This window comes from Candidatus Poribacteria bacterium, assembly GCA_026702755.1.
Lineage (GTDB): Bacteria > Poribacteria > WGA-4E > WGA-4E > WGA-3G > WGA-3G.
The window spans coordinates 1-57,671 of the sequence record JAPPBX010000017.1 but is presented as its reverse complement, the minus strand read 5'-3'; the positions used below and the strand labels follow the sequence as shown (position 1 = coordinate 57,671).

Annotated in this window: 43 protein-coding genes (1 of these 43 running past the window's edge); 15 read left to right on the top strand and 28 right to left on the bottom strand. The window is 47.7% G+C overall.

The window, feature by feature from the left end:
• From OXH39_03095 to OXH39_03060, 8 genes are all read right to left on the bottom strand, one after another.
• Positions 1-1,428, bottom strand: the 5' portion of a protein-coding gene (locus OXH39_03095) for a PHP domain-containing protein (protein MCY3549421.1). It extends 471 nt beyond the left edge of the window; only the first 1,428 of its 1,899 coding nucleotides appear in the window; the start codon lies at positions 1,426-1,428; its stop codon lies beyond the left edge, outside the window.
• A gap of 131 nt (positions 1,429-1,559) precedes the next feature.
• Entirely contained in the window at positions 1,560-2,417 is an 858-nt protein-coding gene (locus OXH39_03090) for a permease-like cell division protein FtsX (protein ID MCY3549420.1), read from the bottom strand.
• 214 nt (positions 2,418-2,631) lie between these two features.
• The gene (locus tag OXH39_03085; GenBank protein MCY3549419.1) at positions 2,632-3,279 is read right to left on the bottom strand and encodes an ATP-binding cassette domain-containing protein; all 648 of its coding nucleotides are present in this window, start codon (positions 3,277-3,279) and stop codon (positions 2,632-2,634) included.
• A gap of 167 nt (positions 3,280-3,446) precedes the next feature.
• On the bottom strand, positions 3,447-5,729 hold the full coding sequence (topA, locus tag OXH39_03080; GenBank protein MCY3549418.1) for a type I DNA topoisomerase: 2,283 nt from the start codon (positions 5,727-5,729) through the stop codon (positions 3,447-3,449).
• A gap of 417 nt (positions 5,730-6,146) precedes the next feature.
• Entirely contained in the window at positions 6,147-6,920 is a 774-nt protein-coding gene (locus OXH39_03075; GenBank protein MCY3549417.1) for an acetyl-CoA carboxylase carboxyltransferase subunit beta, read from the bottom strand.
• A gap of 113 nt (positions 6,921-7,033) precedes the next feature.
• On the bottom strand, positions 7,034-7,810 hold the full coding sequence (locus OXH39_03070) for a LamG domain-containing protein (GenBank protein ID MCY3549416.1): 777 nt from the start codon (positions 7,808-7,810) through the stop codon (positions 7,034-7,036).
• A gap of 146 nt (positions 7,811-7,956) precedes the next feature.
• Entirely contained in the window at positions 7,957-9,867 is a 1,911-nt protein-coding gene (locus OXH39_03065) for an ATP-binding protein (protein MCY3549415.1), read from the bottom strand.
• A gap of 109 nt (positions 9,868-9,976) precedes the next feature.
• Entirely contained in the window at positions 9,977-10,765 is a 789-nt protein-coding gene (locus OXH39_03060) for a LamG domain-containing protein (GenBank protein ID MCY3549414.1), read from the bottom strand.
• A gap of 220 nt (positions 10,766-10,985) precedes the next feature.
• On the opposite strand from OXH39_03060, the gene OXH39_03055 reads away from it, so the two are divergent.
• A complete protein-coding gene (locus OXH39_03055) occupies positions 10,986-12,362 on the top strand; it encodes an MATE family efflux transporter (protein ID MCY3549413.1) in 1,377 nt (458 codons plus the stop codon).
• 151 nt (positions 12,363-12,513) lie between these two features.
• Positions 12,514-13,215 carry a rhodanese-like domain-containing protein gene (locus OXH39_03050; protein MCY3549412.1) on the top strand — a complete coding sequence of 234 codons (702 nt, stop codon included), beginning with the start codon at positions 12,514-12,516 and terminating at the stop codon, positions 13,213-13,215.
• 196 nt (positions 13,216-13,411) lie between these two features.
• Here OXH39_03050 and OXH39_03045 read toward each other — a convergent pair whose 3' ends face one another.
• From OXH39_03045 to OXH39_03035, 3 genes are all read right to left on the bottom strand, one after another.
• Complete coding sequence (locus OXH39_03045) at positions 13,412-14,134, bottom strand: alpha/beta hydrolase (protein ID MCY3549411.1); 723 nt, start codon at positions 14,132-14,134, stop codon at positions 13,412-13,414.
• A gap of 99 nt (positions 14,135-14,233) precedes the next feature.
• On the bottom strand, positions 14,234-15,178 hold the full coding sequence (locus tag OXH39_03040) for an amidohydrolase family protein (protein ID MCY3549410.1): 945 nt from the start codon (positions 15,176-15,178) through the stop codon (positions 14,234-14,236).
• Between the two features lie 89 nt (positions 15,179-15,267).
• The gene (locus tag OXH39_03035; GenBank protein ID MCY3549409.1) at positions 15,268-16,470 is read right to left on the bottom strand and encodes a molybdopterin molybdotransferase MoeA; all 1,203 of its coding nucleotides are present in this window, start codon (positions 16,468-16,470) and stop codon (positions 15,268-15,270) included.
• A 239-nt stretch (positions 16,471-16,709) separates the two neighbouring features.
• Here OXH39_03035 and OXH39_03030 point away from each other — a divergent pair, with 239 nt between their 5' ends.
• From OXH39_03030 to OXH39_03010, 5 genes are all read left to right on the top strand, one after another.
• The gene (locus OXH39_03030) at positions 16,710-17,057 is read left to right on the top strand and encodes a hypothetical protein (protein ID MCY3549408.1); all 348 of its coding nucleotides are present in this window, start codon (positions 16,710-16,712) and stop codon (positions 17,055-17,057) included.
• Between the two features lie 568 nt (positions 17,058-17,625).
• Complete coding sequence (locus tag OXH39_03025; GenBank protein MCY3549407.1) at positions 17,626-18,216, top strand: hypothetical protein; 591 nt, start codon at positions 17,626-17,628, stop codon at positions 18,214-18,216.
• Positions 18,217-18,379: 163 nt separating this feature from the next.
• Positions 18,380-20,506 (top strand): TonB-dependent receptor, encoded by a 2,127-nt coding sequence (locus tag OXH39_03020; GenBank protein ID MCY3549406.1) that lies wholly within the window; start codon positions 18,380-18,382, stop codon positions 20,504-20,506.
• 66 nt (positions 20,507-20,572) lie between these two features.
• Positions 20,573-20,995 carry a MerC domain-containing protein gene (locus tag OXH39_03015; GenBank protein MCY3549405.1) on the top strand — a complete coding sequence of 141 codons (423 nt, stop codon included), beginning with the start codon at positions 20,573-20,575 and terminating at the stop codon, positions 20,993-20,995.
• Between the two features lie 4 nt (positions 20,996-20,999).
• Positions 21,000-21,941: a zinc ABC transporter substrate-binding protein gene (locus OXH39_03010; protein MCY3549404.1), complete on the top strand. Its 942-nt coding sequence runs from the start codon at positions 21,000-21,002 to the stop codon at positions 21,939-21,941.
• Positions 21,942-22,294: 353 nt separating this feature from the next.
• On the opposite strand, the gene OXH39_03005 is transcribed toward OXH39_03010, so the two are convergent.
• Positions 22,295-22,483, bottom strand: coding sequence for a hypothetical protein (locus OXH39_03005; GenBank protein ID MCY3549403.1), 189 nt, complete (start codon positions 22,481-22,483; stop codon positions 22,295-22,297).
• A gap of 468 nt (positions 22,484-22,951) precedes the next feature.
• On the opposite strand from OXH39_03005, the gene OXH39_03000 reads away from it, so the two are divergent.
• The 6 genes from OXH39_03000 (at position 22,952) to OXH39_02975 (ending at position 30,242) form a co-directional block, all read left to right on the top strand.
• Positions 22,952-26,176: a T9SS type A sorting domain-containing protein gene (locus OXH39_03000; GenBank protein ID MCY3549402.1), complete on the top strand. Its 3,225-nt coding sequence runs from the start codon at positions 22,952-22,954 to the stop codon at positions 26,174-26,176.
• Positions 26,177-26,360: 184 nt separating this feature from the next.
• On the top strand, positions 26,361-26,954 hold the full coding sequence (locus tag OXH39_02995; protein ID MCY3549401.1) for a hypothetical protein: 594 nt from the start codon (positions 26,361-26,363) through the stop codon (positions 26,952-26,954).
• A gap of 78 nt (positions 26,955-27,032) precedes the next feature.
• The gene (locus tag OXH39_02990; GenBank protein MCY3549400.1) at positions 27,033-27,446 is read left to right on the top strand and encodes a (2Fe-2S) ferredoxin domain-containing protein; all 414 of its coding nucleotides are present in this window, start codon (positions 27,033-27,035) and stop codon (positions 27,444-27,446) included.
• A gap of 123 nt (positions 27,447-27,569) precedes the next feature.
• Positions 27,570-27,827 (top strand): hypothetical protein, encoded by a 258-nt coding sequence (locus OXH39_02985; GenBank protein MCY3549399.1) that lies wholly within the window; start codon positions 27,570-27,572, stop codon positions 27,825-27,827.
• 31 nt (positions 27,828-27,858) lie between these two features.
• Positions 27,859-29,199: a GTP-binding protein gene (locus tag OXH39_02980; GenBank protein ID MCY3549398.1), complete on the top strand. Its 1,341-nt coding sequence runs from the start codon at positions 27,859-27,861 to the stop codon at positions 29,197-29,199.
• Positions 29,187-30,242 carry a WD40 repeat domain-containing protein gene (locus OXH39_02975; GenBank protein MCY3549397.1) on the top strand — a complete coding sequence of 352 codons (1,056 nt, stop codon included), beginning with the start codon at positions 29,187-29,189 and terminating at the stop codon, positions 30,240-30,242. Before OXH39_02980 ends, OXH39_02975 begins: the two co-directional genes overlap by 13 nt.
• A gap of 161 nt (positions 30,243-30,403) precedes the next feature.
• On the opposite strand, the gene OXH39_02970 is transcribed toward OXH39_02975, so the two are convergent.
• From OXH39_02970 to OXH39_02915, 12 genes are all read right to left on the bottom strand, one after another.
• Positions 30,404-31,198 carry a LamG domain-containing protein gene (locus OXH39_02970; protein MCY3549396.1) on the bottom strand — a complete coding sequence of 265 codons (795 nt, stop codon included), beginning with the start codon at positions 31,196-31,198 and terminating at the stop codon, positions 30,404-30,406.
• A gap of 128 nt (positions 31,199-31,326) precedes the next feature.
• A complete protein-coding gene (locus OXH39_02965) occupies positions 31,327-32,781 on the bottom strand; it encodes an ABC transporter permease subunit (protein MCY3549395.1) in 1,455 nt (484 codons plus the stop codon).
• A 161-nt stretch (positions 32,782-32,942) separates the two neighbouring features.
• Complete coding sequence (locus tag OXH39_02960) at positions 32,943-34,445, bottom strand: ABC transporter permease (GenBank protein ID MCY3549394.1); 1,503 nt, start codon at positions 34,443-34,445, stop codon at positions 32,943-32,945.
• A gap of 33 nt (positions 34,446-34,478) precedes the next feature.
• Positions 34,479-35,300, bottom strand: a complete 822-nt coding sequence (locus tag OXH39_02955) for a LamG domain-containing protein (protein ID MCY3549393.1) — start codon at positions 35,298-35,300, stop codon at positions 34,479-34,481.
• A 182-nt stretch (positions 35,301-35,482) separates the two neighbouring features.
• Positions 35,483-38,578 (bottom strand): sigma-70 family RNA polymerase sigma factor, encoded by a 3,096-nt coding sequence (locus OXH39_02950; protein ID MCY3549392.1) that lies wholly within the window; start codon positions 38,576-38,578, stop codon positions 35,483-35,485.
• Positions 38,579-38,951: 373 nt separating this feature from the next.
• The gene (locus OXH39_02945; GenBank protein ID MCY3549391.1) at positions 38,952-40,403 is read right to left on the bottom strand and encodes an ABC transporter permease subunit; all 1,452 of its coding nucleotides are present in this window, start codon (positions 40,401-40,403) and stop codon (positions 38,952-38,954) included.
• 145 nt (positions 40,404-40,548) lie between these two features.
• Positions 40,549-42,060, bottom strand: a complete 1,512-nt coding sequence (locus OXH39_02940; GenBank protein MCY3549390.1) for an ABC transporter permease subunit — start codon at positions 42,058-42,060, stop codon at positions 40,549-40,551.
• A 67-nt stretch (positions 42,061-42,127) separates the two neighbouring features.
• Positions 42,128-44,935, bottom strand: coding sequence for a sigma-70 family RNA polymerase sigma factor (locus OXH39_02935; protein ID MCY3549389.1), 2,808 nt, complete (start codon positions 44,933-44,935; stop codon positions 42,128-42,130).
• A 112-nt stretch (positions 44,936-45,047) separates the two neighbouring features.
• The gene (locus OXH39_02930) at positions 45,048-47,789 is read right to left on the bottom strand and encodes a sigma-70 family RNA polymerase sigma factor (protein ID MCY3549388.1); all 2,742 of its coding nucleotides are present in this window, start codon (positions 47,787-47,789) and stop codon (positions 45,048-45,050) included.
• Positions 47,790-48,249: 460 nt separating this feature from the next.
• Positions 48,250-48,948 carry a molybdenum cofactor guanylyltransferase gene (locus tag OXH39_02925; protein ID MCY3549387.1) on the bottom strand — a complete coding sequence of 233 codons (699 nt, stop codon included), beginning with the start codon at positions 48,946-48,948 and terminating at the stop codon, positions 48,250-48,252.
• Complete coding sequence (locus tag OXH39_02920) at positions 48,929-50,092, bottom strand: M20/M25/M40 family metallo-hydrolase (GenBank protein MCY3549386.1); 1,164 nt, start codon at positions 50,090-50,092, stop codon at positions 48,929-48,931. Before OXH39_02920 ends, OXH39_02925 begins: the two co-directional genes overlap by 20 nt.
• A gap of 9 nt (positions 50,093-50,101) precedes the next feature.
• Positions 50,102-51,481, bottom strand: a complete 1,380-nt coding sequence (locus OXH39_02915; protein ID MCY3549385.1) for a sulfatase-like hydrolase/transferase — start codon at positions 51,479-51,481, stop codon at positions 50,102-50,104.
• 383 nt (positions 51,482-51,864) lie between these two features.
• On the opposite strand from OXH39_02915, the gene OXH39_02910 reads away from it, so the two are divergent.
• Positions 51,865-52,266: a hypothetical protein gene (locus tag OXH39_02910; GenBank protein MCY3549384.1), complete on the top strand. Its 402-nt coding sequence runs from the start codon at positions 51,865-51,867 to the stop codon at positions 52,264-52,266.
• Positions 52,267-52,288: 22 nt separating this feature from the next.
• Positions 52,289-52,711, top strand: coding sequence for a VOC family protein (locus OXH39_02905; GenBank protein MCY3549383.1), 423 nt, complete (start codon positions 52,289-52,291; stop codon positions 52,709-52,711).
• On the opposite strand, the gene OXH39_02900 is transcribed toward OXH39_02905, so the two are convergent.
• The 4 genes from OXH39_02900 to OXH39_02885 form a co-directional block, all read right to left on the bottom strand.
• Positions 52,708-53,523: a M55 family metallopeptidase gene (locus tag OXH39_02900; GenBank protein ID MCY3549382.1), complete on the bottom strand. Its 816-nt coding sequence runs from the start codon at positions 53,521-53,523 to the stop codon at positions 52,708-52,710. The two genes, OXH39_02905 and OXH39_02900, sit on opposite strands and share 4 nt — an antisense overlap.
• A 78-nt stretch (positions 53,524-53,601) precedes the next feature.
• Positions 53,602-56,343, bottom strand: coding sequence for a leucine-rich repeat domain-containing protein (locus OXH39_02895; GenBank protein ID MCY3549381.1), 2,742 nt, complete (start codon positions 56,341-56,343; stop codon positions 53,602-53,604).
• 452 nt (positions 56,344-56,795) lie between these two features.
• The gene (locus OXH39_02890; GenBank protein ID MCY3549380.1) at positions 56,796-57,080 is read right to left on the bottom strand and encodes a hypothetical protein; all 285 of its coding nucleotides are present in this window, start codon (positions 57,078-57,080) and stop codon (positions 56,796-56,798) included.
• A gap of 354 nt (positions 57,081-57,434) precedes the next feature.
• On the bottom strand, positions 57,435-57,671 hold a 237-nt coding region (locus OXH39_02885), incomplete at its 5' end, for a hypothetical protein (GenBank protein MCY3549379.1).

The window sequence follows — 57,671 nt, the reverse complement described above, 5'->3', positions numbered from 1 at the left end:
AATATCCACCTCAGAACCCGCAAGCACTGTGATACCCTCGACCTCCGCATCGAATTCGCGAACTCGCTCTACTTGTTCAAGGAGTCGTTTCTGATCCAAACCGTTTGCAACAATAGAAGAGACAGAGTGATCCGTAATAGCGAAGTATTCGAGACCTTCTGCTTTTGCTGCCGCCACCATCTCTTGAAGCGTATTTCGTCCATCACTCCAGTCAGTATGTGCGTGCAAGTCGCCTCGCAAATCCGTGAATTCAATGAGAGTTGGTAAAGTGCCTTCCGCAGCGGCTGTGACTGAAGCACCGTCCTGTCGAAGTTCCGGCAAAATATAGGAGATTCCGAACTTCTCATAAATCCCCGCTTCTGTTATATCACGTGTTACATGCCAAAAGTCAGGCGACTCCAGGGAAACCGCGTCAAGAAGTGCTTTGAAGTGGGCATCAGTCGCTGTTGTTAAGAAGAGCGTGGCGTCGTAGGTGGCAGCAGTGCATAAATAGAGAGATACAGGAAAATTTTTATCAATATAGAATTGAATTACAGGAAGCGTGTGGCGTACATCATCTGTTGACTCATCTTGTTCTTTTTTAACGAGAGCCTCGCGTTCGCTGTCATACACGTACTGAATCCTATTTTTCGTTCTGAAAAGTATCAGCGAACCAAGATTGTCCGATGTTTGTTGCAGAACCGTTAGACTAAATCGGGCTTGTGAAAGGCGCGCGAGGATTGACTGTAGCACAGGTGGCAGAGCATTATGCTCAAATTGAAAGGCTGTTTCGTCCTGACATTCAACAATCAATTCGATACTTTGACAGACCTCCTCACGCCGCCGTAAATCTCCTGTGAATTGGCAGCGTTTTATCCATCCGTCATCTACTAACGCTGTGAGGTGATCCAAGATGTCTTGGGCGGTGGGCGAAATACTCCAGAACGGACGCATCTTTCTCTGTTCCGTGTGGAATGCCAAACTCTCAGTTATCATCTGAAGGGTTTTCCGTCCGATACCCTTTATGTTTCTAATCCGTCCACTCTCAATCAATTCACGGAGGTCTTCAAGGTTTCTGACATCGAATTCTTGATAGAATCTCTCTACGGTTTTTACACCAACGCCCCGGAGGGCAAGCAATTCGAGTATTTCCGTCCCCATCTCTGCTGTGAGTTCGTCGTAGAATTTGCAGCGTCCAGTTTCCAACATCTCAACGGTTTTGTCCTCAATCGCCTTCCCAATGCCGGGTGTCGCTCGAAGTTTTTCTACCGCTTCCTTATTGTAATGCAGTGTGCTCGCTTCGGAATCTTCAGAAGCCAGTTCATCGGGGAATTCCTCAATTATATCGGCTGCCCGTTCATAAATTCGCGAGCGAAATGCGTTTTCACCTCGGATCTGTAAGAGGGATCCGATGGCTCGAAACACAACACTGATGTCTCGGTTTGTCATATTTTTATTTTTCCTTGTGGTTTAGTTAGGTAGGTTGTGTCAAGAACGATCCGTTCCGTTTATCCAGCGCGCCCGTCCATTTCCATTAACGGGTGGGGTCGCTTGCGCTTGCATGTGCATAGGTATGACTGCTACACAAATTTCCGGTGTGCGGTAAGCCCCACGAGAAATCCAATTACCATTCCAGCTACAACGATCAAGATAGACTGATAAATGCTTAGGAAACTGACCGCCCCTAATTGAGGTTTGAATACATAAAACATCCCATAGAAGCAGCCGAGTCCACACAGCGCGCCAAGCCCGCCGAGGAAAAGTCCATGGACCATAAAAGGAACGAGGAGATAACGGCCGACCATACCGAGGAGTTTCATGAGGGCTATCTCCTCAGCGCGAGCAATCGTTGTTTTTTTAATAACAGAACCGATAATAAACCAGATCGCAATGACCGCCGCTCCAATAGCGATGAAAGTTGTGCGTTCTGAATCGCGTATGCGGTCCTTCAGTTGTCCCTGTCCAGTCAATAACACGTCCTCGATTTCGTCGTGTGCTTTAATATTCAAAGAAATCTGTTCTAACGCTTTACGTGTTATCAATTCTTCATCTACATAGATTTTGAGGGATGCCGGAAACGGGTTTACACCCCTTGTCCCCGCAAACGCCTCCTTAATGAGGATGCCTAAATCCTGAAACTGGGTTTCACCACGAGCGAGACTCTCTGCCTTTGAAGCATAATTGACAGCAAGCACCTGCCCGCTTTTCTCGATCTGGCTGACTAAGGCGCGACCTTTTGACTCATTGACAGTATCTTTTAGAAACGCAACAAGGGTAGGCGCGTGGCTTTTAAACTCAGATTGTTGTAATATAAACGAGTGGTTTAATAGTAAGGTGGCAAGTAAGACAGTAACGAAACCGATTCCAATGAAACTCATCATACTCGTACTGCCAGCATAGGCTATATGGGATATGGCATTCTTGAAGTAGTAACGCATTTTTTATAGTTGTCGGTTTTGACTAAGAACTTGCATCTTAGCAAAAGTATCTGTAGACGAGTTCTTGGTCAAAGTTGCCGGTTTGAGAGGCTCTGGTTTAATGCGAACTCGCGCCTTAGCAAAAGTATCTGTAGGCGAGTTCTTGGTCAAAGTTGCCGGTTAAAAGAGGTTTTTGGTTAAACAGGGCACCCCTTAACTGATAACCGATGACGATTCAATGGATACCACCATCCCGTAGCTCAATAATCCGCTTATTACATTTCTCAGCGAGTTGTCGATCACTCGTCGCCACAAAGATAGTCATACCTTGAAAATTAAGTGCATCAAGAAGTGCCATTACCTCAAGCGAAAGGCGCAAATCTAAGCCCTCTGTGGGTGCATCCGCAAGTAATAACAGAGGATTGTTGATAACGGCTCTTGCTATAGCAAGCCGTCGCCTCTCGTTGCCAGATATTTCTGCTGGAAGTGCATTTTGATGGTGAAGCAATCCCATCTGATTCAGGAGCTTGTGTACGTTTTCTTTGATTGTCTGCGGTGGTGTTCCTACCAATCGCTGCGGCAGTGCCAGATTATCCTGGACCGTTTTATCTGCCAAGAACTTAAGATCTTGAAAAACAATCCCTATCTTCTGTCGAAAGTAGGGTAGACTGACTTTGTCCAACCGTGCAAGGGGTTGCCCAACGACACTCAAATCACCACCAATCGGCTCTAAATCAGCATATAACAATCGCAACAGTGTTGTCTTCCCTGAGCCACTTGGACCGAGGAGAAACACAAATTCGCCGCGTTCCACGCGAAAGCTCACCTTCTCGAGCACACTAAGATCGCCATAACTGAAACTAACCTGGTGCAACTGTATCATTTTTAGGGTTGTCGGTTATCAGTCTTCAGTTTTAACCATCAACTTGCGCCTTAGCAAAAGTATCTGTAGACGAGTTGATGGTTAAAGTTAATGTGCTATGGTGTTCAGATATGCTGTAATGTCCACAAAACTTTTGGTGCCACAACAAGGTAACTGATAACCGATAACTATTCCTTTGTATAGTCACAATCCGGTGATTGACAACTCAGTGACACGGTTACAGTCTCACTGCCTTTCGGTTTTCTGGTTTTTTCAACAAGAAAGGGTGCGTTACATTTTGGGCAAGGTTCCGGTATAGGTTTATCCCATGTAGAGAATTCACACTTGGGATAGTTGCTACAACCGTAAAAAATTTTTCCACGGCGACTGCGACGTTCACCGAGGTAACCGTCGCAACCAGCCTCTGGACAGTCGATGCCCATTGGGACCGGCTTGGCGTTTTTGCATTTTGGGTATCCACTACACGACAAAAATTTCGCGCCGGCGCGGCTCACCCTAATAACCATCGGTTCACCACACTTATCACACACTGTATCGGTCAGTTCGGGTTCCGCGGTGGGGGTATCGTCGGCGGTTAAACGCTTGATATTCTGACACTCTGGATAATTAGCACAACCCAGGAACCGCCCATATCTGCCCCACTTCACGATCATATTGCCTCCACATTTTTCACACGTTTCGTCCGACTGCTCTTCCATCGCTTTTCGGGCTTCATACATCTTATCAGGGGCTTCACTGAGTGCGGTTTGGAAGTCAGGATAAAATTCCGCTAACGTCTGTACCCACGCAACTTTTCCATCAGCAATAGTATCAAGTTGATCTTCCATTTTCGCTGTGAATTCAACGTCGAGGATCGCGGGAAATCCGTGTATCAGGAGTTCATTAACGAGTCTACCAACATCTGTAGGCAAGAGTCTACCACGCTCCTTGGTGACATACTCTTTCTGAATCGTTGACAGGATAGAAGCATAGGTACTTGGTCGTCCGATCTCTTTTGCTTCCAGCATCTTGACGAGTGTTGCTTCGTTGTAGCGCGGTGGCGGTTGCGTAAAATGCTGTTTCGGCTCTAACTTGCGCAGATCCAGCGGATCACCCTCTTTGACAACAGGTAAGTTGAGATTCTCTTCTTCCGATTCAGGCGCATTAGCAACCGGGTCATCTTTACCCTCCATGTAGATACGCCTGAACCCATCAAACTTGACAATTGAACCGGTGGCTCGGAAGAGATAGGTCCCTGCTTTGATGTCAATTGTTGTCGCATCAAGAACAGTAGGCTTCATCTGACTTGCTATGAACCGCATCCAGATCAGTTCATAGAGCCGGTACTGGTCATCATTCAGATGGGGTTTCAATTCTGTAGGTGTTCGCAACGGCAATGTAGGGCGGATCGCCTCGTGTGCATCTTGTGCCCCTCTTTTGCTTCGATAGTTAACAGCACGGTTCGGCAAATATTCTCCGCCATACGTCGTTTCGATATATGATCGTGCCGCTTGAAGTGCCTCTTGGGCAACACGCGTTGAGTCGGTCCGCATGTAGGTGATCAACCCGATTGAACCTTCGCCGTGAATCTCCAGGCCTTCATAGAGTTGTTGGGCGATAAGCATCGTTTTTTTAGCAACAAAACGGAGTTTCCGAGACGCTTCCTGTTGTAGAGTACTCGTGATAAAGGGTGGGACTGGATTCTGTTTCCGCTCGCGTTTTTGGACTTTTTCAACGAGATATGTCTGTGTCTTTGCGTCCGCGGCGAGTTCCTTGGCGCGCGCTTCATCTATGCGAAACCCGTAGTTATTGATTTCGCCCTTCTTTGTCCCGATTTTATGTAACTTTGCTGGGAAGGGATGCTCAACCTCAGTTGGGGTCAATGTCGCTGTGAGTGTCCAGTATTCTTCGGGTTTAAACGCCTCAATTTCAGCCTCACGCTCACAGATAAGACGCACTGCGACGGATTGGACTCTGCCTGCACTTAATCCCGGTTTAACGCTCCGCCACAAAAGAGGGCAGATCAGGTATCCGACGAGCCTGTCCAGTACACGACGCGCCTGTTGCGCATCAACGAGCGCCATATCAATATCACCCGGATCTTCGATTGCTTCTAAAATTGCGTTTTTGGTGACTTCGTTGTAGGTTATCCGATAGATCGGTTTCTTTGCCTTCTTGAGTTCTTCAGCAAGATGCCAACAAATAGCTTCCCCTTCGCGATCGGGATCCGCAGCAAGATAGATATTATCAACCTTACGTGCCTCGCTCTGGAGGGACTTCACGACCTTCCCTTTCCCTCGAATTAAGACATACTTCGGTGCAAAGGCATTCTCAATGTCAACTCCAAGGTCCTTCTTTGGGAGATCCCGGATATGTCCAACGGAGGATTCAACGATGTAATCCTTACCTAAAATCTTTTTGATAGTTTTCGCTTTCGCCGGCGATTCAACAACGACGAGTGACTTTGGCATGTTTTATCCTTATTTTTCTGTATTTGCATTGCGAGGCGCACCCGTTTCGTGCACTTCGGTGTCCGATTTGATAGTAGCAGTTCGCGTCCAAAAGCGAAGTGTGTAGCGTGTAATGCCAGAGGCACTCAGTATTTAAGCACGCAATATTGCCTAACTACACACCTCTAATAACGTTTCATGTTGATAATGGTTTCACTGGCAGGGTTTCTAACCGCGGCGGCACCCCACCTATATAGCAGCTTTAAGCAGCTTTAACAGACTCGTAGAAGCGATAGGTATATAGTATAGTAACTGAAATTCGTGTGGGTTTTCAAGCAGAAATGATGTATACAACGCTTTACGTGGCAACTTAGGTTATATGATACAAAACACATTCTATTTTCAGACGGGGACGAAAAAGAAAAGATGGTTCCATTATTAGGAAGCGAAGGCAATCAGATCTGTAAGCATTTGCCGCATCTCTGAGCGGTGGACAACAGCATCAACAAACCCATGTTCCAGTAACGACTCCGCTTTCTGAAAGTTTTCGGGCAATTCTTCACGAAGGCTGGCAATGGCTAACGGACCTGCGAAGCCGATTCGCGCACCCGCTTCAGCGACAATCACATCACCGAGTGAAGTATAACTGGCAGTCGCCCCCCCAAACGTCGGATCGGTGACAACGGAGATATAAAAAAGCCCCGATTTCGCATACGCAGCACAAGCGGCAGCGGTTTTCGCCATCTGCATCAAGGCGAGCGTCCCCTCCTGCATCCGCATTCCACCACTTACAGAGACGATCACCAACGGTAATTGATTCTCAAGGGCGCGCTCAATACATCGGGTAACCTTTTCACCGATGACAGAACCGCACGTGCCGCCTATAAATCCAACATCGCCAATCGCAATAGCAGTTGAATAACCACCAATATTGGCTATGCCGGAAAGCATCTCGGATCTGAGCCCTGTTCTGGCGACATCTCTCTCCAATTTCTCCGGATATTCTGGGAACTCCAGCGAATCAACCGAGTAAAGGTCCGCATCGTATTCCTCAAAACTGTCCGCATCTACAATGAGATCAAGCCGCTCATAAGCACTCATATAGTGATGGTGGTCGCAGTGCGGACAAACTTTAAGATTTTTAGCGAATACTTTTTCCGTAATCTGTGCATCGCAATTTCTACATGACACTTTTTTTGAAGTTTGGGACATTTTTTCTCTAATTGGTAGGGCGCGCTAAGAAAGCGCGCCGCTTGAAAAGAGGCGAGGTTATAAACCTCGCCAGCAAAACAAATTATCTTACGAATTCCGACTTTAAGCCTACCTTAAAGTCCTGCTTTAAGACGGCTCCAGGTTGTGGAGAGTTTCCCAGTTGCTTCAACCGCGAGTGCCTCTACGCCCTGATCCATAAACGTATTGATTTCCTCCTCGCTCAATGCGCGATTCCAGAGACGAACTTCGTCAATAATCCCTGCAAAAACATACTGGAGACGGTCGCAATCCTGTCCAACCCGCCAGGGATCATCGTTGGCTTTGAGTTTCCCGGGCGTATCTCCCTCCTGTACCTCTTTGCCATCATAGTAGATTTTGGTTTTCTTGGTATCGTTGGTGAAAGCGATATGCACAAATTCCCCAGTCTCAGGTAGATCGGTTGCAATATCGGCGCGCCCCGATTCGGTTTCGAGACGGATTTTGAAGACCCCTCCTTCACTGAACACGCCGTATTGGACCCTACCGCCGCATCCACCATGAACGGATTTGCCGACGATTTGACGGACACCATTCCATTCCTCGGAGTTGATCCACGCCATAAACGAGAATTCATCCACGTTCAGTTTTGGAGTGCTCTCAACTGTGACAAAAACGTCGCTGCCTGGACCACCAAATTCCAATGCCTTTCCGAATTTTCCGTTAACCCACTTCGGGTTGTCAATTACACCCTCGTGTTCATTTTCGCTAAAATCTTCGGCTTTGGCCCCTTTCCCTTCATCATAGGGATGGTATAGCACTAAACCGTCCAGAAATTCTCCTGGACCAATAGACATAGCGAAGGGTGTCACCATCAAAAGCAAGGCGATAGATAAACAAATAGCCAATTTCATCGTTAGAATTCCCTCCTTATAGGTAAAGATAAGGCATTATAGCAAACAAAAAAATACCTGTCAAGAAAAAATAGAAGAATAGTTGTCAGCCATCAGCGGTCAGTTTTAGAAGGCTTACGGAAGGAGAATAAGAGGATTGTTGGGTATCAAGTATTCAAGCCAAGTTGGCTGCTCAGTTCCATCAAACGCCTATTAATCCCTGTTTTATCAATCCGATTGTCATCGACAAATTCTTGGTACTCTGGTAACAAGCCGTCTGGAACCATGATACGTGAATTCGCTTCTCGCAATGCTAATAACCCCATGAAGATTTGCATCTCCCGTGAATAGTCAGGGATGAAGTCGTTGAGTGTTTGACGGAGTTCGGCTTCAGTGAAGGTATCGCGTCTGTCGCGTTTTGCGAGGTTACTTGCACGTTGGACAATTAAGAACAGGTCCCGCCAAGTCAACCCATCTGTTTCTGAGCCACCGACGAGTGCCTGAAAATTGATGTTGCCTGATGTTTGTCCTTGGCAGAATATTCGTAGAATTTCCGCTCTGCCTGCACCGATAGGAGGTAGCATGATTAATTTGGTGTCAAAAACGCCATACCGTCGAAAGATTGGCGGTATTAAGTCTGGGCGTTGCGATGCCCCGACCCATATCACTCTGCCGTGTAAGGACGCATCATTCATAGCATTCATGAGGGCTTGAGGAAACGCTTGTTCATAGTCGTCGGGATTCATTGTCGTACGTGGCGATACCTGCTCAATCCCATCCATAAAGACAACCGTCGGTGAAATACCTCGGATAAAATTAATGGCGGCATTAAGATTCCGATCGTAAGTGTTCCCATTTTCGTTGATGTTTATCGTCACCTCACCCACCTGACTCGCGTAGCGGAGTTGGACGAGCGTCATGTTTGCCTCACCAGCGAGCACCCTTGCGGCGTAATCCTTACTGGTCCCAGGGGGTCCAAGAAGAAGCATACCTCGTGGCACACGCCGCAGATCTCGGTGTCTCATACCGTCCGCTATATCCCGAATTATCCGCGTTACATACCAACCATCACCAGAGGGGTTTGTATGGGTTTCGCCGAGTTCAAGGACCCCATGGCTGAAAGCCTTGAGACTCTCACGACGGTAATGCACAATCGGTTCACCACCTGCTTTCTGCTCTGTAGATTCCGCCTGTTGAACAACATCGTGGATACCGAAGAGGTTCAATCCTATTGTCTCACGTGCCAAAGTTTCCCTGTCCCGTGCATCTCCGAGACTCCTCCGCATTTGTGACGAAACATCCGAAATGGTGTGGAGGTACTGAATAAAATGGTGGCGCTGGTCATAGTCGGGGAACGGAATTTCTATGAGAGGAATTTCAGGATTCGTGGTAAGATTTGAATGTATGTCAAACGTATTATGGGTCAGGAGCAAGATGATGTGTTTCCGTTTTCGTACCTCCAGGTCGGATGCCCAATTCTGCATCTGATTGAAAAAGCGTTGCAGGTCATCGTTAGAGGCACTGCTCAAGGAAGGATCGTTCGGCGCGAGCTGCTCCAGAAAGTTGATAATTAATCCAACCCTCGCTCTGTCTTGATGCAATAGATGATTAAGTTTCTCTTGCAACTCATCCGAAGGCGCAGGATCAAGACTGACGAATGGGTCTTCATGGGGTTTGTCAAATGCTAAAGTGGCATTGATTCTTCGGCGTGCCACTTGTGGATCTACTTCCTGATCAGCAAGATGTGGGTCTTCCACTTCCCGTAAACGCCGAAATGTCTCAATCCATGTCGCTATACTCTGGAAATGGAAAGTGCCGGTTTTTTCATACTTTGGAATTACATCTAACATTCTTTGGGTGGCACGCCATCGCCCAATATTGGGGAAATGAATACCTTCCGACGTATTATAGCCGAGGACAAGGTCGCACCCCAACACATTGAGTTGCTCCGAGAGATATTCAGAGGTAGGCAAGTATCCGTAGACATCGTCGTGTAACAAGTCTTGCACATTAAAATGGAGTAGAAATTGATGTGCAGACCCGGCTTGATAGTGTTTTTTTACTTCTTCCCAAAACATTTTTTTCTCCGCTGTCCAGTGTATTTTTTCTCAGCAGATGTGATCCTAAGTGATGGCAGAGAAAGAGGCGGGCGCGCCTGAAAGCGCGCCTGAAAGCACCTACAATGTTTTAATGAGCAGTTTTGATACTGCCCCAAGTGGTCGCCAATTTTCCGCGAGCGTCAACAGCAACGGCTGAAGGCATTAACTCACCAATATCAGCAGTCGTCAACGCACGGTTCCAGAGACGAACTTCGTCTATAGCACCTGCGAAGACGTAGTTGAGACGTTCACAGTCCTGTCCGATCCGCCAGGGATCGTCGTTCGCTCTCAGTGGACCCGGGACCGCGCCTTCAACAACTGAGCTGCCATTAATATAGATTTTCGCCATTGCACCATCGTTGGTAAAAGCGACGTGAACCCATTCACCGGTTGGTGGAAGATCCGTTGAAATGTCGGCTCTGCCGTTTTCAGTTTCAAAGCGGACTTTGAAAACACCACCTTCACTAAACAGGCCGTATTGCGTTCTACCGGCGCAACCACCGTGGACGGATTTGCCAACAATTTGGCGTACCCCATTCCAATGATCGGCGTTAATCCACGCCATAAACGTACACTCGTTTACATTCAAGGCAGCCGTACTCTCAACGGTAACGAAAACGTCGCTGCCTTCACCACCAAATCTGAGTGCCTTCCCGAATTTACCATCGACCCACTCTGGATTGGAAATTTCGCCATCGTGCCCATGTCCGCTGGCATCTGCAGCAAGTGTGCCTTGCCCCTCATCGTAATGGTGATTCAGGACAAGTCCCTCTTCAAAGTTAGCCGAAACAAACGGCGCGAGGATCATAGACAACGCTACCAAGAAACACACGACCCCGTAAGGGGAGAACTTGTAAGTCAATACTGCATTCTTCATATTCTGCCTCCTAAAAAATATAGAACATTATAACAGGTTTCTAAAGATTCTGTCAAAGAAAAATACTTTTAAGCCCTATTTTTCTCTTGACATCCAAACAAAATTCTGCTATAGTGAAGCCCAGAAACACCGTATCCGAAAGTCGTAGTTATCAGATTTCTATTCGGTAAGGGGATCAAAACTCAGAGAGAACAAGCAGGACTCACGAAAAGCCGAAAATATGAAAAAAACACGGGGCGATTTAACCCGAGGGAGCCTTCTGAGACACCTTCTGCAGCTTGCGGGTCCCATAACACTCAGCTACATTCTCCAAGAAGCATTCAATATCGTTGATATGATTTTCGTTGGCAGATTGGGGGCTGGCGCGATAGCAGCTGTTGGTGTGAGCGGAAATCTAATTCGGTTAATCGGGGTTTTCTCGCTCGGTGTCTCAACGGGTGCTGGGATTATGGTGGCACAGAACCTCGGAGCGAGGAACCTCGCGCAAGCCGAACACATCGCCATGCAGTCAATCCTGTTAGCCGTTTTTTTTTCAATCGGTGTCACGCTCGTTGGTTATCCCTTGGCGGAACAGGGCTTGCTCGCTGTCCGAATGGTGGACCCAGAGGTGCTAAGGCTCGGCACCACTTACATGCACATCATTCTCGCTGGTATTAGCACAATGTTCGTGTCGATGACACTCGGCTCTATCTTCCGTGCAGGTGGCGACACGGTTACACCAATGATGGTCCTGATCTTCTCAACGTTGATTAACATCGGACTTGATCCGTTGCTGATTTTTGGGTTGTGGGGGTTTCCGAAACTTGGGGTAGCAGGTTCAGCGTATGCGACGCTTATCGGGCGTGGCGCGGGTGTGATTATCCTACTTTATCTCTGTTGGAGTGGACGTGCACCTGTTTCATTACGGCGCGTTCGGTATCAGGTGGACCCGGTGGAAATGCTTGATATTTTAAGGCTCGGTGTTTATAGTTCGATGCAAGGGTTTTGGCGGCATATTTCGAGACTCGGTTTTTTATGGGTTATCGGACCCTACGGTAAGACGGTCGTCGCAGCATATACAATCTGTATGCGACTCAGGATTCTGGTAATGAATCCCGGCTTCGGGATCGCAAACGCCGTCGTGCCATTGGTCGGACAGAATTTGGGAGCGAATCAGATAGAACGCGCCGAAGAATCGACACGAGTGGCAAACCTTGTAGGTGCCGCAATTATGGCAGGTATCGGCGCAGTCTTTTTCGTCTTTCCACAAATCTTCATTCGGATCTTTACTACGGAGACGGATGTTACCGAAATCGGCATCGTTTATCTACAATTTCTCGCACCAACGTTTGGATTCATTGCTTTTTCGCTCATCTTAGGAAGAGCACTCAACGGTGCTGGAGACACCTTCTCTCCGATGGTGATTACGCTCGCAGCACAGGTAGGCGTTGGTTTGGGACTCGTGATCCTACTTTCACACTTCATCGGGCTTAACGGCGTTTGGTTGGGCATCGCCCTTTCTAATGTCGTCCAGGGGATCGCCATGTGGTTCTGGTATCGTACTGGAAAATGGAAAGCAATAAAACTTGTTAACAAAAAGAAGCCGAAAACGGCGTAGGACGCAGACAGGACGACGCGTCTTATAAAAAATTAGAAGGACAGGACTTGCGCAGCTTCATCGCTGGCGAGGTTTAAAACCTCGCCAGCGGCGTGTGGTAGCCGTTGTTCGTAAGAAAATTGCGTAAGTCCTAAAGGAGTTATAACTAAAGATGGAAACCTATAAAGGTTATGAAAATCCACAACTGGTTATCTCTGCTGAGGAATTGAAAGGCACACTTGACGATCAGACGTACTGCCTTGTCGATACCCGACCAACCTATGAATATATCCAAGGACACATCCCTGGTGCACTTCATTTAGATTTGTTTGGGTTGAGTCTTATTGATACTCGAAAAGAGACTTTCGATACCTTTATGTGGATGATAGCATACCTATTTCAGCAACGCGGACTCGATCCGAGCAAGCCGATTGTATGGTATGAAGACATCTCAGGAACGCGCGCCTCGCGAGGGTTTTGGTTCTGCGAGTACTTAGGACACCCTGAAACCCGTCTATTGGATGGCGGCTTCAAGGCGTGGTTAGCAGCAGATGGACCTGTGAGTACGGTCGGTGTTGAGCCACCAGAGGTGCCACCCTTCCCAATAAATCCAAAACACGATATACACATGGATGCTGATGTGATCCGCGTCCTCTTAAACCGAACTGATTTTGTTCCTCTCGATACGCGCACAGATGATGAACACTACGGCAGGGTCGCTCGCGCCGAACGCCCAGGTGCGATTCCGGGTTCGATCCATATTGAGTGGCTCAATAATCTCGATGAAGCAGGGGCTTTTAAACCGGCTGACGAACTCCGGCAGATGTACGAAAATGTCGGTATCACACCGGAAAAACAGGTCATGTGCTACTGACAGGGTGGTTACCGCTCTTCACAAGCCTATTTGGCGTTGCGACTCTTGGGCTATCCAAAAGTAAGCAACTACATAGGTTCGTGGAAAGAGTGGGGTGACCGGCTGGATCTGCCGGTCGAAATTCCGGAAGCTTAGCGTATTACGACACACGGTGTGAGATTACAGGAACTCACGGCGTGTGCCCACTACCTTGAAGTTAAGGCACACAGAGTGTGCTTATTACCTTGGCGATTTCAGTCGGACATTCATGCGGTAGGTAATGTCCGGCGTTGGGTATCCATACCCATCGAATATGCGGATTGGACGGAATGCGTAACTTATCTTCAGTTAAATCATTCCGTCCCATACCGCCAAAGACCTCGTAGATAGGAATAGAGGCGCGCTGCAAGTAGGTATAGGCATCAAATTTCTTGACAGACTCCCAGAAATCGTGCCAGACTTCGGATTGAAAACGATTTCGAGTCCTCTCAGACTTCCGCTGAATCTGTGCAACCACGGTTTCGGACAGTGAACCGTAAAACCGTCCGGGGTCGAAAGCACTGCCCGCAGATGAAAGACTTGTCCATCCCTCCAGCAAAATAAGCCCAACAACACAGGAGGAATGCTGCGCGACCTCCATCGCCACCATGCCGCCAAGACTGTGCCCAACAATCACCAATTCCTGAATTCCCAAAAAGTCTGCAAGGCACAATACATCACCAGCAAGATCCGCCAATGTAAATGGTTGGGTAGGCACAGCACTCTGTCCATGTCCGCGAAAATCGGGAGCAATACAACGCTGCGCACTCGGCAATCTTTCAATCACTGGCATCCAATCGGAGGCATCACAGCCAGTCCCATGCAAGAACAGCAGCGGACATCCCGAATCACCTGAATCAAGATAAGCCATCTCACCCCAATTCATTGCGATTGTTGTCATAACAGAACCTGTACTCTAATTCTTGTGTAGGAGGGATTTCCGAATCCCGACTTTTAACTGACGAATCAATCAACATCCGCATAGAAATTGGAACCCCTCCTACACCGCCAAATTCCAGATGTGCGCGGCTGTGCCTCCCAGAATCTGTTCCTTGTCGGCTTCTGTCAGGAACGGTAAGCCTTCCCGAATGAGACGAAGTTCCTGTTCTAAAGATGGCCAGTTGTGCTTTTGCCGATGGTGTCCGGGGTAGCCTGTGCCCCAGACCGTCCGCGCTGCCCCGAAAACCGAAAGCAATTTTTCAATGAACGGATGTACATCCGTGTACGGGAAATCTTGGTGAGAACGTCCTGCAACATCTGACAGTTTGAAGTGGACATTATCGTATCGAGCGAGGTCCACAATTGGTTGAAACGCTGCTTCCTCGGAACCCACCTGCGGGTAACCCATGTGGTCAAGAATCAGGGTCAGATGTGGGTACTGTTGCGCGATAACAGCGACCTGATCGGCAAACTCAGCACGCAGATGAAACTGGATGACTGCGTCTAGTGCCGCAATCTCTTCCCACATCGGTGCGTTCTGCTGGGTGAGCAATATCTTTTCATCGGGATAGTACATCGGATGGAAGCGAAAGCCTGCCAAGCCTCGGTCTTTTATCCAATAACGGACGTGATCAGCGTTGTCTGGGTCCTGGGGATCGATTAAGCCGTGCCCAATGAACCGGTCTGGAAAACGCGCTACCGAATCCGCAATATAACCATTATCCCAAGTAGACCAACTCGTTTGAACCAGCACTGTCCAGTCAACACCGTGCTCGTTCATCTCTGCCAAGAGTTCATCAGCGGTACCGGGTTCATCTGGATAGGAATTCCAACTCGGCGCAGTGGGACCGACAGGATATTTCGGGGGATCTATTTCCCAAACATGAACATGCGTGTCTACAACCATGGAAAACTCCTCAATGCTATTAGGACTTACGCAAAATCCCTTCGTTTCTTGCGGGATCGGCAGATTGGAAGGGTGGAAGCGTGGAGGCAGGTCTTCCATCCTTCCCTTCCTTCCGTCCTTCCACCGTTCAATATCCACGTGTACGTAAGTCCTATTCTTATTTTGTGCTGCGTAAGTCTTGTCTATATCTAAAATAGGAACTGGGCATCGACCGTTTCTCCAGCCTGTAACGTTACACCGGATGGAATCGTGATTAAGCCGTTCGCCAATACAAGCGAGTGCAAAATACCAGAACCCTGGGGACCCGTTGTTTCAGCAGTATATTGACCATCAGACTCTTTGAGAATTGCGCGCATATAATTAACGCGTCCATCTCTATTGGTAATGGATTCTGCCAAAGTAGCTTTGAAGGTTGGACGCAATAATTCTGTACGTCCTGCCATTTTGAGGAGCGCGGGTCGGACAAAAAGTTCAAACACAACGAGCGAAGAGACCGGATTGCCGGGCAATCCAAAAATAGGTTTTCCGTCCGAGATACCGTAAGCCTGCGGTTTTCCGGGTTTCATGGCGACGCGCCAGAAGTTAACTTCGCCTAATCTCTCCAATACACTTTTCACAAAGTCGTGCTCCCCTACCGAAACGCCACCACTTGTAATGAGGGCATCAGCCTTTGCAAGCGCGTCCCGAAAAATTCGCTCTATTTCTGCTTCATCGTCAGGCGCGATACCCATATCAATCGGTATGCCGCCCGCTTCCTCGACCTGTGCATAGAGACCGTAACGGTTGCTTTCTCGAATTTTTCCTGGTTCAAGCCGGTCACCGAGTAGCAGGAGTTCGTCACCCGTCGAAACAATCGCAACGGTGGGCTTGCGATAGACTGTAACCTCTGGGCGATTAAGAGAGGCGAGCATTGAAATTTCCGGTGGACGTAGGTATTTCCCTTTTCCCATGACCTGCTGTCCCTCCGCGACACTTTCACCCGTGAAACGGACGTTTCCAGTTTTGTCAATACTCTCAAAAATTTTGACTGTATCCCCGTCCCGCTGGGTCACCTCTTGCATCACAACCGCGTCGGCACCTTCCGGCATCATGGCACCTGTCATGATGCGCGACGCTTGCCCGGCTGCGACCTGTTGTGTTGGGGCATATCCGGCGGCTATGGTTTCTACAACCGAAAGAACAGCAGGTTTCGCTTCGGAAGCGTTTTGAACATCTGCTGCGTGAACCGCATACCCATCCATCGCTGAATTGTCGAACGGCGGAATGTTTTCTTCGGCATGCAGTGTCTCAGCGAGAACGTAGTTCGCACAACTTAGAATTTCCCGTTTTTCTGTGGGTAAAACCGGAATGGTATTTAGCATTTGTTGGCGGGCTTCTTTAACACTTAGCATCTAATTATGTCTCCTTTGGGTAATCTCATGGTGAATATGATAAAGCATCGCGCCGATAAGTGCAAGCCTATCTTTTCTGAGAGGGTGTCAGCAGTCGGAATTCGGGGATCCCTCCTACAAGAAAACTAAATGGTTCTGGTATGATTTCCACTTTTATTTGACATTGACATAATCGTATGATATAATATATCGCAAGTTTGTTGGCAATCTGAGCTTTGATAATAACACAGGCATAGGTTATGAGAAACGGCATCGCTTTTCCAAACACGCTTGTCTTTAGGCGTAGTTTGAAAACCGGCATTTTAATAGGTTTATTTTGTTATGTTGCGTTGCTGAGTGTCATAGCACTCACGCATGATCACGATCATTGTGAACACGCGCATTCTGAGGAAACTTGTACAGCCTGTGTCTACAACAGCCAACACGTCGGAGAGGAAATTGAGGTGGTAGTACTCACCTCTCCGTTTCTTCCAAGTACGACGCTTCCGCTGTATGAAATCGTTTTTCTTCCTTTAAGATTTACCACGACCGCTTGGAGTCGTGCCCCGCCTATACCTTCCACTGAACTCGCAAATTATGCCATTTAAAGGCAGATTTTGTTTTTCCTTTATATCTCTTATTGTCCAAAGATTGCGGGTCCTTATTTACGCGTCCCGCGCTTTGTACATCTCTGCTTTGCAACATATTGTGGTGTTCTTCTATATTCTATAGATATATCGCCTCTCATGAAGATTAAGAATTTAATCGGGTAATTTTTACCGATGCCCGGTGCGGTTGGGAAACCGCACCTACCGGGTCTGGAGAACATAGAATTACCCAAATATTTTATTAAACTTCATCTGGGGTGAGGAAATACTTGAAAAGTGGTGTTGAAACACACAGAAATACCCAAGCACAAACACCAAAATTTGTTAGTAGCAACTTGGGTTATAGTAGATGCTACCTAATTGTGTATCAATGAATGGTACGCTTTTAGGAAGTCTATAGGTACATCTATTATTTTAACAAAGCATGAGATACTCGCGGCATGTCACCGCGCGTTTTATATCTTTCGCGTGGCATTTTCGTTGTTAAGTGCAATTCCATTTTAGAAGCAATGGGCACATACTGTGTACCATCAGATTAAAAAAGTTTAAAAAAAATTGGAGAATACAAATGTTTACCTATTTTTTTCGGTGCGACTTTTCTGTCGCTATTTCTCGATTAATGTTACTAACTTTTGTCACCGTACTTCCCCTCATGGGAGGTTGTGGCGAAAGTGACAACCCTATTGTTGAAGATGACCATGACCACGACCACGAAACGGATGCCCCCATGCATGCCGATGCCGACGGCTTTAACCTGGAAGTTAATGGAGAAGTGGTCTATCATCAACATCAAGGTGCCCATGAAGGCGGTCTCACCGTTGGCGTTGGTGAAGAGATTGAGGTCCATGTTGTATTTATTGACGCGAACGAAGCGGAAGTCCATCTCGATGAAGTAGAGGCAGTGGATGAGCATGGACATGAGGAAGTCTTCAACTTGGGCTTGTCGGAGTACGATTCCGCTATTATTGAGATTCATCTGGAACATGAAGATGAACACGAACACGGTGAAGAAGAACATGGTGAAGAAGAACATGGTGAAGAATTAGGATTTGGACTCGAGGGATTGAAGGCAGGCGAAACGAGCATCAAACTTCAACTCCTTCACGGGGACCATCCAGACTTCACGGGAGCACTTCTCATACCGGTAACTGTTCAATAAGGGGACTCCCATGTTAAGCACTTGTTCAAGCACTTGTGCCTGTCCGCATAGATCTCCCACGGTAGGGATTCTTAGAAAGCGTCCCTACCTACTCGTGTTGGTGTCTGGGATAATAGTATGCCTATTTTGCTATCTCAGGGATTCCCAAAGTGCACAGAACCCAATGCGATCCTTGGAAGGAGAAGTTACGGAAGTACGGACGCATGCTCGACTTGGTGGAGTGAGAGTCCAGATTGCGGGACTTGAGGGAAGCGTCCGGACCGATGCAAACGGTCGGTTTAAATTTGACGCAGTGCCGGAAGGACAACAGACGCTCCAGTTTCTGAAGGTCGGTTATCAGCGGTTTGAACAGGTAATTGATGTCAATGCCTCCACGCCTTATCTCAAAATTGAACTGGAGACGTTGCCGTTTCAACTGCAAACCATCAGGGTATACGGTTCAAATCGCTCTCTTTCACAGTTTGAGGAAACAACCGACTTAGCATTGGGTGAAGCGGAACTCCAAAGACGGTTAGGGATGACCTTGGCGAACACATTGGCAGATGAGACGGGCATTTCACAACGAACGATGGGACGGGCGATTGCGCGTCCCGTTATTCGTGGATTGGGCGGTGACAGGCTGCTTATTCTCGAAAACGGCGAGCGAACGGGCGATAAATCGGCATCCAGTGCCGACCATGCCGTATCGATTGATCCGACGATCGCTGAAGGTGTTGAAATTACGCGGGGTCCCGCATCGCTCATTTACGGCTCAAGTACGTTGGGCGGTGTCATCAATGTCAAAAGCAATCACATACCGCAAATTCTACCGAGACGGCTGGATATGCATCTAACGTTCCAAGGTGAATCTGTCAACTCAGGTTTGACCGGAACGACAGGTTTTACGTTCCCAATTGGTGATTTTGCGGGAAATATAGAATGGAATCGGCGGCTTGCATCTGACATACAAACGCCGGTAGGTGTACTCAAAAACACTGCCCTTTCAAATGTTAATTTTTCAGGCGGTGCTTCGCTGATTAAGCCGTGGGGTTTCATCGGTGCCTCGGGAAGCAGTTATCGTTCAGATTACGGCGTTCCCGGCTCACCAGAAGGACATATTAGCGGGGTCAACATCGAACTCGACAAGCAACGTTATGAAGGACAGATGGAGTACCGCTTCAATACAGCAATACTTGAAAAGGTAAAACTCCAGACTGCCTATACGCGTTATCAGCATCAGGAATGGGAATCCAACGGGAGACTTGGTGTCGAATTCGGTCTGTTAACCTACAACGTCTCAGCGATGGCGCATCTATTAGACAACGCGATTGCAGGTGTTTCGTGGGAATACCGAGACCACGCCACAGACGGATTTTACTGGACTCCTCACACCCGTGAGCTCGCGTTGGCGGGATTTTATCTAAACCAGCGTAACTTCGACAAACTCACCTTACAAGGGGCTATCCGCTACGACATTAGACGTTCGGAACCGTTTAGACCTGGGGCAGTTGTCCGAGCCGGAGCCGTCCAACGCCGCGATTTCAACGGTTTCTCAGGGGCTGCCTCTGGAATTTATCATTGGACGGATAGGCTAAGTACCGGGGCTACCCTGATGAAAACGTTTCGCGCACCGGGGATCGAGGAGCTTTTCAGCGATGGTCCGCACTTGGCTGTCTATTCCTACGAAATCGGCAATTCAGAACTGGGACCCGAAAACGGATACGGCACTGAACTCTTCGTCAAATACGCAGACGACAGATTCAGACTCAATCTTGCGCTTTTCAGGAATCAGATACAGAACTATCTCGTTCCGATGAACAGCGGTGAAAAAGAGTGGGGCAGCGGCGCAGCAGGATGGTTGTGGATTTATCAATACATGGGACACGACGTTGTGATGGATGGGGCTGAAATCCAAATAGGGAGTGAGGTCCTGCCGCAAGTCCATCTTCAGCTCAATATGAGTTACGTCAACGGAACGATTCAAAGCAATGGGCGACCGCTGGAGCGTGTCCCACCCCTCAACGGTAAATTCGTCATCAGTTACACGCCTGCCCCGTTGCATTTGTATGTCGCGTCCCGTTTTTCAGGCAGCCAGACCCGACTCGGTGAATTTGAGGAACCGACAGACGGCTATCTCGTCTATGATATCGGGAGCTATCTCAATTTTTCGTGGTGGCAGCTTGAGAACATGGTCGTTTTCGAGATTGAAAACCTCTTTGATACAACGTATCGCGAACATCTGTCCCGCATCAAATCGGCGATGCCGGAACCAGGACGGAATGCGAAACTCTTGTATAAACTTAATTTTTAAAATTGTAGGACGGGGATGATGATTTCTATCATCGCCCGCCGTTCTCGATTTTCTAAGGAGATAAAATTGAAAAGATATTTTAACCACGAATTGGCGAATACAACTGGCGCGTGTCTCTCTGTCGCGTGCGCGGCGTGTCTCCCTTTCGCATGCGCGATCCACTGCCTCGCGATGCCGCTTTTAGGAACAGTTTTACCTTTGATTGGGTTGAGTTTCCTTGCGAATGAGCGTGTTGAGTTTATCCTTATTGCGAGCGCAATTGGACTGGCAATCGGGAGTTTAGCGTGGGGTGTTCGACGCCACCGAAACTGGCGAGCGTTTTTGGTACTGATAGCGGCGTTAGCATTCATCGCTACCGCTCAGATAGCCGTTGAAGGCACTTTTGAAGTGGTCTTCTACAGTATCGGCGGCGTTTTAATCGCCTCCGCGCATCTCGTGAATCGGCACCTCTGTAAGACCTGTTTAACATGTGAGGCAGAAAATGCATAAAATTATGCAGAGAATATACATTTCAGTGTGTTTGATAGGTATATTGGTATGGGCTGGCTGTGATCCGAAGGGACAACCGGGTGCTGCCACAGGCGACAAACTTCGCGTTGTTGCCACGATCGGTATGATTACTGATATTGTTAAAAATGTTGGCGGTACGCGCGTTGAGGTGACCGGGATAGTGGAACCTGGCGTAGACCCACACTTTTACAACCTGACACCTAAAGATGTTCAAAAACTGAGTTCAGCACACATCATCTTCTATAACGGGCTGCACCTTGAAGCAAAAATGGTGGACATCCTTGCGAAGATGTCGGAGGACACGCTGACGGTCGCCGTAACAGATGCCGTAGATCGGAGTCTACTGCTAACACCCGCAGAATACGAGGGACTCTACGATCCGCACCTATGGTTTGACGTGAAACTTTGGATGCTAGCGGCGGGAAAGGTTCGCGATGCCCTGAGTGAATTCGATCCGGATAATACTGTCCTATACCGAAGCAATGCTGAACGCTACCTCACGAAACTCATGGAACTCGACGCATACGTAAAGTCGCAAGTGGAACGCGTGCCATCTCAGCAACGCGTCCTTGTGACGGCGCACGACTGTTTTAACTACTTCGGAAAGGGGTACGGGTTTGAGGTGCGCGGATTACAAGGTGTTAGCACTGCGACAGAAGTCGGTATCGCTGATGTACAGGAATTGGCGACGTTTATTGCGGACCGGCGTATCTCTGCTATTTTTGTAGAGTCATCCGTCTCTCCACGGAGTCTCGAAGCCGTGAAAGCCGCTGTGAAGTCAAAAGGATTTGATGTGAAGATCGGTGGTGTGCTCTTCACAGATGCTATGGGAAACGAGGGAACTCCTGAAGGTACCTACATCGGGATGATCCGACATAATATTGATACGATTGTCCATGCTTTGATTGGGAAATCGGAGTTATAAACCGTTCAAGCGGATGGTTATTTTGAAGTAAGTGCCGATAAGATTCATCACTACCCTTGAAGGTCATTGGGTAGTGATGAATCTGTATATTCGCAGGAGTGTAACGGCTCATGTTAAGAAATAGTGCAAAGAAACCGAGAGTTCTTGACACCGCTTTTGAATTGCTTCGTGACCTTATCAACTTTTTAAGTTCTATTTGACATTGACACAATCGCGTGCTATAATTTACGTCAAGTTTATTCGCATTCATTTTTTTTAATCATAACCATAGGTTCTGGTGTATGAGAAACGGTACGACTTTTCCCAACAAGTTAATATTTAGGCGTAGTTTGAAAATCTGTGTTTTAGCAGGTTTATGTTGCTACGTCGCGCTGCTGGGTCTCATCGAACTGACACACGATCATAGCGAACATTCGCATTGCCAGCATTGCCCTAGCGAACACTCGCAGCGCGAGAATACCTGTGCAGCCTGCTTCTTTTGCAGCCAGCACGTCAGTTTCGAGGTTGAACCTTTTGCTCTCAACGCACCTTTCTTTTTTCATACTGAACTCCGACTTTATGAAGACACTTCTATCCCTCTAAAACTGGTCATCCACACCCGAAGTCGTGCCCCACCTGTATTCTCCACTGAACTCGCAAATTATGCCTTTTAAAGGCAGATTTTGTTTTTCCTTTATATCCTTGATTGTACGAAGATCGCGGGGTTACCTATGACGCGCCCCGCGCTTTGTACACCGCTGCTTTGCTCTGTAGTAGACGCTATCTGATTGTGGACCCATGCGTGGTCGGCTTTCGGGATGTCCATAAGCACATCTATTACGCAAAGCATCCGTTACTGGCTACATGTCAACACGCGTTTTATATGTTTCGCGTGGCATGTTCGCCGTTAAGTGTAATTTCATTTAGCAGGACTTACGCAATTTTGAGTCTATGACGCTTCGTTAGAGAGTTTATGCTACAAAAGAGCGATCTGCGTAAGCCCTAATTAGATAAAAAAATTGGAGAATACATTGTTTACGTATTTTTTTCAGCGCGACTTTTCTGTCGCTATTTCACGATTTATGGTTACTTGCATGAGAGCCACCCTGGCTCTGCTTATGTTTTTGATGTCTTGTTCGATCCTCTCAATGCAAGCCATCGCACAAGAGTATGATGATGAGCATGCTGAGCCGCTGGGTCGGTTACTTGTCGCAGATGGCGAAACCGGTTTACTCCAACTTATTGAACTTGACAATGGAGAAGTGATAGAAACCTTCATGGTGGAAGGGTCTGCACGTGTTTACACGACCGAAAGCGGGCGCATCGCAGTCGCTGTTCAAGCGGGTGCCAATCGCGTTAATTTCATCGACTCCGGTCTGTACCTCGAAGCACACGGCGATCATTTCGATAAGGAGAAAGGCAGACCGAGCTTGCTGCCGTTCAACCTGACCGGCGAACTCGCAAACTCGCAAAGACCCATTCACTTTGTTTCACACGATGGGCGCGTTAACATCCACTTCGATGGCAACTTTGGTGAGGGTGTAGATTCAAAGAACGTCACCGTGCGCGAGGAAGACCTGTTCTTACCCAACCCGGACACGCTCATATTGACCTCGGCGCCGCAGCACGGTGCTGGAGCACCGGTGCACGGTGGAAAGATAATTTTCTCGCTCCCGGATCCTGACCGTGAGTTCGGATCACTTCCGAGTGGCTTTGCGGTAGTTGATGAACACGGAAATATTGTTCAAACGTTCAACGACAAGGAAGATTTCCAAGCATCCTGCCTCGGTATGCACGGTGAAACGATAGTCGGTGAACATTTCATAGCTGGTTGTAATGAGAAACGTGAGGATGGCACGGGGGATGGTGGCGTTTTTGTGATGACCCACGACCCGGTAACCGGTCTGTTCTCCGCACACAAGATTGCTTATCCTGATGGTCTGCGAACGAGCATCGTCAGGTCTCATCACGCCCAGCCGTTTGCCATCGGCAATTACGGTAGCCGCCCGGATCCAGGCTACAAAGCCCTCGTCCGTATCCACCCCACTTCGACCGAGCTTGATCCGAACGACATTCAGCAACTCCCAACAGACTACAGAGGTTTCGATTTTGACAAGAAACATGGAGATAGGTTAGCAGTGCTGACCGTTGACGGTCTGTTACAGGTGTTCAACCCAAGCGATTGGACGTTGCTCGGATCGACACAAGTGGTTGCAGATTTCAGTGGTGCGGACGGTCTCCGCCCCGCGCTGACTGTCGGTAGTGGGTTCGCCTATGTCAGCAATCCCAATACCGGTGAGATTCTTGAGGTTGACCTTGACACAGTATCAGTCAGCAGGACATTTTCTGTCGAGGGGCAGCCAGTGAACATGACAGCCTTGGATTGGGTTGCACCGCTGGGACCTGCGCCATCACATGACGCTGACCACAGCCATGAGTCTGTCGCCGACCTCTCCACAGATGGTATACACCTGACAATAGGTGTACCGTATCATATTGAGGTCGTCGATATACCGTTCGCAGGTGCGTCGGAGACAGAGCTTTTCGGTATCAACAACGCTGGAGACATCGTCGGGAGCTATGCGGATGCAAACGCTGTTCGGAAAGGATTCTGGCTCAAAAATGGTGTCTTCGAGACGATTGCTCCAGAAGGGGCAACAGACACACGGGCATTCGGAATCAATGCATCCGGCCAAATCACGGGTCGATATAAAGACGCGGATGGCGTGCAGCACGGATTCCTGAGAGAACCGGACGGTATGTTTATCACAGTCAATCCGGGTGCAGCCGATAACTTCGGGTGGGGCATTAACGACCTCGGTCAGCTCACTTCGTATCATTTCGATTTCCCAACAGAAAACGACATCGTCATCACCAGTTTTCTTCGCGAACCGGACGGGACTTTCGGGCAAGTTCCCTCTTCGGGCGGTGTTGGCGGCAATGTTTTTCGTGGTATCAATAACGCCGGTGTGATGGCGGGCTGGAATCTACCTGAATCAGGATTTACACCAACAGAGTTTATTGATGGGCTAATTTACGAGGATGGCGAGTTCACAACTTTGTCTATTAACGCAGAGCGGCATACGCTCCCCGATGACATCGACAATCATGGCAGGATTGTTGGTCACACTGCGCCGCTTGATTTCTCTGAAGTACAGGGATTTCTACGGACTCCAGAGGGCGAGTTTCACCTATTCGGGATTCCCGGCGCAGAAACCACCGTTGCACAAGCCATTAACGATGATGGTGTCATTGTCGGTTGGTTTGAAATTCATTCGGAAGACGGCGAAGAGCAGACTCACGGCTTCATTGCCACCCCAATGCCTACAGACGGAGATGACTTCAGCCAGGTCTACTACGCCTCTCTCTCCAAAGGCTTGAACATGATCTCCTCACCGTTGAAGCCTCGCACGCCGATGAACGCTCGGTCGCTGGCGGAGATGGTTGGCGCAACGACGGTAATTAAGCTTGATGATGTCAACCAAAAGTTCGTTGGTTGGACACCGGATGCACCAGACAACGGATTCCCGATTGAAGGGGCAAAGGGATACATCGTCAACGTGCCGCACGCCCGACAGGTTGCCTTTGTCGGGGCACCGTGGACAAATCAACCGCAAGTTCCTGCGGCACCGATTGCAAGATCAATTGACACGCCAAGTAGTACTTGGGCATTCGTTGTCAGTGGGCAATTAGAAGGTGTGCAGAACCTTGAAGGCTATCTGGTCACTGTACGAAACCTGCGGACGAACGCTATTATGACGAATCGTGTGCGAGACGGTTACTTTGCCGCAGCGACTGCCGATCTCTCCTACCAGAGCGTCGTCCAGGTTGGCGACACTCTGGAAGTCACCGTTGCGGATGCAACCGGAGAGATTGCTTCGGAGAAGCTGAGTTTCGTCGTGACACCAGAGGCGCTTGCAAACGCTGTTCTTCCTATTACACTTAAGGGGATTGGCGTACCTAAGCAGAGCCTGGTGTTGCAGAATTATCCCAACCCGTTCAATCCGGAAACGTGGATACCTTATCACCTTTCGGAGTCAGCCCCTGTGACGCTATCAATTTACGATACGACAGGGCGATTGGTGCGAACGCTTTCGCTTGGCTTCAAGCCAGCGGGTTTCTATCAAGGTCGATCACGTGCTGCCTATTGGGATGGTCGAAATGATGTGGGTGAGCGGGTTTCAAGTGGTGTTTATTTCTACCGATTGTCCACGCCGTCTTTCCATCAGATGAAGCGGATGGTTATTTTGAAATAAGTGCCGATAAGATTCATCACTACCCTTGAATGTCATAGGGTAGTGATGAATCGTGTGTAACACAGAGGAAAAGTGGCTCATGTTAAGAAATAGTGCAAAGAAACCGACAGTTCTTGACACCGCTTTTGAATTGCTTAGTGACCTTGAGAAGAGGTAGAAGCGGCTTCTTATGGGGGAATAAGTCATGTCTGACAGAACTGACGACGAATCAGCGCTTTGGTCAGGTGCATTGAACAAGGTCAGGAAGATCGGGACGACGCTGTTGGACCAACAGTTGTGGTGTTGGGGACAGGATATTCGCCGGGCAGAGGAAAATGCTTTGCTCGCCTACGGTTTTACCAAACATCGACCGCCGGAAGGCAAGCACGGAAGTACCGCTTATGAGTGGCGTGACTCTGGCAGAAGCCGAGTTATTTTATGGGGATTCGGGTTTTTCTATGGCGATGGGGGCCGAGGAGGGCTTTTCTTGCAGCGTTACAAATTCGCGCCCAAACAGACAGCAGCGGTCGATTTTTCGTTGCCTATATGGAAACCGGAGCAACTCCCTGAGCTTACGCATCCATGTGATGTGGAAGCGTGGCGTCGCGTTTTCAGCTTGCTCACTCAAGGTATCGCATGGATAGGCGACTACGAGCGGTGGATTATTTCTGAATACGGACTTGACTATCGCCAACGGTGTACTGATGCATGGAAGAAGAAACCTATTCCTGCACACGAGATGGCTGCAAAGTGGTATGAACTCGTCGAATACTTGCCTTCACAGCGTGGAAGCGATTGATAAACATCAAGTTCAGATAATAGAGGAATATCATCAGCAACGCCAAGCGGAGATTTGAACAGTATGCAGGAAAAAGGTATGAGAGCAAATAGAATCGAATCGTCGCCCAAACTCGCATCAAAGCGGCGTGTCTTAGTGCATATACTGGTTTGTAAGGGTTGTTGTTGTGGCGTGACAGAGAAACGAAAACCGCCTGTCCCCGTCGAGTGGCTCATCAAGGAGTGGCGGAACAAGCGGCTGTCGGCTTCAATAACATTGACAATCAGCGAAGGCTGTCTCGGTCCGTGCGATCTCGCAAATGTCATCTGTATCACCTCACCGCACGGTGTCGTGTGGTTAGGACGGATAGATCTCCATCTACACTATGCGCGACTCGTAGATTGGGCGGAAGCCGTGGCACGAGCAGATGCACTACTTCCGTTGCCTTCAGCCTTTGATAGTCACCGTTTTGATCGGTTTCGATCACCCTCGTTCGGGTTTGAGAAAAAATAAGCAAACCGTGAGTTACAAGGCTTCACAGTGGCAAGCGTTCGCCAGGCAGGTTCCTGTCGTACAACGTTGCTACATTGATACGAGCCTGATGACAGACGGTTTAAAGGAGGACATACAATAGTGCTGAATTTTTTTAATTCGCAAAAAGAGAGTGACCCACAGCAACTCGTCCAAGTCAAATCGTGGGTCTCCGAAGTCTTTGACCTATCAGAAGATATTTCTGTGATGATTACTCAGTTGCAATGCACCGAAGAGGGCTGCCCGCCTATTGAAACGGTCATTGCAATCATGGAGACGCCGGGAAAGCCCCGGCAATACAAGATTCACAAACCGCTGGCGGAGGTGGATCAGACGGACATCGTTAGCTTGACCGCTGACTAAATTCTACAAGGAGAGAAAGATGAACACAGCCATGCTAAACAATCAAGTTCCTGTCACCGTGTTGACGGGCTTTTTGGGATCTGGTAAAACCACGCTTCTCAACCGCATTCTCACCGAAAACCATGGCAAACGTATCGCCGTCATCGAAAACGAGTTTGGCGAGATCGGTGTCGATAATGATTTGGTCATCGGTGCCGAAGAAGAGATTTTCGAGATGAACAATGGTTGCATTTGCTGCACGGTGCGCGGTGATCTCATCCGTATTTTGGGGAATCTGATGAAGCGTCGCGATAAGTTTGACTACATCATGGTCGAAACCACAGGACTTGCGGACCCCGGGCCAGTTGCTCAGACGTTCTTTATGGACACCGAAATGCAGGAGAAACTGCAACTGGATTCCGTCACGACACTGGTTGATGCCAAACACATCTGGCAGCACATCGATGACAGCGACGAGGCGCGTGAACAGATTGCCTTTGCCGATGTCATTTTGTTGAACAAGATTGACCTTGTGACCGAGGGAGAGTTAGAGCAACTGGAAGCCAGAATTCGCAGCATGAACGCTGCAGCGAAGATTTATCGAACGAAAGACGCCGTGGTTGAAATGGACAAGATTCTCAATGTCGGTGGATTCGATCTGGACCGGGCGATGGAGATTGACCCACAGTTTATGGAACCGGAGTATCCGTTTGAATGGGCTGGTGTTTATGACCTTTCGGCAGGCACGCATGAACTGGTTCTCCAAGAAGGTCCTGACCCGGCGATGAAAGTCGCGTTGGTGCCCGTAAGTGCGTCAACCGATGAAGCTTTGGAGTCCGCTGTTGAGCCAGTCGTTATGGTTTTCTCCGATGATGAGCATGAACTTTCGGCGGGTGGCACCCTTCAACCGGGTGGACACCTCATTGCATTGAATCTCACGGCGGACGAATTACGCTTTGACGTGCAGATCGGCCGCCCCGGTGCTTACGCGCTGTTTACCGAGCATCACCCCGACGAATTTCAAGCACAACTCTTTGGCAGCGGTACCCTTGTCAAGCCAGTTGTTGAACGCGAATTTAAGCCGGACCACGAACATGATGACGAAGTCACATCGGTCGGCATCACAACCCCCGGCGACCTCGACCCTGACCGGCTGAACGATTGGATTGGCAACCTGCTTCGGACAAAAGGTCCCGACATCTTCCGCATGAAAGGTATTCTGAGCATCAAGGGGCAGCCAGAACGATTCGTCTTCCAAGGGGTTCATATGCTCTTCGACGGTCGCCCCGACCGCCCGTGGGGTGGTGAACCGCGCTACAATAGCCTTATCTTCATCGGGCGCAACCTCGACCGGTCTGAATTGACTGAAGGATTTGAAGCATGTCTCGCTTGAACAACCTGAGCAACCGCTTTTTCCAGCCCTCTCAACTGCGCGAAAATTGGACCGTAACCATCAGCGACCACGTCATTGATCTGGCGTGGTCCCCTGATGGGAGATACATTGCTGCCGCGTCGGTTCTCGGTCCGGTTACAATTTTTGAAGGTGGTCGTCGAACGGTTATCCATGCCTTTGAAGGGCATGAATTCGGTACAATGTCAATCGCATGGCGTCCAGACAGCAAGGTGCTTGCAAGCGCAGGACAAGATGGGAAAATTCGGTTGTGGGATATGGCGAGTGGCGAAGCGACCCATTCGCTTGACGGGGGCGCTGCATGGGTTGAGCATCTATCTTGGAGTGGCGGCAAGAAACCGATACTCGCCTCTGCCGCGGGGCGTAAGCTGAAACTCTGGAACGCTGTCGGCGATCTTGTTCGCGAATATTCCGATCATCAGAGCACGATTTCTGATCTCCAGTGGAGACCGCGTGTAAGACAACTTGCCTCGATTGCCTACGGCGGTGTCACGCTGTGGGACCCGCAACAGTCGGAAGCCGTCCGCCGATTGGAATGGAAAGGCTCATCACTGGTAATTGCGTGGAGCCCTGACGGCAAACACATCGCCACCGGAGATCAAGATTCGACCGTACATTTCTGGATTATGTCTACCGGTGAAGACTTGCAAATGACTGGCTATCCGACGAAAGTGCGAGAACTCTCGTGGGATGCCACGAGTCGATACTTGGCTACCGGAGGCAGTCAGGAAGTTACGGTGTGGGATTGTTCCGGTCGCGGCCCGGCTGGGACCAACCCGATCACGCTTTCCAGGCATCAGGATTTTCTCAGCGTTGTGCGTTTTCAACATCGCGGAAAACTGCTCGCCTCAGGTGGTGCTGACGGTCTGATCTACGTCTGGCAATTGCGAGGCAGAATGAGTTCTCTGGCGGTTCATGAAGCCGCCCTGGCAGCGGGGGTCACAAGCCTCGTTTGGTCACCGAACGACCAGTATATTGCTGTTGGTGACGAGTCGGGTGGGGTGAGCGTTTTTTCGCTAAGTTAAGGTTCAACATTCAAACGGAACCAGTTGCCCGAGTTCTTATTTTAGTTGTTTAACCGAGGGGGGTGCCTAAATATCCCCTATGATCAAATCAGATACTGCTTTTATTTTTAGATTAAGTTCGCAGTAGGGGCGAGGTCACCTCGCCCCTACTGGATAGAATACTACCGGTGTGCTGTTTTGAGCGCACTCCATACAGTCGTCAACTTTCCGGAGGCACCAACAGCAGACGGTTGTTGGCCTGATTGCTCAAGTTCCGCGGCGGTCAATGGACGGTTCCACACTTTCACTTCATCAATGAGTCCCTTGTAATACCGGTTCAGATGCTCTCCTACCCAAATTGACTGCCCGCTGTTGATGTCCTTTGTATTGTCATCAACTTCATCAATCAACTTACCGTCTATGTAGAATCTGATCTTTTTTGCTTTCTGGTCTCGGACACCAGCAAGGACATGCCATTTGTCATCGTTCAGGAAGTCCGGAGAAGTTATCCCAGCACTATTGGCACGTCCCTTGTCCCGGACACTAAAAGCCATTTTGCCACGAGTCGCTGGGTTATCGCCGCTGACAGAGAGTATCCAAACCGCATCAGTACCCGGACGATAGTTTCCGACAATCCCATCGTTCTTTGGTGGCTCATCGTCTGTTTTTACCCACACTTGGACTGTTAGTGAATCGCCAGTGGAAAAGGTAATCGAATCTTCCAGTGGTACTTCAACAAAGTCATCCTTGCCATCAAACTCCAATGCGTCGCCATGCTTTCCCGCGACCATCGTTGCGTTACCGTTAATGATCCCATCATTGCCTTCCTCAGACAGATCTTTTGCGGTATCGCCTTGAATGCTATTTTTATCGAAACTCAGATGTAGCACTAATCCATCCGGCGGATTGGCTTTACTACACGGTGCAAAACTGATGAGTATCCCAATCACCGCGAAAATCACAAGAACCCTTTTCATGATAAACTCCTTTTGACAGGTTAGAGAAAATAAAAAGGTCTCGGAACCAGTGAAAATACGCTTAACCGCGTACCACCACATCAATTGGAAAAATGATAGCAGATTTAACGAAAAGAGTCAAAAAGTTCTTATTTCAGATCACATTTCAGAAAGGACAACTGCGCTGCAGTAAAGAACAAGATATTAAAAAGGATTAACAGTCCGACAGGAAAAATCACACTTTGATATGAAATGCGCTCTTTAAACCTTGGTATAGCGTTTGGGTCCACCGGTTTCTGAGACAACCCTTCTCTCACAGGATAGATATGTAAACTCTCCGGATCGCCTTGATCCTCCGTTTTGATGAAATCTATAAATGTTTGTCTGTAACGGCGAACCTGCTTGACAAAATCCATATAACTAACAATCCCAGTGTTTGCAAGCCCTTCCATTGCATATTGGAAGCAAACTATCGGAGAGATTTGGGTGAGTTCCCTGGCGAGTTTCACCTGCCTCAATTGCTGATCTACGTGTTCGTCGGCTATACGGGTTTTCGTTTCGTACCTTCTCGTGAAGTACGTTGCCCATCGGCGTGTGGCTGATGGATTATCAGGTGAAGGTGCCTCGCTTAGTTTGGTTACCTCCAACAACTCCATTGGACGAAATTCATCCTCGATGTTTGCTAATTGTGCACGTTTTCGCGAGGAGACGATCTCTATTGACGGAATCGGGTCGAGGGTACCAACGAAAAGTCCGAGTAAGCTCGGAAAGATAAACGCCAAGCATACCCAAGTTAATAGCAACCACACTAAACTGGTGATGGCGTTTGATACCCGACTTGAGAAGAACAGTCCGAGAAAAATAAAGATAGAGATATGCAGCGTAAAAAGTCCGACCATCCCTAAAATTCTAAGCCAATCACTCGAACTAAACGAAATACTCCCTGAAAGATAGATGACCAGTAGGTTCATGAGGATACCTATTGTGAGCGGCACCATGAGTGTAAAAAACGTGCCCAGATATTTCGCGAATAGCATCTGTCCTCGGGAAATCTGGTTAGACATCATGAGGCTCAGTGTTCCCTTTGTCCGTTCCCCGGCAATGGCATCGAAAGTGAATAGTATAACAAAGAAACCCATGAAGATACCGATGAACACCCAGTCGATTTTGATAAGTGTGGTTGCGCCGCCTCCATGATTTGACGGTAGATATTCAAGAGTCCACATTTCTCGCCAACTGTAGTCTTCTACTACACCACCACTACCTCCACGACCGCCTCCATGCGCTGCAATGGGGATAGAGTTCGGGATGAGTTCAGCAGCCCCATCAGCACAAAATTTGAATCGACTCAGACGCTTGTAAATCTCACCGGGACCCCGCATAGCGAGTTTCCCTAAACTCTCGTCGGCATCGTCCTTAACGCGAGACAATCTTCTTTCCATCGCGAGGTTATACGCATCGACTTCCTCTCTATATCCACTATCGCCGAAGCCGTATATGAGCGCGTTCGCCAGCATTAGGGCAGGCAGCAGGATTACCATCAAAACGAACCGCAGCGTCATGAGGTTATGATATATCTCTTTTTTCGCAATATGCCAAATCATTTTTAATGGTTGTCAGTTGTCAGCGGTCAGTTAACAGTTATCAGTCACAAGAGGTTTCTGGTAACAATTCACCTCGCCCTAAAATATTCTATGGTGGGAAGATTGTTACAAAGCGCATCTTAACTGAAAACTGAAAACTAAAAAACTGATAACCCTCCTCCTCAACTCATATCATACCGGAGGAACGATACGTATGCGCCCATGAACAGAATAACATTCCACGCTAATAAAATAAAAATATCACCCGACGCACGCGAGAGACCCTCAGAAAGGGAGTTATATCGGTGCTGAAAAACAGGTAGATCTGTGAGTTCTGCAGCTCCCCTATCACTCGAAAACCACGCTCGCGCGGAAAATGCATTCTTACCGGCGAGGTAGTCCACAACTTGACGCTTATAATTTCTCACCTGTCCGATAAAATCATTATAACTCTTCCTGTCCGTGCCTATAATTGCGCCGACAGCAAAACGATATGTGTCCGCGAAAGATACCCGGGAAATATCTCTGGCGAGTTGACTGTTCCTTTCGCGAATGTCCTCCCTCCGTTTGAAAATTTCCTCAGCTTTGTTTACATAATCAATACGGAGCGGTTCTTGGTAGCCTAATACTTCCTGAAATTTGGAAACATCTAAGATGTCAATAGGTTTGATTTCATAAAGTTCTTGGAACCCGAGTTCCCCTGGCGACCGCATTTCAATCGACAGTGTCAGAGGACCATCGGCTATCCAAGAAAGCGCGCTTGTTGGATACTTATATCCCCACTTTTTCAGTTGGGCATTTCGTTCTTCCTTGAAATTTTCCCACATCTGATCAATCTGTTGCAGCACTTCTTTTTCGGGTTGAGGTTTACGCGGTGGGAACTTCGCGACTGCAAACGTTGCTATATTTGAATGGACAATTGTCAGAATTCCCCAAATAAACATCGAAAGGATCAGCGTAGTCGCTGCTTCCTTTGTCCACACAGATAAGAGCATCCCTAAAAGATAACAGATTGACACATACAACAGCGAAACAACGAGCACCATGACGAGGCGTAGCAGATCATCAGCATCAAAATCAGTAGCAGGAGAGGTGTAAGCAATAACGATGCCAACAGTGAAACTCATCACCACAATCGGAAACAGAGATAACACGCCACCAAGGTATTTCCCAAGTACGAGCGCGTCCCTCGAAACCGGATTGGATAACACCAGTTTTAGGGTACCATCCTCCCTCTCCCCTGAAATTGTGTTGTAAGCAAACAAAATTGCCAACGCACTGAGCACGATTTTGAAGACGAAAATGACATCAATAGAAAGGAAAATTGAAAGGAATGGGTTGTCTGATCCCTGTTTCTGTGCTTCTTTCTCCCAAATAGGTGTTGCCAATTTAATACTCACCATATCCGCACCGGATTTTTCCATGCCGACGTTAAAGATGCTGAGTGGATTCGGTTTCCTATATGCCTTTGGATTAATTTGGCTGTAGAGGTCCCACATTCGCTTCTCTTCGTGATGTTCCTGAACAGCAACGTGATATGTTCCCAATCGCTTTTCGTAATCTGCAACCTGAACGAAAACGGCAGCAGCTGTCGACATCAGACAGACCACAAAACCGATCATGAATCGGGAGGTCAGAACATTTGAGACGAATTCTCGCTGGATAATTAGCCAAAGTGTTGTCATAAATTTATACCAAGTCCTCCGCGATTCAGACATCTAAAACGCCTTCCGCTTCATATTGCCCCACGTCGTAGTGACCTTACCCTTCGGCGAGATTGCGAGCAAGGGGCCCTGCATCGCGGTTCTGACTTCATCTTCACTGAGCACACGACTCCATATCGCAACTTCATCAATGGAACCGCCTTCAAATGCGTACTGCGGTTTATTTTTCGCACAGCCAACCCGCAAATCCTCCTCGTTGGTGCCGAAGAAGTCATCAACCTGTGAAGGTAAATTAGCAATTATTTTTCCATCAAGATAGATTTTTAAAGCTTTATCACCGTAGGTTCCGACGACATGATGCCATGTCCTATGCTTCATTTCGTTCGGTGTAGTAATGCTTTGCTGCAAGTCTGCACCCCCAACAAGCATCGAGACCACTGAGTCCGTTTCAAGGGCTCCTAGTTCCGGAAAATCCTTTTTACCCCAGACTACCATACCGTAAGATTCAGTGTGCTTAGAATAGCACCCCTTATCAAACCATTGGGAAGAACTCCGCGTCCAATCTTCGTGATACACCCATGCCATCATCGTAATTTCATCACTGATTTTTAAGGCATCCGAGGACGGGATATTCACGCAATCTTCAGTTTCACCAGTGATACGAATTGCTTTTCCGTATTTGCCCTTGACAAATTGAGTGTTTTTGATAACTTCGGCATCCAGACCGTTGCCGGACTCGTCAAGAATTCGCTTGCCTTTGACGGAATCGAACGTAAAGTGAACCGCAAGGCCATCAGCAATATCTGCCGCAGCGTAGCCTGCTGCAATAAGCATCAACGCACTAAATAGCACAGCGTAATCAAATAGTTTTTCCATTCTATTTTCCTCTCGTTAGGGTCATTTATGGTGAATCCCAAAAATAAGCAGACATTTTTTCTACTGACCCAGTCAGGAAACCCTGCCTACCGGGTCCCCGACGAAATGTAAACTTATTTTTACAATTCACCATAGTTTTAAGTTTTTCGGATCAGTTATGTTTTTATGTATGAGGGATATGCTTATCTGCTGGTACGTTCAAAACGCAGGACACCTCGTCGTTCCGTGCCGACGTAAAACATATTTTCGTCCACAACGAGAGAAGTCACGACACCTGAAACTTCTGGGGCAATTTGTTCCCAAGTATCTGTCTCACCTTGTAGATAATAGATGCCTTCATCGTTGGCACCGTAAACGGAATCCCCTATTGTAGATAACGACTTGATGATAACAGGTTTTCCCGTCTCATCGACAAGGACATTCCAGACAACGCCATCTTTTGAATAAAAAACCCCTTTATCAGTCGCGACGCAGACCGTTGAATCTGCAAAGACTATCTCTTTGAAATGCTCGATAGAGAAGGGCAGATTTGGTGTGACATCATTCCAAGTGTCTCCCCCATCAAGCGATTGTAAGAGATGTCCATCCCGCTTACCGACATAGACGGTTCCGTCCGATGCAGCGATTTTAAAGCCTCTCCACAAGGTCTCGCGACGGAGTTCACCGGTCTCCTCCAAACCGGTGTCGTGCCATTCTGGGTCACCAGGTTTCCATCGGAAGAGTTTATAGTTGTATTCCATGTAGAACGTTTCATCGCTGACTGCGAAGTTACCCCATAATCCTTCCCGTATTAACTCATAGACCACTCGAGGGTCTATTTGCCTCTCTACCAATCTTTCAAAGAAACTGTCTGCCCCAAAATCAGGGGTCTTTGATAAATCATCCAATAAGGCATCAGCTACACCAGAAAAGCCAACGCGAAGTTCCGGCACTGATCGTCTTTCGTCTCTGAAAGTGAAACGCTTGCCCGCCAGTACTTTTTGCACCAGTCCAGATGAACTTAAAGAAGGGGGTGTTCCTGTAACGGGGATGAGAGTATTACCATCGGAAGACAACTGAAAAATAGCAGTCTCATAAATTTCTTGAATTCCTTTTGCATAGAGCACCCCATTAGTTTTTGCTACCTGCACAATTTCCGGTTGTTGCTTTTGGGATAAACGGGCACTGGGGTTCACTGCCAAGCTGACAGCCTCCCAGGATGTTCCGCCATCGTTCGATTTGACAAAATGTTTACCCACGCTGGCGTAAAGTGCTGCAGACCTGTCTGGTGCCTGATCTGCCACGAAACTAACTAAATTATCAACACGACTTTCCAGTCCGGTATGAAAGCGGTGCCACGTCTTACCACCATCAGTTGAACGGTGAATCCCACTGCTGCCACCCGTATAAAATGTGTTTCCATCTAAAGCTACAGCGCATCGCACACTGAACTGTATGGGAGAAATCCCTGAAGACGCTATAGATGTCCAAGTGTCTCCACTATCAACCGAGCGTGCTACCATACCGTCATCATTCCCGATTGCCAAGAGTGTATTCCGTGTCGTAATCAACGTTATATCCGGACGGAAGCCCGTCAGATTCCAAGCGTTCATGGGTGTTATGTCTTTCCATGCGTCACCCCCATCGGTTGATCGGAAAATCCACCACGAACGCATCTCGCCTTTCCACAATCGCTCCCAAATATCTTTCGGAGCCCCATAGAAATCCAAAATATTCACTGATGCTATGACATAAATTTCGTCCTCATATATCGCTAAAGAACCAACATGCACGGCTTCATCTACTGGTAATCGTAAGTGTTGCCAAGTGTCCGCCTCAAGACGATAGAGTCCGAGATCGGTTTTCACAAATAGCGTGCCTTGACTCATTTGTAACGAATGAATTCCTGAGTGTTCGGACAAGCGATCATCTAAGCCATTGCTTATATCCTTCCAAGAATTTCCAGCGTCATCGGATCGGAAGATACCGTCACTGAGACAAAGGTAAAGCGCATCTTCTGTAACCCTCAATTCCCTAACATACCCTTGGGGGCAGGTGCCGACGAAGTGCCAAGTTTCGCCATCATCAGTGGAAGCATACAATTCATTGGATAAGATAATATAAAGTGTACCATCCCGCTCTGCTATGGGTATATTACCGCCGGTGTTTTGATATAGGAAGGTGTCATCGACAAGTTGCCACGCCTCCTCACCCGATGGCAGCTTATAGATACTCCTGTCGCCTATAACGGTATAGAGCGTATTTTCCGAAGTCCCTGACAGGGTACCTACTTCGCCCAATATACCCGGTTCACGTACCCGAGTCCATTTCATGATGTCCTCCACGAGATCGTCTGAGTGTTGGAAATCTTTCAAGGTTTCGTGAACCACAGACTTTTCCTTATTAGGCTGTCGATGAGAGGCATTGTTCTTACTTGGCGTATTGACGTTTCCGAGCTGCGTCCGGACATCAGGTTTGGATTCAAGGCTCAGCACGATAGGTGCTTCAATGAGTTCAACTGTCATCTCCGAAGTCGCATCGAAACTGTAGGGTTTCTGGAAACGCGACAGGTATTGACTGCCAACGCCTACCATCAAAAAGACAACGACTAATGTGGAAACGCCGATTGCCCACGGCACCAACGGTTTACTGCTAGATGGCGCAATTGGGTTCATACGCGAAATCTCCCGCATAATATTCTCTGATAGATTTGGTGTAATTTGGAAGTTGCCTAAAGCCTCTCGAATCATCGGTTCCTCCTTCTTTAATCGTTGTCTTGCTCGGTGGAGTCGGCTCTTAATCGCGCTAACCGACATACCCAGAAACTCGCTTATCTGTTCATAATTCATTCCCCCAAGGTAGTAAAGGGTGATGACTGTACGCTCGCTCTCTTGTAACTTCGCAAGCAACTTTTTGACGATCTCGCGCTGTGCTTCTGCTGTTGTCCGCTCGTTTTCCTCAATAACATATCCAGAATAGGTTGCTTTTTCTAATTGCGCGCTGCTTGTGTTTTCCAACGACTGGGTTGATAAACGTTTCTGACGCAGCCACATTTTGCAGTAGTTCGCTGCTATCACATAGAGCCAACCCGCGAAACGCTGCGGTTTTCTCAGTGTTGAGAGTTTTTGATACGCTTGCAGGAAGGTATCCTGTGTAATATCCTCGGCGATATGGAAATCCCCGATCTTCCGCCACGCCAGTGCGTGAACGGATTTCTGATATTTTCTCACAAGCACGGAGAACGCAGTATCATCGCCTTCAAGCACGCGTTGGATGAGTTGAGCATCGTTGTTTTTCATCGGACACCTCTGAAAAGGGTATGTTCATCAATTCATATTAACATTTAAGATGCTACTTTAAATAAAAAAGTTTCGTAATTCTGCAATCTTTATTTTTCAAGGTCTTCTGTAGGTTGGGTTGAACGGAACTGAAGAGACAGATGTGGGTGCCCCAAATATCTCTTAAATCCAACAGAGGATCATAGATCCTCAAGAACATAGTGAAATCCAACTTCATACTGTCATATTTCCCGAAATTGCAAGGTGATTGTATCTTCGCTTCCGCAATGTTCAAGTGATTGTATATTTTACTGTAATTACAAAGAGGGGGGTTTTCATCGAAAAGGTTTAAAAAGAAAATTCAGAATATGTAGACAAGAAAGATTTGCTTGCGTTAAAGCTCGACACGGACAAACGCGAGATACGCCGCGGATAGTAAAACTACAACGAACAACGTTAGCAACAACAGATCGACTGCTGCTGTGTTGAAGTCCTTATTGAGACTCAAGGTATCTTCAAATTTTGGAATCGCCTCTGAAGCGACAGGCTTCTGCGACATCCCTTCACGAACCCCAAAGATATGAAGACTCTCCGGATCGGTTTGATCGGTGTCAGCGATGAAAACCCGAAATTGTTGGGCATAGGATTTAACGTTCTCTAAAAATTGCAAATGTCGCTCAAACCCCGTTCCAGCAAAGGCTTCAAGGAGGTGATAGAAAATGGTGACGGGTGAAATTTGGGTGATCGCACGCGCCCGACGGACCTGAGAAATTTGCTGTTTTAAGCGTTCTTCATGCAGGCGTTCCTGCTGCGCTGCGTCTTTGGTGACGAACTCGCCTGCCACTTGTAATATTTGGATTTGAGTTAAAGGCTTATTTGAACCATATTGGAGCGTGTAGTATTCGCGCAGAAGTTCCTCCTCAAGTTGAGCACTGCGTTCAGAAAATCCGAGAGTAGACGTTGACGGGGCAGAACGCCCTGCAATCGAAACGAGTGTACTGGGCATAAAAACGACAAAGGTGACCCAAGCCAAGAGGAGTATCACGAGACTCACCGCGCTCCGTTGTACACGTGCCGACACAAGCAGCCCCAACGCCAGAAATAGACTTATGTACAAAAGCGCAATAGAGAAAATGAGCCCTAAACGCCCCCACGCCTCCGCACTAAGGTGTACATCGCTTGACGTAGAAATCATTAAGAGATTCACCAAGACGGCAAGCGTGAAAGGAATGTTTATACTGATTAATGCTCCTAAAAACTTACCAATCAGGACGGTATGACGCGGAATCGAGTTCGCCAACATCAATCGCAGTGTGCCTCGTTCGCGTTCGTGGGAAATCGCATCGAAGGTGAATAGGAGCGCGATGAGACTTAAGACGTAACCGATGATAAAACCCCAATCCACTTTGGTGACGTTTGTGCGAACATTATGCAGGTCAGGGGTGGCCGATGGATAGTTCAGTATCCAGAAACTTTCTAAGGGCGGTTGGCCGCCGTGTCCCCAACGGTCGGCACCACCTATCGCATAATTTGGTAGAAACGCCTCACCGCCTTCTGCACAGAAACGGAGGACAGATGGCTGCTTATGGAGGTCCCCGGGTCCCTGCTCGGCGAGTTTATACAAACTATCCCCAGCATGAAATGCTAAGCGATTCTGATATTCGACGACATAATTGCGAGAGTTCTGGACGCGTTTCGGATGTTCTCGGAGATGTACAATCGCGTTGGTCAACATCAAGCCGAGCAACAACACCGTTGCCAGGGCAAATCGGAGGCTATTGAGATTATCATAAAGTTCGCGTTTCGCAATATGCCACATTTTTTTATGGTTGTCGGCTGTCAGCAATGAGCCTTCAGCAAAGAGTGATTGTGCTATATTAGTAAGTGCAGTCGGTAATCAGCAGTTTGTGGGAGTGAGCACACGAGCAACCGTCACATAGGTTTCTTAACTGATTGCTGAAAGCGCAGCGACCTGACCGCTGATAGCCATTTTACACTTCACTTTTGATGAAAATCAGAAATATCACGATGAAAATAATGACATTAAGCATGAGTAGTATGCTTAAATCCGGTAAGGCTCGCTTTGCATTTGTGTTCACATCGACCCTTTGAAAAGAGAACTGCGGTAGATTGCTCCAATCTGCGGCACCTTTGTCCGAAGAAAACCACTGTCGAGACTTGAATACCTCTTCATCATAGAGATAGTCAATTACGCGCTGTCTGTGTCGTCTCGCAGCGTCAAGAAAATCTCTGACACCGCGCAGGTCTGTGCCAGCCCAGGCTTGTGTTGCGGCATCATACAGTCCCACGGGCGAGAGTTTCAGATAGAGTCGCTCCACGTTTGCGGGTTGAGTGAAGATGCCTTCCAGTGCGGGCTTTCGGATGAGCCATGTTTGGTCTGCTGTCCCGATAACCTGGGTCCCGAGGAAACCGAAATAATTCTGGGCGTGCGGAATCTTAGGTTCAGCTTCATCGTTAAGGCTGCCAGCCGACATGCTGCTGTTGTAGGCATACAACAAGCGACTAGGGTCACCCCAAAGACCTTCACTATACCCGCCACTGCCCAGAATGTTAAAATGCCAGTCTTCCCCTGGGAGCGCGTCGGTGGCGAGGAACCGTTTCCGGTCTCTGTCAAATTCCTCCCACATCTGTTCGATTTGATTAAAAGCGGATGCCCGGCGCGCTTGCGGTGCCTCCGGTTGCGGGACCACGGCAAGAATCATATTCGGATAGACAAGAACCAAAAATCCCCACACAAACATGGAGAGCATCAACGCAGTTCTGGTCCGACGCGTCGCCGCCGAAATCAACAGTCCGATGAGATAGAATACGGAAAGGTATACAACGGTGGTTAAAATAATCCCTCCGATCCGCAAAAAATCACCGGTGTTCAGAGAAATGGAAGGGGTCATCGTCAGCAAGATGACTGCAAGGAGCAGGCTCATTAGCAACGGCACAAGTAAGCAAAGCATCGCACTGATATATTTGGCAAGCAGGATATGCCCGCGACGGACCGGATGTGTCAAGACCAGACGTAATGTGCCACGTTCATATTCTCCAGCGAGCGTATCGTAGGCGAAAATCAGTGCCAATAAACTCAGAATCACCTCAAAGATAAAAACAATATCCAGCGAAGCGAACATATCCATAAACGGATTGTCCGACCCATGCATCCCGGTGTCCCACAACGATGGAACATACGAATGGGATATCTGAACCTCGTTTCCGAGCTGCTTATCGAACCCGACATTGAAAATGCTTAACGGGTTCGGGGGTCGGTCGACGACTAATTTCCTTATCCCTGAGGAATACGTTTTCGCCGCCTGAAGCTGCCTCTGATGCATTTTGACCGCAGCATTGTGGCTTGCCAAGCGTTGCTCGTGATCCGTGATGAGCACCGAGGTATTCGCGACGACAAGCAACAGCATAATCAAGGCAGCTGCAGCAAATCGGAACGTCATCAGGTTATCAAGGAGTTCCCGGCGAATGAGTGTTGTTAGCATTAATTACGCTCCAATGTGCACACTTACAAAACATGTATCTAACAAACAAGGTGATGTGTGTTGGGTACTACGACTCAGAACGTTCAAAACGGAGCACGCCACGATGTTCGGTGCCAACGTAAAAGGCATCTCTATCAACAACGAGAGAAGTTATAGTATCCGGAATTTCAGGCACAATTTGTTGCCAAGTCCCTGTTTCCTTTTCTAAGTGATAGATGCCGTCATCATTCGCGCCATAAACAGTATCCCCTGCTGTTGCTAACGACTTAATGATTACGTCTTTCCCCGCTTTATCGGTGATTGCATTCCACACAACACCATCTATTGAATTGAAAACGCCTTTGTCAGTTGCGATATGAACCGTCGAATCGGCAAAGACAATTTGATTGAAGTGCGCAACAGGTAGCGGTAGGTTTGATGTAATGTCGTTCCAACTATCTCCACCATCAAGCGATTGGACGAGATGTCCATCCCGCTTACCGACGTATACTGTTTCACCCGATGTAGCAAGTTTAAAACCTCGACCCATATTTTCACGCGTGAGTTCACAAGTTTCCTCTACACCGGTATCCGACCATCTTGTGTCACCCGGTTTCCATCGGAAGAGTTTATAGTTGTACTCCATATAGTACGTTTCTCCACTCACCGCGAAGTTGCCGTATAAGCCTTCCAACATCAATGTGTAAGTTAGTTGATGCTCGTCTTGTTTTTGATCCAACAGTTTTAAAAAGCATTCTGCGCCAAATCTCGGATTCTCGCGTATTATCTGCGTTGATAAATCCTCAGAATCAGCGTCCGGATCTGTAGAGCTGGTAAAGGTAATTTGGCCCTCTTGTTTCGGTAGCCGGTAAGAATCAAAGGGGAGTGTTATTCCCTTGAACACGGTCCACATGAGCCTTCCTGAATCTCGCGAAGGCGGTGTCTTTCCCTCTCTAAAAATATAACCCTCTACAGGAAATAAGCAATTTTTGTCTGGATCTAAACGATAGTAGGCCGTCTCACAATTACGTCGAATCCCTTTTGCATATAGGACACCATTGACTTCGGAAATCTGTCCAATTAGCGGCGTGTCTTCCCTATCTTTGAGTTTCGCATTGAACTTTGGTACCGTAAGGGTATACCTTGCCCGTTCGATGTCAACAGCAGTCCAGGAACTACCTGCGTCTGTTGATTTGACCACACCGCCAACAACCGTCGCGTACAGCACCTTAGATGCTTTTGAATTTGGACTCGTCTCTAAACTGATTAAATTATCCACACGGCACTCAAACCTTGTATTGAATCGGTGCCACGTTTCACCGCCATCCTTTGATTGATGGATTCCAGGGATGCCACCAGTATAAAAGGTGTTTTCGTCTAAAGCGACAGCAGAACCCACACTAAACTGCATAGATGTAATACCGGAAGATTCTGTGGAACGCCAAGTGTTTCCAAAGTCCGTTGAGCGAGCCACAACGCCTTCCTCTCCACCTATCAGTAAAACAGTTTTCCCAGATGCGACCAGTTTAATCGACGGCAACGTTTTCATTATCAAATTTCGGGCATCTGTAGGCGTTACATCTGTCCAAGAATCGCCTGCATCGGTTGATCGGAATACCCACCACGAATCTTTACTGATGTCACACAAATTATGGTAATTTTCATCTGGCGTTCCGTCACCTTCCATTATATTTACCTCTACGGCGACATAGATAGTGTCTTCAGACACCGCCAAAGAACGCACTACCACAGTATTGTCCACTGGCAACTGTAGGTGTTCCCAAGTTCCCGTCTTGAAGCGGTAGATTCCCAGAGAGGTTCCGGCAAACAGAGTGCCTCCGCTCAACTGTAATGTATAAATTCCCGATTTCTGTGTGAAGCGGCTGTCTAAACCGTTGTTCATGTTTATCCACGAATTTCCAGCATCGTCAGATCGGAAAATACCTTCATTAAGGACAATATAAAAGGTATCTTCTGTAATCAGTAATTCCCTCACATGCCCGTTTGGACAAGGACCGATAGAATTCCAAGTTTTGCCCCCATCCGTTGAAGCAAACATTTCATCAGATGGGATAATATAGAGCGTCCCGTTGTGTTCAGCAATAGGGATATTGCCCTTGGTCCCTTGACGTAAAAGATCCGCGTTAACAAGTTGCCATTCATTTTCACCCGCAGGTAATTTGTAAATGTTCTCATAACCCATCACTGCATAGAGCGACCCATCCGAAGTTTTCGTTAATGTCCCTACTGGAACCGCTACACCGGGTTCATTCATCTGAATCCACTTCATAACATCCTCCATGAGATCATCTGACACGTGGAAGCCGCCCAAGGCCTCGCGAACCACCGGTGCTTCTTTCCTTAATCGTTTTCGGGCGCGGTGGAGTCGACTCTTGACCGTGTTCGGTGACATCTCCAGAAAGTCGCCGATTTCTTCACAACTCATCTCACTCAGATAGTGAAGTGCCACGACTGTCCGTTCATTCGCGGTCAGTTTTTGCAGAAGGTATTCAACGATTTCGCGTTGTTTTTCTGTCGCCGACCTTTCAGTTTGTTCTGCCATATACTGGGTGTAGAACAGTGCCTCTACTTCTGCTTCACTCATCGCTTCCAAGGATTGCATCGGATTTTTTTTCTCGCCGAGCCATGTGAGAAAACAGCGTGTAGCAATCATATAAAGCCATCCTGAAAACCGATTTGGATTCCTTAGTGTGCTGAGTTTTTCGTAAGCTCTGAGAAAAGTATCCTGCGTAATCTCTTCAGCGATGTGGTAATCCCTCACCCTCCGCCATACGAACGCGTGTATCTGCTTTTCGTACTTTTTCACAAGAGCAGTGAAAGCCACTTCGTCGCCCACCAAGATACGTTCGATCCATTTTGCATCGTCGTTTTTCATCTGTATCCTCCAATCAACAACATTGGCTTGTGACACGTGACAGGTATCATAGGTAAGAGGGTTGCAAATTCGTAATTTTCTGGCTCAAATGTCTTGAAAAATCCCTTACCCTTCAATCTTGACATGACAAAGCACCGGTCCGTTCAAAACGAAGTACGCCGCGATGTTCGGTGCCAACGTAAAAGGTATCTTCATCAACAACAAGAGAAGTCACAACGCCTGAAATTTCCGGGGCGACTTGTTCCCAAGTGTCTGTATCGCTTCGCAGGCGATAGATGCCTTCATCGTTAGCACCGTAAACGGAATCCCCTATTGTTGCCAACGACTTGATGATAACAGGCTCTTCCGTCTCATCGGTCAGCAGACCCCAAGTAACACCGTCCTTTGAATTGAAGACACCTTTGTCAGTTGCAACGTGAACTGTTGAGTCGGCAAAGACAATTTGATTGAAGTGTTCAACAGACAGCGGCAGGCTTGATGTAATGTCGTTCCAAGTGTCCCCGCCATCAAGCGACTGTAAGAGATGCCCATCCCGTTTGCCGACATATACAATCTCACCCGACGCAGCAATTTTAAAGCCTCTCCATATATTATACCGTGAGAGTTCACCGGTCTCCTCTACACCGGTGTCGTGCCATTCTGAGTCACCAGATTTCCATCGGAAGAGTTTGTAGTTGTATTCCATATAAAACGTTTCATCACTAACAGTGAAACTTCCACTTAACCCTGCTTGAACCATTTCATACGCCAGTCGAGCATCTATTTGTCCCAATCGCTGGAAAAAGAGGTCTGCCCCAAAAACCGAGTTTTCAAATAGCGGTCTGCCAGTCAACGGATCCGTTTCAAAAACTGGAGTCTTTCCTCTTGTGCCACGTAACGTATGGTGGAATAGTTCACGTGAATCAAAAGAGGGCGGTACGCTCTCAGCACAGGTTAAGGCACTGTCATCATTGGACAATCGAAAAATCAAAACTTCGGACTTCCTCCGCTTTACTTTAGCATAGAGAACGTTATCAGTCTCTGCTATCTGCGTGACCTCCAGCGTCGTTTCCCTATACTTACCGTGCGATAGGACCATCTCCGCATCAACAGCATTCCATGATACGCCTCCATCGGTTGATTTAACGACATCTCCACCGATCCTATCAACCGATTTTGCGATTTCTCTCCCAACCTTTGCATAAAGGACAGTGGGTATCCCTTGAACTTGATCCGTCATGAAACCGACTAAATTATCAACTCGGCTCTCCAACCTCGTATTAAATCGGTGCCAAGTTTTACCACTATCGGTTGAACGATGTACCCCACTGTTTCCGGCTATATAAAACGTGTTTTCGTCCAACACTAAGGTCTTTCTCACGCTACCCCACGTAGCGGAAATACCTGTAGGTTGTAAGGGAGTCCACGTATCTCCCCTATCCATCGAACGCACCATCGTCCCATCCTCTTTTCCCACCGCCAAAAGCGTCTTTCCCGTAGCAATCAACGTTATATCGGGACGCAAACCTGTCAGATTCCAAGCGTTCATGGGTGTTACGTCTGTCCATGAATCTCCGCCATCAATTGAACGGAAAATCCACCACGAACGTTTTTCGCCCTTCCACAGTTGTTCCCAAACCCCTTCCGATGCACCATAGAATCTTAAAAAATTCACTGATGCTGCAACATAAATCTGGTCCTCATACACCGCGAGAGAACTGACATGTACAATGTCATCCACTGGCAGCTGTAGGTATTTCCAACGCCCCTCATCAAGGCGATAGGGTCCGATATCTGTCATTACAAACAGCGTGTCTTGGTTTATTCGTAATGAGTGAACCCCAGAATGGTCTGCCAAACGACTGTCCAAACCATCATTCATGGCCTCCCACGAATTGCCAGCATCATCGGACCGAAATATCCCATGACCAAGGCAGAGATAGAAGGCATCTTCCGTTATCAAAAGTTCTCGCGTATAACCTTTTGGACAGGGACCAACAAATTCCCATGTTACACCCCCATCGGTTGACGCAAACAATTCATGAGATGGAATAATATAAAGTATACCATCCCGCTCTGCTATGGGTATTTCGCCGCGAGTATTCTGATGCAGAAAGTTAGCATTTACAAGCTGCCATGCCTCCTCACCCATTGGCAATTTGTAGATACTTTCATCCTCCACAACAACATAAAGGGTATTTTCCGAAGTTGCAGACAGGGTTCCTACTGACCCTGCCACACCGGGTTCATTTACCTGCGTCCATTTCATAATGTCATCCATAAGGTCATCAGAGTTCTGAAAGTTGCCTAATGTTTCGCGAACCATAGATTCCTCCCCTTTCAGCCGCTTCCGAGCGCGATGGAGTTGACTCTTAATCGTATTCGGCGATACCTCCAGAAAATCACCAATCTCTTCACACGTCATTTCACTGAGGTAATGAAGCACCACCGTTGTCCGCTCACGCGCCGGTAATTTTTGAAGGAGGTACGCAACGACTTGGCGTTGCTTTTCTGTCGCCAACTTTTCAGTCTGTTCCGCCATATATTGGGCGTAAAACAGTGCTTCTACTTCTGCTTCACTCATCGCTTCTAAGGACTGCATGTGGATTCTTTTCTGGCCAAGCCATGTAAGGAAACAACGGGTAGCGATCATATAAAGCCATCCCGAAAACCGGTTTGGATTCCTCAGCGTGCCAAGTTTTTCATAAGCCCTGAGAAAAGTATCCTGCGTAATCTCTTCAGCAGCGTGGTAGTCCCTTACCCTCCGCCATACGAACGCGTGTATCTGCTTTTCATATTTTTTTACAAGAGCAGTGAAGGCATATTCGTCGCCCGCCAAGATGCGTTCAATCCATTTTGCATCGTCGTTTTTCATCGTATCCTCCAATCAACAACATTGCCTTGTGACACGTGACAGATATTATAGGCGATAGGGTTGCAAATTCGTAATTTTCCGTTTCAAATGTCTTAAAAATTTCTTCAGCATCCCAGAATTGGAAGGTATTCATAGTAAAATCCGAAAATATATTGGATAACTGTTCAACGAATAAGGTCCCTACTACTGCTGGCGAGGATTGTATCCTCGCCTTCCGCTAATGCTAACGACGTTGATTATCTGCGGCATTTTGTAGCGTAAATTTTTGGTTTTCGGACACAGAAGCACAGACGAACAGTCTATGCTACAACACTTCTGATCATCTAATAGATTCGGATACATAGGTGGCAACTTGGGTTAACTATAGGTACAAAGAGGGAGATCTTCAACGAAAAGGTTTAAAAAAGGTATCGAAATCAAAGCGCAAGTTTACGCGGGTTGTAGAAAGTGTAAAAAAGCCTTAATCCAGAGTTTGGGACCTCATATAAGAATCCGCTTTCTCAAAATCTTCAGGTGTGTTGATGTTAAAAAAGGACATACCTTCTGCATCAAACCTCTGCCAGACTTCAGGTGAAACGCGTTGGATATGTGCACGTTCCGCGAGTGCATGAACACGCAATTCGGACTCCTGCAGCATCAACTCAATGATAGGCAGACAACGTTTAGCGTAGGCAGCACACAACGTTTGGAGGGTTATCTGATCGTTGCTGTGGGTGGGGTTTGTAACCTTGATGTCCTGATTACGGCAGAACGGAGTCTGCCTACTACCGTGCGTGTAAGGCATCACTGCATCGTATTCACCTAAGATAGAAATTAGATAGGAGAGTAGCTTGGGTTGTAAAAAGGGGTTATCACACCCAACGCAAAGCACCGCGTCATGCGAAGCGTACGTCAAGCCGGTATAGATACCCCCCAAGGCACCAGTATCCGGGATAATATCACCGTGCATCGGCACGTTGAGGTGCGCATATTCAGTTGGTGTATTGGTGATAAGCAAAAGTTCGTCAACAACAAGGTGCATGCAGCGGATAACGTGTTCAATGAGTGAATCGTCACCGAGTTGAATTAACGCCTTGTTCTGCCCCATCCGCCGACTCCGACCCCCCGCGAGGATAACACCCGTAACTGGAAGTGTTTTCTTAGGCATGTTCAATGACATCGACAATTAACTCACCTACCTGTTGTAGACTTTCAACATTGAGTAAATCGCTTCTATCCCGTTTTGAGTGAATCCTCAAAGCAGCACTACCCACATCGCCTGCCGTTAGCGTAACCGTTTCAAACCCACGGCTCGCAATCGGAATGCTATCCAACCCAACACCGATCGGTAGGTAACGTTCCGAAACCTGTATGCCGAGCGACTCACCTGATGTCCGAAATAGACTTATTAATGCACGCGTTGTCCGGACGGGTGGAATTCCGTAGCGTGTAACAACGCTAACGCCATTCCCAACGCCGAGTCCGTCTAAATTAATAACGTAGGTATTTTCTCGGTCATACTCATCGGTATGTGCTTGGACATAGCGTAATGCACCGCACATGCCGTATTCTTCGGCACCAGCGGCGAGGAATGTGACAGATTTTCTTTCACCACGCTCGACAACCGCACGTGCTACTTCAAGCATAACCCCAACACCCGAAGCGTTATCAAACGCCCCCGGAGAGTGGTTTTGCGTCAAATTGATTTGTAAAAGCAATAGACAAAAAGTGGTGATTCCAGCAATACTCCAGACGATGGCATCAGGTAACCAGACACCCCTGCCAACTTTAACGACCATCACGATTGTCAATATAACAAGACCGATAATTGCGATACCGTAAGCTGCTGCACGCACAGCAATTGGCAATACCTGTGACTTGGAGTCATAATGTGCGACGAACAAAAAAGCAGGGGTGTTATTGTCTGGCTTCCCACTATTTGTTGCGATAATATTTTCTGTGCGATGTTTTTTACCAACATCATACACTCCTTCAAGCCGTTTGTGCCACTGCGTAAAGGACATTGCTACAGAAAGGCTCAATAGACAGGCGACACATACAGGTATTGGAAATCGCTCGCCGAACCATGGCACAGATAAAACGACCGGCACAAAGAGAGCAGAAAGGAGGCGAGGCAATACTTCGGCGGGGAATTTTGTGAATGAGAAGGGTTCCCATGAAACATTGAGTCCCAACGCTTTGAATTTTTGGACGATGTAGTCTTGTGCTTTTGTCTCACCCGCGCTGCCTACGAGTCTCGGAAAAGCGAGTTGTGTGATGTGGTGATATGCACGTTCTGCATCATAAGTGCGGTTCGTATCCATCCCAATTTATCAATCCTTACCCAATTCCGACCGGAATCGTCTCCCTAAACGTCCTTTGAGTGTTCCCGCAATTTTGCGTTCTGACTGCGCGATGTTGTGCAGCTCCGCGGGATCGTTTTCCAAATCGTAGAGTTCGGTTACGTCGTTGTAGTTTTCGATGAGTTTATGTGTTGTTGTCCGAATGCATCGGAAGTTTCGGAGCGCACTCACCGTTTCAGTGCGATGCGTTTCGGTTTCACCACGCAGGACAGGTACAATAGACTTGGCATCAATACGCGGCAACACCGGCACGCCAGCGAAGTCGCATATCGTTGGATTCAGATCAATCAACTCAACCAAACCGTCTGAAACCTGATTTCTTGGGATGCCAGGTCCAGCGACGATAAGTGGCACTTGCAATGAGGCTTCATAGGCGACGCTCTTGGTGTAGAGTCCGTGATCTCCAAGCATCTCTCCATGGTCGCTTGAGTAAATGATATAGGTATTGTCAAGCATTCCTCGCTGTTCGAGCGCGCGGATCATTTCGCCGATCTGGTCATCAATGAGTTCTGTCGCTGCGCAGTATTGCTGACGTGTTACAGTAATCTCTTCAGGACTGATATTAACAACGCGCCGTTTGACCCACTCAGGCTTCCCCTCCATATCGTCAACGATAGCCGGAGGCATCTCAGCATTCCGATACTTGTCGCCATATTCAGTCGGTGGATCGAACGGATCATGCGGTCCGACGAAACTCACGAACATGTGCCATGGGAAGTCGTCAGGAATGGTTTCAATAAATTCTGTCGCACGTCTGCCGATGTAAGTATCAGCGAAATCCTCCGTTGAGAGAACGGAATCGTGAGAACCGTTTTTAATCCAGCCGCCACTGCTCCGTTTCCGATAATCTTCGTGGAACGCCGTGAGCATGCCTTTCTCCTGAAGGTAGTGGGTATAAGGACCGATAGGCGTTGGTGAACTTCCAGCATGCATTTTGCCCTCACACTCTTCAGGATGTGTGAATCCCCAACTGTAGGTGCGTGGACGGTCACCGTAGCGTCCGTTATAGCCATCGGGTTTCGCAAGATCGAGTTTTCCGACACATCCAACGCGATAGCCGTGATCGCGGAGTTGCTGATAGTAGGTCGGCACGGTGGCGGGCAAAAAACTCCCATTGTCCACTGCCCCTAATCGAGAGGGTTGCAGTCCAGAAGCGAGTGCGATTCGTGATGGTGCACAGACGGGCGCATTGACTGTACAGCTTGGGAAACTTACACCCCCTTCTGCTAACCGCCGTAAGTTAGGGGTATTGAGTGCGGTAGGCGCACCCTCAACAGTTTCCAGATAGTCGTATCGGTGCTGGTCGGACATGATAAAGAGAACATTCGGTCTGTCAGTTTTTCGGGTCATTGTTCCTCGCTTCATAGTTGAATTGCAATTGCCTGATACCCATCCTCAACAAGACTGACGGCTTCCTTGCGGTTGATTTCCAACATTTCGCCGAGGGTGATTTTCAGCGTATCCAGCAATTCGTCGCGCGTTCTTTCTTGGCAATTTACGCTGCGGATTTCCTGGATTCGTCCGACCCACCATTCTCCACGTTGTTGAATGAGCGCAGTGTGTCATAAGATTTTCCTGTTTCTATTGTTTAAGATATTATACATGGTAACACACACATTCTCAATTAAAAACCAAAAATCAAAAATCTTGTTATCTTGACAAATAAGTGTAAAAAGGGTATAATTCTTAAAAATGAGCAGGGTTCATGCGATTAACACAGAAAGTAATTCTTTATGAGTGAAGAAAAGGAAAAAAAGAAGAATGAACTCCACATAACAAAAGAGTGGACAATTGCATTTCTGATACTCATAGGTGCTATGATAGTAGTATATGTAATGAGGGTTAAACCCAAAGATACAACCCTAAAACAAGGTTTGCTAAACATTAGTGCTTTAATACCACTCTTTACTTATATTTCTTCAGTCTTAACTGAAATTGGGGAGGGTATCGTAATGATAGCCAAAGCTCTATACGATAACTGGCGGGAAAAGAAACAAAAGGAAAGGGAAAAAGAATTGGACAATGCTCGGCTTGCCGGTGAGCAGAAAATGTATAATCAATGGGTTGAATGGGCAGACAATGGGAGGGAAGAGTCAGCCCGCCCCAGACCGCCTCAATCCTCCGAAAAATCCTGATAAGAGCTTAAGGAGATCCATAATGGCAGTTTTTTTACACACACGGGTTCGCGTCAGCGACCTTGACGGTTCTATCGATTGGTATTGCGATCACTTGGGGTTTGAAGTCCTCAGTCGGAGTGATAAATCCCCGGCTGGCAACCAGATCGTACATCTTGAACTTCCGGGCAACGCACATACATTAGAATTAACCTATTCACCCGATTTTGAACTTCAAGTCCAAGAAGATCTGATGCACTTTGCCATCGGTGTTCCAGATATTGTCGAATTTTGCGACGGGTTGGAGAAGGCAGGGTTGGAAATTTGGCCCGATGAGTGGCGCGAACAGTTCACATCCGGTGGAATGAAAATGGCATTCATTACCGACCCAGATGGTTACGAAGTCGAGATTTTAGAACGTGCAGATGCCTCTGGCGATCCGCTCGATGTGCTTGACGAATCCTAAGCGTAGGGCCAGAACTGATTCCACGCCGTCAGCCAATCTTTTGCGTGGCTTTCAACGGTGACAGGACCCGTTATTTCAACGCCTGCGCGTCCTTTAAATTCCGCGAGTTTATCGACGCTTGCGAGTTCGATTTTGATTGTTGTTGGTGCATCAGGAACGTAAGGTTTAACTCGTGTCAGGTCTGTAAGTGCATCTCTTGCTGCGTCCTCAATCAATTGGCGGGCACGCACCGGTGGGAGTTGCCTGGCACTAAATCGGCTTAACCCTTGTTTAACGGCGACTGTAGGCAGCGCGTCGCCGAGGAGTTCTTTGGCTTCTCGGCAGACTGCCGCGTCGCCTGTGACAAGCGCGACCGGCACACCGTAGCACCCATTGAGTGCGGCGTTCACCCCAGTTTCACCGACAAGGTCATCGTTGAACCAGAGATTACGGTATTGTACACTGGAAATCGTATGACATAACACACCATCAGGCGTGCCGTTGCGGGCATGCATACCGATGAGTAAGCACGCATCACACCCATCCTTCCACATATCCTCGTAGCGTCCCCATCCGTGATGTGCTACCCATTCACAATCCGGATGAATTTTATCAGGGATAAGGGAATTAAAGGTCCAACCTTGTCCTGCGCCATGACAATCCACAACGACAATCTCTGTCGCGCCAGCGGCTTTTGCACCACGTACTGCGGCGTTAATCTCTTCCGTATAGAGGTGCCGACCTTCTTCAAACATTGCCGCGCCACCGCTCACTTGATCCCACACGACAATGCCGCTGACACCTTCCATATCCGACATAATGAGTACTCGCATTGTTCCACTTCCTTCTGTAGGCTTTCCCATCAGTATAGAATGACAATTCTTAAAATGCAAGTAGAAAAGAAGAAGCGATTAATCTTGAGATTTCACATCCGCCCACTTCCACAACACCTTATTTGCCGCTGAAACATGCCCCCGCAACCGCACTGTCGCTAACGCACGACGATCACCCGATAACGAGACCTCTTCCAGACGATAGTAATACGGGACATTCGCTTCAGCCGTTGTATCCTGATAGGTATAGGTGTTCTGTTCAGTCGTCGTGCCAGCACCTACAATCAAACTTGGAGACACTCGGACAAAATCTGATGATCTCTCCCGACTCCGCAGCACATAAAAACCTGCATTCTCCAGCTCTGATGCCGTCGTCCATTCGACGATAACGCCTGATTCTGTATGCTCTGAACGGAACTGCGATAACACAACTCGCAATTGACGACTTGACTTAGAGGGCGCAGCAGGAACTGACTCCTCCACATTCCAAGAATCTGCTAACTTCCCGTCAAGTGGAAAACGGTAATAAGCAAGGTGATCGCGACGCAGCCCCTTTAGTTTTACGTCCCACGCCTTATCGTATTGACGGAATATCACATCTCCGGGTGGTGCCCAGCGTGTATCTTTGACTCGGAAATCTTCGTTCATATTACTGGCAGTGTCAACAGTAATGGCTCTAATGAGCTTAATACAAAATTTCTGAGATGATAGTTTCAGCGGCTGATTCTGGTTCTGGCTCAAGAGAAGTTCACTATTCAAATGTTTTATAGAAGCGTCGTCTGTCTCAGGGGGTGTGAGGGAAAAAGCCAAAGTCTCTGCGTCCTCTATAGGGATGAGAGCCCTCTCTGATACTTTAAACCATTTATCTCGATGATCTTCGGAATAAATGCGCATTTCTACACTGAAGCGATACTGTGTTGTATTCTGAATCCAGAACATGCCTTTGGCGAAGTCTATCTTGATGACGACGAGTGCTGGGGGTGGACGGTAGCGGATATCTTCATCGTAGGCGTGCCCAAACGCAATGAATTCAGAGGCGGTATTTGTAACGGGCCCTATCTGCCCCAATGGGGTGAGTGCCGCCCCTGCGCGTACGATGAGTCGCACGGTTCCAGTGGCATCGGCGGGCAGTCCAATCCTTGCGGGGTATATCTGTGTCGGTTGTATTGCGGGTGCGAGTTCTTTCAAGGCTGCGGCACCTGTGCCAGTAGCGAGTTTGGTCTCAATGATAATATCCTCCATCTGAAACTCGGTGATCGGTTCAGAGAATTTTATAGTGATTCCAAATTCATCGATGGGTTGATCTTCTGGATAGTCTTCAAAGGTCACAGTAAGTCCGGAAAGCGTTGGGTCGGGAGCAATCGGAGCTTTGTTGTCTGCGGTTGCGGTGAAACGCACGCTGAGTTCGTCATGCTGCAGATCAGTCACTGATGTCGTCTTTGCTGGGACGACTGCATCCACCGTGTGGGTTTGCCCAGCATTTCCGAGGATAATGGAAACTCTTGTCAATCCATCGTTTCCTGTAACTGCCTCCGACGCAGTTTTGGTGCCATCAGGTGCTGTAACCGTCCAGGTGACAGGCACTCCCTTGAAATTTGGGTTCTCCCCGTACTGGAAAGTCGTAGAGGCTCTCGCCACAAATGTATGTCTTGTCCCAGGTCTCCCTACGTGATTTTTCGCAGATTCACCCTCAAACGCAAACGTGAAGGATGAATACCGAGTATTAATACCAGCCGCTATGAGAGCTGGAATCTCTGTGTAGAGAGAGTCGTAGTCGAGGTTCCAGTTCCAGTTCAGATCAATTATGGATGTGACTTTTCCTGCCTGCTGGAGCCCTATCAAAGGTGTAATATCTGTCAACAACCGGCCTCTCTGAGCTCCAGTTCTGCCGGAGTGTGTCAGGAAACGCAGATCCAGTTTCGTCAACGTGGCATCTGTCGGTAAACGATCTAACACCGATAGATCTGAGATTGGAGTCCCTAAAAGATTTAAGTCGTTCAGATTTGATAAAGCAGGTAACGTCTCTGATAGTGTCTCGTGAGTAATGTTGGTACCATTCAGATGTAATAGTTGAAGGTTTGTTAAAGTCCTCAGGGGTGAGATGTCTTGAAGCCCGAGGTTTACTGGAAGCCACAAACGCGTTAAGGCAGTGAGCCCACTGAGATGGGATACATCCGTAATCTGATTGTAACTTAGATTTAGGATTGTCAATGCTGTTAAACCCTTCAATGGTTCGAGATTTGACAGTGAACGATTTCCAGTCTCCGTGCTGGCTCCAAGATCTAAATTTGTCAACGCCGTTAACTCCCGCAGTGGTTCAAGATCTGTAATGGATTGTTCGGAAAGATCCAGTTGTTTCAACTTTGTTAGTTTCGTCAGGGCTGATATATCCGTGATGCTGGGTCCCTGGTCATCAATATCACCATGCTTAATCAGGAAAGTATCGCCTGGGAGTCGTAGTTCTTCCAAATTTGTAAGGTCCGCCAGAGGGGATAGGTCAGTGATATGTTCATAAAAGAGAGTTATAATCTTTAAATTGGTTGCATATTCGAGGCCGGTGAGATCGGTAATTTTGGTGTTACCGAAGCCGCTTGTCCCCGCCGGTGTCCGCGCAATTATTTCGTTATTCATGTCGCCTATGCCACTCATCTCACCCTCGGTGATTGTATCTCCTGAATCCTTGCCGAGTAGTCCTTCGATGATAGCACGGAGCTCAGTATCCGGGATACTCACGGCATCATTTGGTCCTGCGTTCGTCTTATGGAGGAGTGTGGGAAATAAAATACAACATACGGAAATGGTGAAGAGAAATTTTTTCATCTAAAATATACCTCCCTATTTCTACAAGTTCTAATTTCATTTCTATAAAGTGAAAGTGAGTTTGAGAACAAAAGGTGGGGTTTCCAATTATCCAGATACGTCTCAAACAGGTTGGTTTCCAAAGTCCATTTACCGCAGCAGGAGATAGGTAGAGATCGAACTGCAGTGCGTGAACGAAAACAGTCACAATAGGAAAAAAAGGGGACAGACGCGAAAAAGCTACGCCAGCAGCAAACGCTGACGCAGCGGTGTGAAGGGATATGTGAAGCAATTCTACTTATCGGGTGTAAAGTGGGGGGGGGGCAGCACGCCTTGTTAGTAAGTTACTAACAGGCCAATACCACGCAGCAGCTCGCAAACCACCTACAGGGTGGAACGAAGAAAATAGCCATTTGGCGATGAACCGGTCTGCTTTTGAGAAACACACGTCCTTAACCAGAACAATAAACAACCTAAGGAAGTTCTTCAATATCGCCTCCGTACTCAAGTCTCTTTTTGTATTCGTTCTCGAAAATCCGCTGAATCCGCTGAAACTCTTTCCAATTTATAAAACCCGAGAGCGCGCATTTCACATCAACGCCGTGTTTATCTCCCGCAGCATAATACTCAACCTGAATAGTAAACTGATCAAAATTCCTATGGTCGATAGAAATTCTTGATGCCTTCTTAATTTCATGTTGAGTGCCAGAGACTTCTGTTATTGTTATATCAACAGGATCATGCCATATAAATAACATTGTGAACCTCATTTATGAAACGGTGTAAAATTACCAAATACACATAATATATTACGGTGATTCAGTATATTTATCAGTGGTCCCTTTTATGAGTAGATTTGTAGATGGGAAGCGACATATATCTTCCCATCTACGATAGCAGTTTTTGAGTTGACCGTCGGTGTTGAGTAGACCATCTACCCTCTAACCGCCACCGCCGACTGGACGGGAGACTGAATTTTCTTTTGTCAATATCAAGTCTCAAGTTGTTGTGCCCTTTTTCATTTCTATAGTGTGAGTTTGAAAATAAAAGGTGGTTTCCAACTATCCAGATACACCTCAAACAGGTTGATTTCCAAACTGCATACGATCGTCTCATTTGAGGATAAACCGTATCAATAACAAGCCGATGCCAAAGAAGCCTATCCCGAAGCCAATGGCGGTCCAGCGCCACTTGCGAAGCTGTTTAAGCCGCCGATGTGCTACATCGTTCGACTCCTTGATCTTTTCTTGTAAATTTAGTGCCGATGCGGACTGACGCATATCAGGATGCCAGTGTGCCACTTGACTTTCAAAAATTGATCGTGGGACCTCTATGAACCAGTTATTGCG

Bases quoted from the DNA above. Each gene is read 5' to 3' on its own strand.
- OXH39_03090 (MCY3549420.1), bottom strand. From the start codon at position 2,417: ATGCGTTACTACTTCAAGAATGCCATATCCCATATAGCCTATGCTGGC.
- OXH39_03085 (MCY3549419.1), bottom strand. From the start codon at position 3,279: ATGATACAGTTGCACCAGGTTAGTTTCAGTTATGGCGATCTTAGTGTG.
- topA (MCY3549418.1), bottom strand. From the start codon at position 5,729: ATGCCAAAGTCACTCGTCGTTGTTGAATCGCCGGCGAAAGCGAAAACT.
- OXH39_03075 (MCY3549417.1), bottom strand. From the start codon at position 6,920: ATGTCCCAAACTTCAAAAAAAGTGTCATGTAGAAATTGCGATGCACAG.
- OXH39_03070 (MCY3549416.1), bottom strand. From the start codon at position 7,810: ATGAAATTGGCTATTTGTTTATCTATCGCCTTGCTTTTGATGGTGACA.
- OXH39_03065 (MCY3549415.1), bottom strand. From the start codon at position 9,867: ATGTTTTGGGAAGAAGTAAAAAAACACTATCAAGCCGGGTCTGCACAT.
- OXH39_03060 (MCY3549414.1), bottom strand. From the start codon at position 10,765: ATGAAGAATGCAGTATTGACTTACAAGTTCTCCCCTTACGGGGTCGTG.
- OXH39_03055 (MCY3549413.1), top strand. From the start codon at position 10,986: ATGAAAAAAACACGGGGCGATTTAACCCGAGGGAGCCTTCTGAGACAC.
- OXH39_03050 (MCY3549412.1), top strand. From the start codon at position 12,514: ATGGAAACCTATAAAGGTTATGAAAATCCACAACTGGTTATCTCTGCT.
- OXH39_03045 (MCY3549411.1), bottom strand. From the start codon at position 14,134: ATGACAACAATCGCAATGAATTGGGGTGAGATGGCTTATCTTGATTCA.
- OXH39_03040 (MCY3549410.1), bottom strand. From the start codon at position 15,178: ATGGAAGACCTGCCTCCACGCTTCCACCCTTCCAATCTGCCGATCCCG.
- OXH39_03035 (MCY3549409.1), bottom strand. From the start codon at position 16,470: ATGCTAAGTGTTAAAGAAGCCCGCCAACAAATGCTAAATACCATTCCG.
- OXH39_03030 (MCY3549408.1), top strand. From the start codon at position 16,710: ATGAGAAACGGCATCGCTTTTCCAAACACGCTTGTCTTTAGGCGTAGT.
- OXH39_03025 (MCY3549407.1), top strand. From the start codon at position 17,626: ATGTTTACCTATTTTTTTCGGTGCGACTTTTCTGTCGCTATTTCTCGA.
- OXH39_03020 (MCY3549406.1), top strand. From the start codon at position 18,380: ATGCGATCCTTGGAAGGAGAAGTTACGGAAGTACGGACGCATGCTCGA.
- OXH39_03010 (MCY3549404.1), top strand. From the start codon at position 21,000: ATGCAGAGAATATACATTTCAGTGTGTTTGATAGGTATATTGGTATGG.
- OXH39_03005 (MCY3549403.1), bottom strand. From the start codon at position 22,483: ATGAAAAAAGAAAGGTGCGTTGAGAGCAAAAGGTTCAACCTCGAAACT.
- OXH39_02995 (MCY3549401.1), top strand. From the start codon at position 26,361: ATGTCTGACAGAACTGACGACGAATCAGCGCTTTGGTCAGGTGCATTG.
- OXH39_02990 (MCY3549400.1), top strand. From the start codon at position 27,033: ATGAGAGCAAATAGAATCGAATCGTCGCCCAAACTCGCATCAAAGCGG.
- OXH39_02980 (MCY3549398.1), top strand. From the start codon at position 27,859: ATGCTAAACAATCAAGTTCCTGTCACCGTGTTGACGGGCTTTTTGGGA.
- OXH39_02975 (MCY3549397.1), top strand. From the start codon at position 29,187: ATGTCTCGCTTGAACAACCTGAGCAACCGCTTTTTCCAGCCCTCTCAA.
- OXH39_02970 (MCY3549396.1), bottom strand. From the start codon at position 31,198: ATGAAAAGGGTTCTTGTGATTTTCGCGGTGATTGGGATACTCATCAGT.
- OXH39_02965 (MCY3549395.1), bottom strand. From the start codon at position 32,781: ATGATTTGGCATATTGCGAAAAAAGAGATATATCATAACCTCATGACG.
- OXH39_02960 (MCY3549394.1), bottom strand. From the start codon at position 34,445: ATGACAACACTTTGGCTAATTATCCAGCGAGAATTCGTCTCAAATGTT.
- OXH39_02955 (MCY3549393.1), bottom strand. From the start codon at position 35,300: ATGGAAAAACTATTTGATTACGCTGTGCTATTTAGTGCGTTGATGCTT.
- OXH39_02950 (MCY3549392.1), bottom strand. From the start codon at position 38,578: ATGAAAAACAACGATGCTCAACTCATCCAACGCGTGCTTGAAGGCGAT.
- OXH39_02940 (MCY3549390.1), bottom strand. From the start codon at position 42,060: ATGCTAACAACACTCATTCGCCGGGAACTCCTTGATAACCTGATGACG.
- OXH39_02935 (MCY3549389.1), bottom strand. From the start codon at position 44,935: ATGAAAAACGACGATGCAAAATGGATCGAACGTATCTTGGTGGGCGAC.
- OXH39_02930 (MCY3549388.1), bottom strand. From the start codon at position 47,789: ATGAAAAACGACGATGCAAAATGGATTGAACGCATCTTGGCGGGCGAC.
- OXH39_02925 (MCY3549387.1), bottom strand. From the start codon at position 48,948: ATGTCATTGAACATGCCTAAGAAAACACTTCCAGTTACGGGTGTTATC.
- OXH39_02920 (MCY3549386.1), bottom strand. From the start codon at position 50,092: ATGGATACGAACCGCACTTATGATGCAGAACGTGCATATCACCACATC.
- OXH39_02915 (MCY3549385.1), bottom strand. From the start codon at position 51,481: ATGACCCGAAAAACTGACAGACCGAATGTTCTCTTTATCATGTCCGAC.
- OXH39_02910 (MCY3549384.1), top strand. From the start codon at position 51,865: ATGAGTGAAGAAAAGGAAAAAAAGAAGAATGAACTCCACATAACAAAA.
- OXH39_02905 (MCY3549383.1), top strand. From the start codon at position 52,289: ATGGCAGTTTTTTTACACACACGGGTTCGCGTCAGCGACCTTGACGGT.
- OXH39_02900 (MCY3549382.1), bottom strand. From the start codon at position 53,523: ATGCGAGTACTCATTATGTCGGATATGGAAGGTGTCAGCGGCATTGTC.
- OXH39_02895 (MCY3549381.1), bottom strand. From the start codon at position 56,343: ATGAAAAAATTTCTCTTCACCATTTCCGTATGTTGTATTTTATTTCCC.
- OXH39_02890 (MCY3549380.1), bottom strand. From the start codon at position 57,080: ATGTTATTTATATGGCATGATCCTGTTGATATAACAATAACAGAAGTC.